General features: G+C 46.8%; 46 protein-coding genes, 1 other RNA gene and 1 pseudogene (1 of these 48 running past the window's edge). 38 read left to right on the top strand and 10 right to left on the bottom strand.

Annotated features, from left to right (window positions below; translation table 11 throughout):
- On the bottom strand, positions 1 to 497 hold the 5' portion of the coding sequence (locus KIV40_RS00365) for an ion transporter (protein WP_285347632.1). The gene continues 367 nt to the left of window position 1, outside the view; the window shows 497 of its 864 coding nt (coding positions 1–497); the start codon lies at positions 495 to 497; the stop codon falls past the left edge of the window.
- Between the two features lie 48 nt (positions 498 to 545).
- Between KIV40_RS00365 and KIV40_RS00360 the strand changes: the two are divergent.
- The 3 genes and pseudogenes from KIV40_RS00360 (at position 546) to hldE (ending at position 6,272) form a co-directional block, all read left to right on the top strand.
- Positions 546 to 1,800 (top strand): annotated as a pseudogene (locus KIV40_RS00360) (methyl-accepting chemotaxis protein).
- Between the two features lie 120 nt (positions 1,801 to 1,920).
- Positions 1,921 to 4,764, top strand: a complete 2,844-nt coding sequence (gene glnE, locus KIV40_RS00355; protein ID WP_285347631.1) for a bifunctional [glutamate--ammonia ligase]-adenylyl-L-tyrosine phosphorylase/[glutamate--ammonia-ligase] adenylyltransferase — start codon at positions 1,921 to 1,923, stop codon at positions 4,762 to 4,764.
- A gap of 77 nt (positions 4,765 to 4,841) precedes the next feature.
- Complete coding sequence (gene hldE, locus KIV40_RS00350) at positions 4,842 to 6,272, top strand: bifunctional D-glycero-beta-D-manno-heptose-7-phosphate kinase/D-glycero-beta-D-manno-heptose 1-phosphate adenylyltransferase HldE (protein WP_005528761.1); 1,431 nt, start codon at positions 4,842 to 4,844, stop codon at positions 6,270 to 6,272.
- A 301-nt stretch (positions 6,273 to 6,573) separates the two neighbouring features.
- Here hldE and tolC read toward each other — a convergent pair whose 3' ends face one another.
- Positions 6,574 to 7,911 (bottom strand): outer membrane channel protein TolC, encoded by a 1,338-nt coding sequence (tolC, locus tag KIV40_RS00345; RefSeq protein WP_012126967.1) that lies wholly within the window; start codon positions 7,909 to 7,911, stop codon positions 6,574 to 6,576.
- 229 nt (positions 7,912 to 8,140) lie between these two features.
- Here tolC and nudF point away from each other — a divergent pair, with 229 nt between their 5' ends.
- The 6 genes from nudF to parC all read left to right on the top strand — a co-directional run bounded on the left by nudF (position 8,141) and on the right by parC (position 15,165).
- Positions 8,141 to 8,791, top strand: coding sequence for an ADP-ribose diphosphatase (nudF, locus tag KIV40_RS00340; RefSeq protein ID WP_012126968.1), 651 nt, complete (start codon positions 8,141 to 8,143; stop codon positions 8,789 to 8,791).
- Positions 8,791 to 9,234, top strand: coding sequence for a DUF1249 family protein (locus KIV40_RS00335; RefSeq protein ID WP_005395930.1), 444 nt, complete (start codon positions 8,791 to 8,793; stop codon positions 9,232 to 9,234). The genes nudF and KIV40_RS00335 overlap by 1 nt, the downstream gene beginning before the upstream one ends.
- A 61-nt stretch (positions 9,235 to 9,295) precedes the next feature.
- Positions 9,296 to 10,102 carry a 3',5'-cyclic-AMP phosphodiesterase gene (cpdA, locus tag KIV40_RS00330; RefSeq protein ID WP_038890839.1) on the top strand — a complete coding sequence of 269 codons (807 nt, stop codon included), beginning with the start codon at positions 9,296 to 9,298 and terminating at the stop codon, positions 10,100 to 10,102.
- Between the two features lie 55 nt (positions 10,103 to 10,157).
- A complete protein-coding gene (gene yqiA / locus KIV40_RS00325) occupies positions 10,158 to 10,742 on the top strand; it encodes an esterase YqiA (RefSeq protein WP_021017901.1) in 585 nt (194 codons plus the stop codon).
- A gap of 250 nt (positions 10,743 to 10,992) precedes the next feature.
- Entirely contained in the window at positions 10,993 to 12,873 is a 1,881-nt protein-coding gene (gene parE, locus KIV40_RS00320) for a DNA topoisomerase IV subunit B (RefSeq protein WP_010445819.1), read from the top strand.
- 3 nt (positions 12,874 to 12,876) lie between these two features.
- Positions 12,877 to 15,165, top strand: a complete 2,289-nt coding sequence (gene parC / locus KIV40_RS00315; RefSeq protein WP_285347627.1) for a DNA topoisomerase IV subunit A — start codon at positions 12,877 to 12,879, stop codon at positions 15,163 to 15,165.
- 38 nt (positions 15,166 to 15,203) lie between these two features.
- On the opposite strand, the gene degS is transcribed toward parC, so the two are convergent.
- The 3 genes from degS to zapG form a co-directional block, all read right to left on the bottom strand.
- The gene (gene degS / locus KIV40_RS00310) at positions 15,204 to 16,271 is read right to left on the bottom strand and encodes an outer membrane-stress sensor serine endopeptidase DegS (protein ID WP_285347626.1); all 1,068 of its coding nucleotides are present in this window, start codon (positions 16,269 to 16,271) and stop codon (positions 15,204 to 15,206) included.
- Between the two features lie 204 nt (positions 16,272 to 16,475).
- Complete coding sequence (locus KIV40_RS00305; protein ID WP_285347625.1) at positions 16,476 to 17,843, bottom strand: Do family serine endopeptidase; 1,368 nt, start codon at positions 17,841 to 17,843, stop codon at positions 16,476 to 16,478.
- Positions 17,844 to 18,045: 202 nt separating this feature from the next.
- Complete coding sequence (gene zapG / locus KIV40_RS00300) at positions 18,046 to 18,489, bottom strand: Z-ring associated protein ZapG (protein WP_005528741.1); 444 nt, start codon at positions 18,487 to 18,489, stop codon at positions 18,046 to 18,048.
- A 197-nt stretch (positions 18,490 to 18,686) separates the two neighbouring features.
- Between zapG and zapE the strand changes: the two genes are divergently transcribed.
- From zapE to sspB, 8 genes are all read left to right on the top strand, one after another.
- A complete protein-coding gene (zapE, locus tag KIV40_RS00295; protein ID WP_012126977.1) occupies positions 18,687 to 19,790 on the top strand; it encodes a cell division protein ZapE in 1,104 nt (367 codons plus the stop codon).
- A gap of 253 nt (positions 19,791 to 20,043) precedes the next feature.
- The gene (rplM, locus tag KIV40_RS00290) at positions 20,044 to 20,472 is read left to right on the top strand and encodes a 50S ribosomal protein L13 (protein ID WP_005372872.1); all 429 of its coding nucleotides are present in this window, start codon (positions 20,044 to 20,046) and stop codon (positions 20,470 to 20,472) included.
- A gap of 15 nt (positions 20,473 to 20,487) precedes the next feature.
- Positions 20,488 to 20,880 carry a 30S ribosomal protein S9 gene (gene rpsI, locus KIV40_RS00285; protein ID WP_285347623.1) on the top strand — a complete coding sequence of 131 codons (393 nt, stop codon included), beginning with the start codon at positions 20,488 to 20,490 and terminating at the stop codon, positions 20,878 to 20,880.
- A gap of 548 nt (positions 20,881 to 21,428) precedes the next feature.
- A complete protein-coding gene (gene petA, locus KIV40_RS00280) occupies positions 21,429 to 22,019 on the top strand; it encodes a ubiquinol-cytochrome c reductase iron-sulfur subunit (protein WP_005436095.1) in 591 nt (196 codons plus the stop codon).
- Positions 22,019 to 23,284: a cytochrome bc complex cytochrome b subunit gene (locus KIV40_RS00275; protein WP_005436097.1), complete on the top strand. Its 1,266-nt coding sequence runs from the start codon at positions 22,019 to 22,021 to the stop codon at positions 23,282 to 23,284. Before petA ends, KIV40_RS00275 begins: the two co-directional genes overlap by 1 nt.
- Positions 23,281 to 24,018, top strand: coding sequence for a cytochrome c1 (locus KIV40_RS00270; protein ID WP_240304746.1), 738 nt, complete (start codon positions 23,281 to 23,283; stop codon positions 24,016 to 24,018). Before KIV40_RS00275 ends, KIV40_RS00270 begins: the two co-directional genes overlap by 4 nt.
- A gap of 96 nt (positions 24,019 to 24,114) precedes the next feature.
- Positions 24,115 to 24,750: a stringent starvation protein SspA gene (gene sspA, locus KIV40_RS00265; RefSeq protein ID WP_005428584.1), complete on the top strand. Its 636-nt coding sequence runs from the start codon at positions 24,115 to 24,117 to the stop codon at positions 24,748 to 24,750.
- A gap of 19 nt (positions 24,751 to 24,769) precedes the next feature.
- On the top strand, positions 24,770 to 25,249 hold the full coding sequence (sspB, locus tag KIV40_RS00260; protein ID WP_005528731.1) for a ClpXP protease specificity-enhancing factor: 480 nt from the start codon (positions 24,770 to 24,772) through the stop codon (positions 25,247 to 25,249).
- A gap of 103 nt (positions 25,250 to 25,352) precedes the next feature.
- Here sspB and KIV40_RS00255 read toward each other — a convergent pair whose 3' ends face one another.
- The 4 genes from KIV40_RS00255 to KIV40_RS00240 are packed head-to-tail and all read right to left on the bottom strand — an operon-like array spanning position 25,353 to position 28,794.
- Positions 25,353 to 26,012 carry a BON domain-containing protein gene (locus KIV40_RS00255; RefSeq protein WP_045419855.1) on the bottom strand — a complete coding sequence of 220 codons (660 nt, stop codon included), beginning with the start codon at positions 26,010 to 26,012 and terminating at the stop codon, positions 25,353 to 25,355.
- Between the two features lie 21 nt (positions 26,013 to 26,033).
- A complete protein-coding gene (locus KIV40_RS00250) occupies positions 26,034 to 26,624 on the bottom strand; it encodes a phosphoheptose isomerase (RefSeq protein WP_005428581.1) in 591 nt (196 codons plus the stop codon).
- Positions 26,625 to 26,627: 3 nt separating this feature from the next.
- On the bottom strand, positions 26,628 to 26,996 hold the full coding sequence (locus KIV40_RS00245) for a YraN family protein (protein WP_285347619.1): 369 nt from the start codon (positions 26,994 to 26,996) through the stop codon (positions 26,628 to 26,630).
- Positions 26,983 to 28,794 (bottom strand): penicillin-binding protein activator, encoded by a 1,812-nt coding sequence (locus KIV40_RS00240; RefSeq protein WP_285347618.1) that lies wholly within the window; start codon positions 28,792 to 28,794, stop codon positions 26,983 to 26,985. The genes KIV40_RS00245 and KIV40_RS00240 overlap by 14 nt, the downstream gene beginning before the upstream one ends.
- Before the next feature lie 68 nt (positions 28,795 to 28,862).
- Between KIV40_RS00240 and rsmI the strand changes: the two genes are divergently transcribed.
- The 16 genes from rsmI (at position 28,863) to lpxC (ending at position 47,549) form a co-directional block, all read left to right on the top strand.
- Positions 28,863 to 29,726: a 16S rRNA (cytidine(1402)-2'-O)-methyltransferase gene (gene rsmI, locus KIV40_RS00235; RefSeq protein ID WP_005428578.1), complete on the top strand. Its 864-nt coding sequence runs from the start codon at positions 28,863 to 28,865 to the stop codon at positions 29,724 to 29,726.
- A gap of 526 nt (positions 29,727 to 30,252) precedes the next feature.
- Positions 30,253 to 30,681: RNase P RNA component class A (gene rnpB / locus KIV40_RS00230), an RNA gene on the top strand.
- A 176-nt stretch (positions 30,682 to 30,857) separates the two neighbouring features.
- Entirely contained in the window at positions 30,858 to 31,808 is a 951-nt protein-coding gene (gene rsmH / locus KIV40_RS00225; protein WP_228174613.1) for a 16S rRNA (cytosine(1402)-N(4))-methyltransferase RsmH, read from the top strand.
- A gap of 5 nt (positions 31,809 to 31,813) precedes the next feature.
- The gene (ftsL, locus tag KIV40_RS00220) at positions 31,814 to 32,131 is read left to right on the top strand and encodes a cell division protein FtsL (RefSeq protein WP_134977292.1); all 318 of its coding nucleotides are present in this window, start codon (positions 31,814 to 31,816) and stop codon (positions 32,129 to 32,131) included.
- Positions 32,128 to 33,933 carry a penicillin-binding transpeptidase domain-containing protein gene (locus KIV40_RS00215; RefSeq protein WP_285347616.1) on the top strand — a complete coding sequence of 602 codons (1,806 nt, stop codon included), beginning with the start codon at positions 32,128 to 32,130 and terminating at the stop codon, positions 33,931 to 33,933. The genes ftsL and KIV40_RS00215 overlap by 4 nt, the downstream gene beginning before the upstream one ends.
- A gap of 59 nt (positions 33,934 to 33,992) precedes the next feature.
- The gene (gene murE / locus KIV40_RS00210; protein WP_285347614.1) at positions 33,993 to 35,474 is read left to right on the top strand and encodes a UDP-N-acetylmuramoyl-L-alanyl-D-glutamate--2,6-diaminopimelate ligase; all 1,482 of its coding nucleotides are present in this window, start codon (positions 33,993 to 33,995) and stop codon (positions 35,472 to 35,474) included.
- Positions 35,471 to 36,835, top strand: a complete 1,365-nt coding sequence (gene murF, locus KIV40_RS00205) for a UDP-N-acetylmuramoyl-tripeptide--D-alanyl-D-alanine ligase (protein WP_285347612.1) — start codon at positions 35,471 to 35,473, stop codon at positions 36,833 to 36,835. The genes murE and murF overlap by 4 nt, the downstream gene beginning before the upstream one ends.
- Positions 36,835 to 37,917, top strand: a complete 1,083-nt coding sequence (gene mraY / locus KIV40_RS00200; RefSeq protein ID WP_005428568.1) for a phospho-N-acetylmuramoyl-pentapeptide-transferase — start codon at positions 36,835 to 36,837, stop codon at positions 37,915 to 37,917. The genes murF and mraY overlap by 1 nt, the downstream gene beginning before the upstream one ends.
- Before the next feature lie 39 nt (positions 37,918 to 37,956).
- Positions 37,957 to 39,270 (top strand): UDP-N-acetylmuramoyl-L-alanine--D-glutamate ligase, encoded by a 1,314-nt coding sequence (gene murD / locus KIV40_RS00195; protein WP_285347610.1) that lies wholly within the window; start codon positions 37,957 to 37,959, stop codon positions 39,268 to 39,270.
- Between the two features lie 18 nt (positions 39,271 to 39,288).
- On the top strand, positions 39,289 to 40,485 hold the full coding sequence (ftsW, locus tag KIV40_RS00190; protein WP_134977290.1) for a cell division protein FtsW: 1,197 nt from the start codon (positions 39,289 to 39,291) through the stop codon (positions 40,483 to 40,485).
- Positions 40,472 to 41,539 (top strand): undecaprenyldiphospho-muramoylpentapeptide beta-N-acetylglucosaminyltransferase, encoded by a 1,068-nt coding sequence (gene murG / locus KIV40_RS00185; RefSeq protein WP_047480586.1) that lies wholly within the window; start codon positions 40,472 to 40,474, stop codon positions 41,537 to 41,539. The genes ftsW and murG overlap by 14 nt, the downstream gene beginning before the upstream one ends.
- A 23-nt stretch (positions 41,540 to 41,562) precedes the next feature.
- Positions 41,563 to 43,020: a UDP-N-acetylmuramate--L-alanine ligase gene (murC, locus tag KIV40_RS00180; protein WP_012126988.1), complete on the top strand. Its 1,458-nt coding sequence runs from the start codon at positions 41,563 to 41,565 to the stop codon at positions 43,018 to 43,020.
- Positions 43,021 to 43,211: 191 nt separating this feature from the next.
- Entirely contained in the window at positions 43,212 to 43,997 is a 786-nt protein-coding gene (locus KIV40_RS00175; RefSeq protein ID WP_005528702.1) for a cell division protein FtsQ/DivIB, read from the top strand.
- The gene (gene ftsA / locus KIV40_RS00170) at positions 43,990 to 45,252 is read left to right on the top strand and encodes a cell division protein FtsA (RefSeq protein ID WP_005528700.1); all 1,263 of its coding nucleotides are present in this window, start codon (positions 43,990 to 43,992) and stop codon (positions 45,250 to 45,252) included. The genes KIV40_RS00175 and ftsA overlap by 8 nt, the downstream gene beginning before the upstream one ends.
- A 30-nt stretch (positions 45,253 to 45,282) precedes the next feature.
- Positions 45,283 to 46,530: a cell division protein FtsZ gene (ftsZ, locus tag KIV40_RS00165; RefSeq protein WP_134977287.1), complete on the top strand. Its 1,248-nt coding sequence runs from the start codon at positions 45,283 to 45,285 to the stop codon at positions 46,528 to 46,530.
- A 101-nt stretch (positions 46,531 to 46,631) separates the two neighbouring features.
- On the top strand, positions 46,632 to 47,549 hold the full coding sequence (gene lpxC / locus KIV40_RS00160; RefSeq protein WP_005436150.1) for a UDP-3-O-acyl-N-acetylglucosamine deacetylase: 918 nt from the start codon (positions 46,632 to 46,634) through the stop codon (positions 47,547 to 47,549).
- A gap of 69 nt (positions 47,550 to 47,618) precedes the next feature.
- On the opposite strand, the gene KIV40_RS00155 is transcribed toward lpxC, so the two are convergent.
- On the bottom strand, positions 47,619 to 48,077 hold the full coding sequence (locus KIV40_RS00155) for a DUF721 domain-containing protein (protein ID WP_005528694.1): 459 nt from the start codon (positions 48,075 to 48,077) through the stop codon (positions 47,619 to 47,621).
- Positions 48,078 to 48,498: 421 nt separating this feature from the next.
- Here KIV40_RS00155 and secA point away from each other — a divergent pair, with 421 nt between their 5' ends.
- From secA to carB, 5 genes are all read left to right on the top strand, one after another.
- The gene (gene secA / locus KIV40_RS00150) at positions 48,499 to 51,228 is read left to right on the top strand and encodes a preprotein translocase subunit SecA (protein ID WP_010646536.1); all 2,730 of its coding nucleotides are present in this window, start codon (positions 48,499 to 48,501) and stop codon (positions 51,226 to 51,228) included.
- 73 nt (positions 51,229 to 51,301) lie between these two features.
- Positions 51,302 to 51,700, top strand: coding sequence for an 8-oxo-dGTP diphosphatase MutT (gene mutT / locus KIV40_RS00145; RefSeq protein ID WP_285347606.1), 399 nt, complete (start codon positions 51,302 to 51,304; stop codon positions 51,698 to 51,700).
- Positions 51,701 to 51,813: 113 nt separating this feature from the next.
- A complete protein-coding gene (gene dapB / locus KIV40_RS00140) occupies positions 51,814 to 52,623 on the top strand; it encodes a 4-hydroxy-tetrahydrodipicolinate reductase (protein ID WP_285347605.1) in 810 nt (269 codons plus the stop codon).
- Positions 52,624 to 53,105: 482 nt separating this feature from the next.
- The gene (gene carA, locus KIV40_RS00135; protein ID WP_041853244.1) at positions 53,106 to 54,260 is read left to right on the top strand and encodes a glutamine-hydrolyzing carbamoyl-phosphate synthase small subunit; all 1,155 of its coding nucleotides are present in this window, start codon (positions 53,106 to 53,108) and stop codon (positions 54,258 to 54,260) included.
- A 16-nt stretch (positions 54,261 to 54,276) separates the two neighbouring features.
- A complete protein-coding gene (gene carB / locus KIV40_RS00130; protein ID WP_012126995.1) occupies positions 54,277 to 57,510 on the top strand; it encodes a carbamoyl-phosphate synthase large subunit in 3,234 nt (1,077 codons plus the stop codon).
- Positions 57,511 to 57,671 lie beyond the last annotated feature (161 nt).

Here is a 57,671-nt window from a genome sequence, read left to right as displayed (position 1 = left end):
TCGGGGTTTTGTCCTTCGATAAATAGCATCGCGCTCGAACCAAGCGTAATGAGCACTACCATCAACAACAAGATTGAGGCTAATGTGGTTTCACGACGGTTTTGCTTGAGCTGGAAAAGAATGAATTTAGAAGAGCGTAAGACCAAGATGACACGCAAGATGTGAAATAAGCGTGCGTAGCGCAATGGCTCGATCATTGGGATGCTCGCCACAAAATCGATCCAGTGATGTTTGAGAAATGACCATCGATCTGCGGCTCGGATCAAATCTACGATGAGCTGAAGTAGAAAAATACTACAGATTATAAAATCCAGACCGATAAGTACTTGTCGGGTTTCGTGATCAAGCGGGAAAAACAACAGGCCAGAGATCACAAATAGTGCCATGAAGGACAAGATTAGTGATAGCAACCCCATCGGTTTAGTGCTGTCTTTGATATCATGGTTTTTCATACGAAGCTCGAAATAAATCGCGCAACCAGAGCCAAGTGCGCGCATAACTATAAGTAATACATAGACTATATAAGACTCGGTGGAGAACTGACAATGGAAAAGCTGGCATTTAAGCCGTGGGAAAGGGTGATATCCGACATCAAGCTCGTTCCGAAAATGGTCATGTTGATGGTATTCAGTACCATCCTGATTGTGGCAAAACAACTTTGGGGCGCTAATACGTTTTACAACTCATTACTTGCGGCGACACAGAATGAGCAAGTCGCCCAACAACATTATGAAGCTTATCTCACGCAAGTTGCATGGCAAACGGCATTATTTCGTTGTTTTTGTCGTGCTGTTGCTGGCGGCGGCACGCGTCATGCTTCGTCAAACGCAGTACTTGAGTGATGCGATCAAGCTAATGGCGAGTAAAAACCTATCTGTGCCTTTCGGTATGGATTGTAAAGACGAATACGGTGACGTAGCACGCGAGCTAGAGAAAACACGTCGTCAGTTGCACGATGTGATTCAAATGCAGATCAACGCCTCTGATGAACTGGCGACACTGACAGAAGTAATGACACTCAGCATGTCGGAAACCAAAGAGTCAGCGCAAGAAGAGTTCAATGAGATCGACCAACTTGCAACAGCCATGAGCGAGATGTCCTCGACGGTTCAAACGGTTGCAGATCATGCTCAAACTGCCTCAAGCTTAACTGAGCAAGCTTCAACACAAGCGGTGACAGGTCAGCAATTCCTACAGAAAACTGTGTCTAAGATGAGCGAACTGTCATCGGATATCGCTTCTTCGGCAAGTGCCGTTAACCAAGTAGAAGAACGTGTTGATGCCATCGGCAGCGTAGTTGGCACCATCCAAGGTATTTCTGAGCAAACTAACTTGCTCGCTCTAAATGCCGCAATTGAAGCAGCGCGAGCGGGTGAAGCTGGTCGTGGCTTTGCGGTGGTTGCAGATGAAGTTCGTAACCTTGCACAACGCACTCAGCAAGCGACAGTGGAAATTCAAGAGATGATCACCCAGCTTCAATCAAGCGCAACCTCAGCGGTTGAGTTGATGGAGAAGAGTGTGGTTGAAGCGGCTGAAGGTGTAGAACTGGTTTCGAATGCGGGCAGCGAGCTTGACGGTATTGTTGGCCAAGTGACGCAAATCAACGACATGAACTTCCAGATCGCAACGGCGTCAGGTCAGCAAAGTAGCGTCGCAGAAGAAATGAGCCAGAACCTAACAAACGTCCGTGAGTTAGTAGAAGCATCGGTAGTGGTTGTTACCGAGTTATTGGAAACTTCTGAGATGATGCAAAACAATGCCGAAGAGCTAGATAAGAAGATTAAATCTTTTGAAGTCTAGTTTCAGTAAGCTTTGATAAAACGCCCACAAACCTTTTGTGGGCGTTTTTATTTATACCAACTCTGGTATAAAAGAGTGTATACCTCTCAAACCACAGTGCTTTTCACACAAGGAAGAAAAATGCAGCTGCCTTCTTCACTGATTTCTGTCGCGGATTCTGCGGTTCAAAACGCCGAGCAAGCGGGATATTTTCAACAATGGCCAAGTGAGATTGCCGAGCAGTTTCGTTTTGTCTCTGGCCTTAGCAAGTTCATTACCGAAGTGATTCATCGTGATGAGAAGCTGGCGCAAGACTTGCCCTCTATGCTCTCAGAAAGCAGTCGACAACAAGCGTATCGTGCACGCTTGGCTGAGCTCTTAGCTGAATGCCAAGATGAAATGGCTGGCCATCGTGTGCTGCGCCAGTTCCGTAACCGCGAGATGGCCTACATTGCGTGGAAAGACTTCACTCATACTTGGACATTAGAAGAGTCGCTCAGTCATTTGTCTCAATTGGCTGAGGCGATGATCTTCGAAACTTACCAATGGCAGTACAAGGTTTGCTGCAACGAGTGGGGCACCCCAACCAATGCGGAAGGTGAAGCGCAACCTATGCTGATCATCGGCATGGGCAAGCTTGGTGGCGGTGAGCTGAACTTCTCTTCTGATATCGACCTGATTTTCACTTATCCAGAAAACGGTGAGACCCAAGGTGCGCGCCGCAGCATTGCCAACGCGCAGTTCTTTACCCGTTTGGGTCAGCGCATCATTAAAGCACTCGACCAACAAACCTTTGATGGCTTCTGTTACCGCGTGGACATGCGTTTGCGCCCGTTTGGTGAAAGTGGCCCGTTGGTCATGAGCTACGCAGCGCTCGAAGACTATTACCAAGAACAGGGAAGGGATTGGGAACGCTACGCGATGATCAAAGCGCGCGTGATGGGCAGCGAGATGTATCCGCAATATCAAGAGTTACGCCAGATGCTGCGTCCGTTTGTTTTCCGTCGTTATATCGACTTCAGTGCGATTCAATCCCTGCGCCGCATGAAATCCATGATCAGCAGTGAAGTGCGCCGTCGTGGTTTGAGTAACAACATCAAATTGGGCGCGGGCGGCATTCGTGAGATTGAGTTTATCGCTCAAGTGTTCCAGTTAATTCGTGGTGGTCGCGAGCCATCTTTACGTGGCCGTGGCCTGCTAGAAACCTTAAGTGCAATCGGTGAATTGGGTCAGCTAACTCAACCAGAGGTCGATAACCTTGAAGCGGCTTATAAGTACCTGCGCCAACTAGAAAACTTGCTGCAAGCGATGGTAGACAAGCAAACGCAAACTTTGCCCGATTGTGCAGACGAGCAGCTAAAACTTGCCACTGCAATGCGCTTTGATAGTTGGGATGCGCTCATTGCTCAAACTCAACAACACATGGCAAACGTGCATAAGGTGTTTGAAAGCTTGATTGGTGATGATGAAGAGGACGAAGCGGAAGCCGTCGCTCGTCATTTCCATGAGTTGTGGGACATGGCGACTAAACAAGACGTGCTTGAACACGTTCTACAAGAGGACATCAAAGCTGAGAACCCAGAACACTTGGCTAAAACCATCATGCAGTTCAAAGCAGATTTGGCGAAGAAGACACTTGGCCCACGTGGTCGAGAAGTGCTGACCAAATTGATGCCAAAAGTGTTTGATGCAGTATTTGCCCACCCAGATGCGCAATTTGGTTTGCCGCGAGTTTTGCACTTGCTGCACAACATCTGTACTCGAACAACGTACCTTGAGTTGTTGGATGAGCATCCGGCGGCGTTAGTGCAATTGGTTCGCCTGTGTACCGCTAGCCCAATGATTTCAGAGCAGCTATCGCGCTACCCGATTCTGCTCGATGAGTTGATCGATCCTCAGCATCTGTACAACCCAATTCCACTCGATAGCTACCGAACAGAGCTACGTGACTTCCTTGCTCGCATTCCAGAGGATGATATGGAGCAGCAAATGGAAGCGCTGCGTCAGTTTAAGCAGATCTGTATCCTCCGCATTGCCGCTGCAGACATTGCTGGCGTACTTCCTGTGATGAAAGTGAGTGACCACTTAACCTACTTGGCAGAAGCGATTGTCGAAGCGGTAGTGAACCAAGCGTGGTTACAAGTGTCGGAAAAATATGGCGAACCGACGCATGTCAAAGATCGTGAAGGCAAGGGCTTTGCTGTCATTGGTTACGGGAAAGTTGGCGGCTGGGAGCTGGGCTATAACTCAGACCTTGATATCGTCTTCATGCATGATTGCCCAGTAAACGTCTATACCGATGGTAAGAAAGAAATCGATGGTCGCCAGTTCTACCTTCGTTTGGCGCAGCGCATCATTCATATTTTCTCAACCCGCACTGCATCAGGCATTCTGTACGAAGTGGATACTCGCTTACGTCCATCTGGCGCTTCAGGCTTGTTGGTAAGCCCAACCGATGCGTTTGACGACTACCAACATAAAGACGCTTGGACGTGGGAGCATCAAGCCCTAGTGCGTGCGCGCATGATTTATGGTGATGAGCCTTTGGCGATTGCCTTCCACAACACGCGTCATGACGTGCTGTGTAAACCGCGTGACCAAGACACGCTAAAGAAAGACGTGGTCGATATGCGTGAGAAAATGCGTGACCACTTGGGCGGGAAAAAGTCCGGTCGTTTTATGCTTAAGCAAGATAACGGCGGCATTACCGATATTGAATTTCTCGCTCAATACCTTGTGCTCAACTACAGTCACAGTAAGCCGAAGCTGATTCGCTGGTGCGATAATGTACGTATTTTTGAAACCCTGATTGCACAAGGTGTCATGGAAGAAGATCAAGCGATGCAACTGACGCGCGCATACACATCAATGCGTGACGAGATTCATCGTCGAAACTTGCTTAACTTAGATGCCGATGTGGCGGAAGAGAAATTTGTTGCTGAGCGAGAGTGGGTGAAGCAAGCATGGAATCAATGGTTTGCCTAAGCAGAAGTCGTGCACAAGGTTCAGCCTAGAAAAAGGCTGTGTTAAACTCACCGTGATTTAATTTTTGGAGACCAATAATGAAACCAATTCTACCTGATTACAACAGCGCTGGTGTGCTTATCATCGGCGATGTCATGCTAGATCGTTACTGGTATGGCCCGACTGGACGTATTTCTCCTGAAGCGCCAGTACCTGTTGTGAAAGTAGAAAACAATGAAGAGCGTCCGGGTGGTGCTGCGAACGTAGCAATGAACATTGCTTCACTCGGCGGTCACGCTCACATTGTTGGTCTAACGGGTATGGATGAGCCAGCGAAAGTACTGACGGAAACACTGAACTCGCTAAAAGTGAAATGCGATTTCGTTGCGCTGCCAGAGTACCCAACTATCACTAAGCTTCGCGTGATGAGCCGTGGTCAGCAATTGATTCGCCTGGATTTCGAAGACAAGTTCGAGAACACAGACGCTGAGCCAGTGCTGTCTCGCATGGAAACCGCACTACCAAGTGTGAAAGCAGTGATCATGTCTGACTACGCTAAAGGCTCTCTAGAACACGTGCAGGCTTACATTCAGAAAGCACGCGCTGCAAACATCCCTGTCTTCATTGACCCGAAGGGTGCGGACTTTGAACGCTACCGCGGAGCAACACTGCTTACTCCAAACATGAAAGAGTTCGAAGACGTTGTGGGTAAAGTGAAATCTGACCAAGAGCTAGTTGAGAAAGCACTGGCTTTGGTTGAAGAGTTCGAATTTGAAGCGCTATTGGTAACACGCAGCGAAAACGGTATGACCTTGATTCGCCGTGGGCAAGAGCCATTCCATTTGCCGACCCAAGCGAAAGAAGTGTACGACGTGACAGGCGCTGGTGACACAGTTATCTCTGTTCTTGCAGCATCTGTTGCTGCGGGTAAATCGTTTGAGGAAGCGTGTGCACTAGCAAACGCAGCCGCAGGTGTTGTGGTTGGCAAACTTGGTACATCAACGCTTTCTGAGATTGAGTTAGCAGAAGCGATTCACGGTAGCCAAGACACAGACTACGGTGTGATTTCAGAACAAGCACTGATTGAAGCAGTGAAGAAAGCACGTGCGAAAGGTGAGAAGGTTGTAATGACTAATGGTTGTTTCGACATTCTACACGCAGGACATGTGTCTTACTTAAACCATGCCGCTGAGCTGGGCGATCGCCTAATCGTTGCGGTCAATACCGATGAATCAGTGAAACGCCTTAAAGGCCCTGGTCGTCCAGTAAACCCAACTGATCGCCGTATGGCGGTACTGGCAGGCCTTGGCGCAGTAGATTGGGTTGTACCTTTCAGTGAAGATACACCGCAGCGTTTGATCTCTGAAGTGTTGCCAAGCTTGCTAGTGAAAGGCGGCGACTACAAACCAGAAGAGATTGCAGGTGGTAAAGAAGTGATTGCCGCAGGCGGTGAAGTGCGCGTACTGAACTTCGAAGATGGTTGCTCAACCAGTGAAATCATCAATGCCATCAAAGGCGGTAAAGGCTAATTCGTTTCTCGCCAAATTGATTATTAAAGGTCGCTTTCGAGCGGCCTTTGTTGTTTTTGGAGGAGTGAACCCAACCATAAACGCATTCCAGTCCTCCTCCTTTTCAAGGCGGAGTTAGAGGGGGTTAATGCTCGATGATTGAAGCCAGTGCAGTCAATTAGATCGAGAAGCAACCCTTGCCGAACCCTCCCCTTCGAAAGAGGAGGGGATCTAAAGCGCACTTGGCTTGGTTACTTTCTCCAACAAAAAACGCCAGTTGAAAAATCAACTGGCGTCTTGCGTGTTACTTAAATACCGATGCTTATTTTGCTGGCTTAAGGCCTGCATCCACATCTAGGATATCTTGCTCGCTCAATGTACCTACCGCTTGACGAAGCTGTAGGCCTGCAAGGATGTAGTTGTAACGTGCGTCTGATAGGTTCTTGTTCGCATCGTATAGACGACGAGTTGCGTCTAGTACATCAACGATAGTACGAGTACCTACATCGAAGCCTGCTTCTGTTGCCTCAAGGGCAGATTGTGCTGACACTACAGATTGCTCGTACGCTTTTAGTGCGCCGATAGAAGCGTTGATGTTGTTGTTCTGTGCACGCACTTCTTTCACAACACTACGGTATTCTTTCTCTAGTTCTTCACTTGCTGACACATAGCCGTATTCTGCTTGTTTCACTTCAGACGTTGTACGACCACCTGTGTATAGCGGCACAGCTAGGTTCACGCCAACATTGAAGCCGTCGGTTGTGTTATCTGCTGTACTTTCTGCTGTGTCGGAGTAGTTGTAACCACCGTCTAGAGATAGCGTCGGTAGGTGACCAGAGCTCGCTAGCGAAATGTTATCGCGAGCGATGTCTTGTGCGATACGCGCAGACAGTAGACTCAGGTTGGTTGTCTTCGCTTCTTCAATCAATGTTTCTGCTGATTCAGAAGAGCGGCTTGCAGAGAAACGCGCTGTATCCAGAACGTTTAGGTTCTTGTGCTCTTGGCCTGTGATTTCACGTAGCGATTCGTAGCTGTTGATCAGATCGTTTTCTGCTAATACTTCATCGGCTAGTACTGCATCGTACTGTGCCTGCGCATCGTGTACGTCAGTGATGGCTGATAGACCTACTTCAAAACGTTGCTTAGTTTGTTCAAGCTGACGGCCAACCGCTGCTTTTTCTGCACGAACAAATACTAAGTTATCTTGTGCACGTAGTACTTCAAAGTAAGCTTGAGAAACTCGAAGGATCAAACCTTGTTGTGTTGCGGCGTATGTTGCATCCGCACGACGAGCCGTTTTCTCCGCGGTATCTAAAGTGATCCAAGATGCACGGTTGTATAGCTCTTGCGAGAATCCAACACCAGCAGAAAGAACATTTTGGTCGTTATCGCGGTCTTCTCTGAAGACTGGTGTGTTTTTGTCGTAGTCAGTCTCACCACGAGCGATGTCGTAACCCGCAGTTAAGTTGATTTGTGGTAGTAGGGCACTGCGGCTAGAGTTGATTGCTTCAAAAGCTTGATCACGCTGCGCTGCTACACTGAGCAATTGAGGGTCGTTTTGTTTTGCTAAGTCATAGATTTCAGCAAGAGAGTCTGCCCATGCAGATGTGCTCATACTGCCTAGCGCTGCACTGATAAATAGTGGAAGCAGTTTTTTCATTTTCTATTCCCGCGGTCTATAGATTGGTTAATTCTCAGTAGTTTAACTCAATTTGGACGATATTTACTCGAAACTTTGCACTTTTTTACACGTAATTATCCACTTGTGCAATAAGTAATTGGCGAAGGCTTAAAATAATTTATAACTATTGTACAAAAAGTTGAGCCAAGTCCTTTGAGCAAGCGAATAACAATGAGTAAACTACAAGATTCACTCAGAGAGGTGCTGAATGCAACAGTGTGACAAGCAACAGAACGATCTTACTTCCCAAGATGTGGAAATAATCTCGAAAGAAACCGTGTTTAAAGGTTTCTTTAAAATGGTGAAATACCGTTTTAAGCATAGGTTATTTGCTGGTGGTTGGAGTGGGATTGTCGAACGAGAAATGTTCGAACGTGGTCATGCTGCCGCCATGCTCCCGTATGATCCTGTGACTGATCAGGTTGTGATCATTGAACAGATCAGAGTAGGAGCCTTGGAACATTCATACCCATGGCAGTACGAAATTGTCGCTGGCATGATTGATCGTGACGAATCTGCTGAAGAGGTGATTCGTCGAGAAGCGGAAGAAGAAGCGGGTATTCAGGTCGGACGTGTGGCTCCGATAACCTCTTATTACCCTTCTTCTGGCGGTTGCTCTGAAAAGCTGGATGTATTCATTGGCGAAGTGGATGCAACTAAAGCGCATGGCATTCATGGTTTAGACTATGAGAATGAAGATATTCGAGTCCATGTCATGAGTCGTGAAACCGCGTATCAGTGGGTGAAAGATGGAAAATTCGAAAACGGTGCCTCAATCATTGCTCTTCAATGGTTGCAGTTAAATCACCAAGAATTGACATCGCAATGGGAAGTTTCCCCGAAAGTGGAGAGTAAGTAATGGCACAAGTAGCTGAAAAACAGCGATACCATGTCGACTTAGCCGGTCTAATGAGAACTTATGAGACCAACTACGCTAAGTTGAACGCCTTGTTGCCTGCCTCTGCTGAAGTTGGTGATGTTCGCTGCTATCAAGCGGCAAACATGGTTTACCAACTGACCGTGAATGAAATCACAAAATACACCACAGTTGTTGAGATATGTCAGAGTGATGAAACACCAGTGTTTCCTTTACCTACGATGTCTGTCAGGCTTTATCACGATGCGAGAGTCGCTGAAGTATGCTCAAGCGGAGAGTTTTCTCGCATCAAAGCTAAATATGATTATCCCAACGACCAGTTGATGCAGAAAGATGAAAAGCATCAACTTAATACGTTCCTTGGTGAATGGCTGACATTCTGTTTACGAAGTGGCATTAGTAGAACGCCACTTGCCTTCAATTGATTGTCATGTCACTAAAGGAAAATAACTAAAAACTATATAGTGGACGAATCAGGTTTTCATTTTGCAATCATCTAGTGACAGCATAAAGCTATTACAAATCACGGATACTCACCTGTTTGAGGCAGATGAGGGCAGTTTGCTGAGCGTAAGAACCGCTGACAGCTTCGCAGCCGTGGTACAAGAGATTCTTAATCACCAAGTGCAGTATGAATACATTTTGGCAACGGGTGATATTTCACAAGACCATAGTGCCGAGTCTTACCAGCGTTTTGCTGAGGGTATCGCGCCGCTGAAAAAAGATTGTTTCTGGCTTCCAGGCAACCACGACTACAAGCCAAATATGGGCAGTGTACTGCCATCTCCTCAAATTCAAGCTGCTGAGCATGTGATGCTTGGTGAGCATTGGCAGTTAGTCTTATTGGATTCACAAGTGGTGGGTGTACCCCACGGACGTTTGAGTGACCAACAGTTAGCACTGTTAGAAGAAAAACTGGCAGAAAACCCGCAAAGACATACCTTGGTGCTATTACACCACCACCCATTGTTGGTAGGAAGTGCTTGGTTAGATCAGCATGCATTGAAAGATGCGGATGCTTTCTGGCAAGTGGTGGACCGTTTTGAGAACGTAAAAGGCATTTTATGTGGTCATGTGCACCAAGACATGAATGTTCTTTATAATGGCATCCGCGTGATGGCAACGCCGTCGACTTGTGTGCAATTTAAACCGGACTCCGATGATTTTGCACTTGATACAGAATCACCAGGTTGGCGAGAACTTGAGTTGCACAGTAATGGTGACATTACCACAGAAGTCAACCGACTACCCGATGGCCAATTCCAGCCAGACTTTAATTCAAACGGATACTAATCATTATCACGCCCGAACCTTATGTTCGGGCTTACTTTTTTAACGTGAGGCGATCATGAGCAAACCTTCTTTGCTGCTTTATATCCATGGCTTTAACAGCTCGCCGCTTTCCATGAAAGCGAACCTAATGAAAGCGTACTGTGAACAGCAGCGACCGGATATCAAGGTTGTCGTACCTCAACTACCTTGTTTCCCTGAACTGGCTGCTCAATGTTTGCTTGAGATCGTTGAGCAACATCAAGGCGACTACAACATTGGCCTTGTTGGCAGTTCGCTAGGCGGTTACATGTCAACGTGGCTAAATGCGAAATTTGGTTTTCGCGCCGTCGTCGTAAACCCAGCAGTAAAGCCTTATGAATTGCTGGTGGATTACCTTGGTGAGCAAACCAACCCGTATACGCACGAAACCTATACACTTGAAGCTTGTCATATTGACGAGCTGAAAGCACTTGATGTACAAAGCATCGCGTCGCCTGAGTCTTTCTGGTTGTTACAGCAAACGGAAGACGAGGTTTTGGACTATCGCCAGGCCGTAGAAAAGTTCGCGCGAGCGAAACAAACGGTAGAAGAAGGTGGTGATCACAGTTTTATCGGCTTTGAGCGTTATCCTGCTCAAATCATTGAATTCCTAAAACTGTAATACTATCGAGACGATTGGAATAGGCTCATAGTTTTAATTGCCATATCCAACCGTTTCTTGACATAGTTGGCAGGCTTTCCGACTATGTTTTGCCAAAAAAGATCTTAAGGGTATGAAGCCCTGACTACTTTGTTATGCATGACCTTATCTTTGATAAGCACGCAGACGGGGTAGCTTTTTCGTTTCTCGAGTACGCCTGCACATTCGCGGGGCTCGGGTTACAAGTAAACTTTGAGAACAATTCCGTATTATGACTGAACAATATAATGCTGGTGCCATTGAAGTACTGAATGGCTTAGAGCCAGTACGTCGCCGACCAGGGATGTATACGGATACAGCGCGCCCAAACCACTTGGGCCAAGAAGTTATCGATAACAGTGTCGATGAAGCGCTAGCCGGACATGCCTCAAAAGTACAAGTCATCCTACATGCTGACCAATCACTAGAAGTGATCGATGATGGTCGAGGCATGCCTGTTGATATCCACCCAGAAGAGAAGGTATCAGGTGTTGAACTGATCCTATGTAAGCTTCACGCAGGTGGTAAATTCTCTAATAAGAACTACCAATTCTCTGGTGGTCTACACGGTGTAGGTATCTCAGTAGTAAACGCGTTGTCCAAGCGTGTTGAAGTGACGGTCCGTCGTGACGGTCAAGTGTATGAGATTGCTTTTGAACACGGTGATAAGGTTTCTGACCTAACGGTTACGGGCACATGTGGCCGTCGCAACCGTGGTACCAGTGTACACTTCTGGCCAGATGCAAAGTACTTTGATTCTGCAAACTTCTCGGTAACACGTTTGGTGAATAACCTACGTGCGAAAGCAGTACTTTGCCCGGGTCTAGAGATTACGTTTACCGATAAAGTAAACAACAAAGACTACAAATGGCACTACGAAGATGGTCTTAAAGACTATCTAGCGGAAGGTGTGAAAGGTTATCCAGTTCTCCCTGAAGAACCATTTACTGGTGAGTTCTCAGCAGAAACTGAAGCAGCAAACTGGGCGGTGATCTGGCAGCCAGAAGGCGGCGAGATGATCACGGAAAGTTACGTGAACCTTATCCCAACCGCACAGGGTGGTACGCACGTTAATGGCCTGCGCCAAGGCTTGCTTGATGCAATGCGTGAGTTCTGTGAATTCCGTAACTTATTGCCTCGTGGCGTGAAGCTAACGGGTGATGACGTTTTCGACCGCTGTTCTTACGTTCTGTCAGTTAAGATTCAAGATCCGCAATTTGCCGGTCAGACCAAAGAGCGTCTGTCTTCTCGTCAGACGGCTGCCTTTGTCTCTGGTGTCGTAAAAGACGCATTCAGCCTTTGGTTGAACGAAAAGCCGCAGCTGGCTGAACAGTTAGCGGAAGTGTGTATCGCTAACGCACACCGTCGTATGCGCGCGAGCAAAAAGGTTGTACGTAAGAAGGTCGCATCAGGTCCTGCACTACCAGGTAAACTGACCGACTGTTCTGTACAAGACCTTAACCGCACCGAAATCTTCTTCGTAGAGGGTGACTCGGCGGGTGGTTCTGCTAAACAAGCACGTGATCGTGAGTTCCAAGCGGTGATGCCACTGCGCGGTAAGATCCTGAATACGTGGGAGGTCTCTGCAGACCAAGTGCTTGCATCTCAAGAGGTGCACGACATCTCAGTTGCTTTGGGTATCGACCCAGACAGTGACAACCTAGACAGCCTGCGTTACGGTAAGATCTGTATCCTTGCCGATGCGGACTCGGATGGTCTACACATCGCAACGCTGTTATGTGCACTGTTCACGCGTCACTTCCGTGCGCTGGTTGAAGCTGGTCATATCTACGTAGCCATGCCGCCTCTGTACCGTATCGACTGTGGCAAAGAAGTATTCTATGCCCTAGACGATGACGAAAAAGATGGCGTACTAGAGCGCTTGTCGAAGAAGAAAGCCAAAATCAACGTGCAACGATTCAAAGGTCTGGGTGAGATGAACCCACTTCAGTTGCGCGAAACAACCATGGATCCAAACACGCGTCGCCTGGTTCAGTTAACCATTGATGACTCGGCGGCGACCATGGAAATGATGGACATGCTGCTTGGTAAGAAACGAGCAGATGATCGTCGTTCTTGGCTACAAAACAACGGCGATATGGCAGAGGTTTAACGGATGTCTACAGAAATTACTTACGATGGCGTTGAACAGTTGCCTATGCGCAAGTTCACCGAAGACGCTTATCTGAACTACTCGATGTACGTAATTATGGACCGCGCATTGCCATACATTGGCGATGGTTTGAAACCGGTTCAACGACGCATCATTTACGCAATGTCGGAACTTGGTCTTTCGGCATCAGCGAAATACAAAAAATCAGCACGTACCGTTGGTGACGTACTGGGTAAATACCACCCGCACGGTGACTCTGCGTGTTACGAAGCGATGGTACTCATGGCACAGCCATTCTCTTACCGTTACCCATTGGTTGACGGTCAGGGTAACTGGGGTGCGCCAGATGATCCGAAATCATTCGCGGCAATGCGTTATACCGAAGCAAAACTGTCTAAGTTTGCCGAAGTACTGCTGGGCGAATTGGGTCAGGGTACGGTTGAATGGCAACCTAACTTTGATGGCACGATGAAAGAGCCACAAATGTTGCCAGCACGTCTGCCTCATATCCTGCTAAACGGTGTTACTGGTATCGCGGTTGGTATGGCGACAGATATTCCGCCTCACAACGTTCGTGAAGTGGCGGATGCGACCATCCATTTGATCGACAACCCGAAAGCGGAACTGCCAGATGTGATGCAGTTCGTTAAAGGCCCAGACTACCCGACAGAAGCAGAAATCATTTCGCCGCAAGCGGATATCGAGAAGATTTACCGTAACGGTCGCGGCAGCATCAAGATGCGCGCGGTATGGCACAAAGAAGGCTCAGATATCGTTATCACTTCTCTGCCACACCAAGTATCAGGTGCGAAACTGCTTGAGCAAATCGCAAACCAAATGCGCGCTAAGAAGCTGCCTATGGTTGACGACCTTCGCGATGAATCGGATCACGAGAACCCAACGCGTATCGTTGTGGTTCCGAAGTCAAATCGCGTAGATTGCGATCTGTTGATGAACCACTTGTTCGCTTCAACCGATCTTGAGCGCAGCTACCGTGTTAACTTGAACATGATTGGTTTGGATAACCGTCCTCAAGTTAAAGGTCTGGTTCAAATTCTGTCTGAGTGGATCGAGTTCCGTCGCACGACTGTACGTCGCCGTCTACAACACCGCCTAGACAAAGTCATGGCTCGTCTACACATCTTGGAAGGTTTGTTGGTTGCTTACCTAAACCTAGATGAAGTGATTGAGATCATTCGTACTGAAGACGATCCAAAAGCAGTGCTGATGGAACGCTTTGGTATTACCGATATCCAAGCGGATGCAATTCTAGATACCAAACTTCGTCACCTAGCCAAACTAGAAGAGATGAAGATCCGTGGTGAGCAAGACGAGCTAGAGAAAGAGCGTGAGAAGCTAGAACAGCTACTAGGTTCTGAGCGTCGTCTAAACACACTACTGAAGAAAGAAATCAAAGCAGACGCAGAGAAGTACGGCGATGATCGTCGTTCTCCAATGATTGAACGTGCAGAAGCAAAAGCGCTGACTGAACGCGACCTAGTACCAAGCGAGCCAATCACGGTTGTGCTTTCTGAGAAAGGTTGGATTCGTCACGCGAAAGGTCACGATGTGGATGCAGAAGGCTTGAGCTACAAGTCTGGTGATAAATACCTAGCGCATGCGCGCGGTAAGAGTAACCAGCAAGCGGTATTCTTTGGCAGTGATGGCCGAAGCTACTCACTTGAGTCGCATTCATTACCGTCAGCACGAAGCCAAGGTGAACCGATTACTGGTCGCTTGAATATCACTGCGGGCAGCAATATTCGCCAAGTGATCATGGGTGAAGAAGAGCAGTTATGGCTGGTGGGTTCTGACGCGGGTTACGGCTTTGTATGTAAAGGCTCTGAGCTACTGTCTAAGAACCGAAGCGGTAAAGCCTTGGTGACGCTACCTGCAAACTCTGAGGTGATGACACCGAAGACGATTGCTGATTTGGATTCGGATGAAATTCTCGCGATTACCAACCAAGGTCGTATGTTGTTGTTCCCAATTAAAGACCTACCGCAATTGGCGAAAGGTAAGGGTAACAAGATCATCAACATTCCAGCGGCGAAGGCGAAAGAGCGTGAAGAGGTGCTTTCTCACTTGATGGCTCTGCCACAAGGCGCGTCTCTAACCTTGTATGCAGGTAAGCGTAAACTAGGCTTGAAACCTGCTGACCTTGAGAACTTCCGTGGTGAACGTGGACGCCGAGGTAGCTTACTACCACGCGGTCTACAGCGCGTAACACGAATTGAAATTGAGATGGGCGGAAGCGCAGAAGTTTCAGAAGAACCAAGCGACAGCGAATAGCGCATAAACAAAAATCCCAGCCAATGGCTGGGATTTTTTTATGCTTCTTGTTTGTCTTCGGCGATGGTGACTTTTAAGTTCATTTCTTTACCCTTGCGGATAATGCCAACATCGACGGAGGTGCCCGGACGTAGGTCAGTGACGATGTCCGTCACGCTTTGGCGTCCTTGAACTTTCGTACCGTTAATACTGATGATGATGTCTTGTTTCTCAAAACCAGCATCACTCGCAGGACCATTCGGGTCAATGCCTAACACCACGATGCCACCAATGTGTTCGTTACCTAACAAGCGAGCAGTTACCGCATTAATATCTTGCCCATCAATACCAATGTAGCCTCGGATTACACGACCATCAGCAATGATCTTCTGCATGATCTTGTTTGCCAGAGGGGCTGGGATAGCAAAAGAAATACCGTAGGTCTCAAGCTCGGTTGCTTGCTGAAAAGAAGCGGTGTTGATACCAACCAATTCACCTTGCGTGTTGACCAAAGCCCCACCGGAGTTACCTTCGTTGATTGCTGCATCGGTTTGGATAAAGGCTTGGCGACCATCACTGATTGACGAACGACCAGTTGCGGAGATAATACCGAAGGTGGTGGTTTGACCTAAATTGTACGGGTTGCCAATTGCTAGGACGACATCACCAACTCGAGGTTTGTATTCTGGATTGAGTGGGATAACAGGAAGGTTAGAACCTTCGACACGTAGGATCGCAATGTCCGTACGCTTATCAGTACCAACCAATTGAGCTGCAGCGACGCGGCCATCTTGTAGCGCAACCACGATTTGGTCAGCTTGAGCCACTACGTGGTAGTTAGTAATGATGTAGCCTTTTTCGCTAACAATAACGCCAGAGCCCAAGCCTTGAGTTGAAAGCTTGCTGCGGTCATTTTCCACATACTTACGGCTGTAGATATTCACTACCGCGGGCGCTGCCTTTCTTACCGCTTGGTTAAAAGACACCTCGAGTGACGCGATGTTGCTTGGTTGTGGATCAACAAGCGCGGTTGGGATGACATTGCTGCGCAAAGATGGAACGGCGAGTAATACAATGACGGCAGTTGCTAAGCCTAAAAAGACAGAACGTAACAAAAAGCTAAGCATAACCTCTCCATGATTGAGCGCCCAATTGGCATAGAAAACTGAAGGATAGCATTACATTTAAAAATAACAAAAGGGCAAGACGTGATCGTCCTGCCCTTTTAAAAAACCATGACATAAGCAAAGCATTCGAGTGTCATCACGAATTAAATGACGGACGCCATTCCTTTGCTTCTATTTGTGTGATTGGCTTATCACTTAGCCCAGTTAACGGATCACCAAGTAAACCGTGCGGTCACCACGTTGAACATTGATTGCCAGCACACCTTTGTGCTTTTCAACAATCGCACGCAGTTCTGCTAGGTTCTTCACGCGTTTACGGTTCACACCAATAATGATGTCATCTTGTGCTAGCTGGTATTGAGCTGCAGGAGAGTTCTCCGCTACGCTAGTGACCTTCACACCTTGGATCTTGTCACTTGGCGTAGTGTTACTTAGCTCTGCGCCTTTTAGGCCTTCATGCAGTGTTTCCGCTTTCGCTTTCACATTCGTTGATTCACCTAACGTTACATCGAAAGACTTTTGCTTACCATCGCGGATCACTCCAAGTGTGATTTTTTTACCAGCACCAAGCGTTGCGACTTTTGCACGAAGCTCAGAGAAGGTATCAATCGCTTTACCGTTCACAGAAACAATCACGTCACCTGCTTTCAGGCCTGCTTTATCTGCCGCGCTGTCGGGTACCACTTGGCTGACGAAAGCGCCGTTGCTTGACTCATAACCCAGTGCTTCAGCAAGCTCTGAGGTTACTTCGCCCCCTTGAACACCGAGCATGCCGCGTTTCACTTCACCGAACTCTAAGATCTGATCGGTTAAGTTCTTCATCATGTTGGACGGAATTGCAAAACCAATACCCACGTTCCCGCCGTTTGGACCAAGAATTGCCGTGTTGATGCCGATCAGTTCACCGTTAAGGTTAACCAAAGCGCCGCCTGAGTTACCGCTGTTAATTGCGGCATCGGTCTGGATGAAGTTTTCAAAGTTCTCGACGTTCAAGCCGCTTCGACCAAGTGCCGATACAATACCGGATGTGACCGTTTGGCCTAAACCAAATGGGTTACCGATCGCCACAGTAAAGTCACCGACACGCAGAGAGTCTGAATCAGCGACTTTAATTTGTGTTAGGTCTTTGGCTTTTTCGAGTTTAAGCAGCGCGATATCTGACATCTCATCGCCACCGACTAGTTCAGCATCATACTCACGGCCATCGTACAAGCGGACACGAATTTCATCCGCGCCTTTAATCACGTGGTAGTTTGTGACGATTTGGCCTTTTTTCGCATCAATGATGACACCAGAACCTAAACCTCTAAATGGGCGTTCTCGGGTCTGCTCTGTTGGGAATTCAGGGCCAAAGAAGAACTGAAACTGCTCCGGGATACGGCTGGTTTGCACTTGTTTCCCTTCCACCGCAATGCTCACAACTGCAGGGGTGACTTTTTCGAGCATAGGGGCAAGACTAGGTAACTGCTCCCCATCCACACTAAGTGGAAGTGCCGCGGTTGCGGTAACTGGGGTGATGATTGAACCCAAGCTTAAAGAAAGAACGGTTAACGCAAGCAATGGCTTTTTCATCCAATAACTCCTCTTGAAAAACAGGTCTGCCAAAAAGAAACATCCTAACCATTAATTATGTATGTATTAATTAGGACAATCGAAACGGGGTGGCAGGTCACTGAAAGTTAGAGATGAGTTGCTTAAGAAAAGTTCAAAAAGGGTCAATACAAATTGATAAGAAATGCGTATGTATTGACCCAGTTAGGTAGGAAAGGGGGGATTAAGACGCTTTAGCCGTGACAGCTTCTGGTGCGTCGATGATTTCTTTTTCCTGATCCTTCAAAAGACCGGTTGCGCCGTTGGCATAGTCTTTCGGTTGTTCGCTGACGTCTGATTGGTCTTCTTCGATCGATTCAGTCGACATTGCTGTCTTCTTATCAAACGGATTATCTTGCTCAGGCAAGTTGGGTAGAAGTTCTGAAGACGTTTTCGCCATATGTTGGTATAGCTTAGTGTAATCTTTACCTAAGGTATCCAACATTTCTGCAGTTTGTGCAAAGTGATCGACGAGCTCTTGACGTTGTTGCTCTAGTTCAAACTTGGCTGCTTCGAGTTCTTTTTGCACAGACTTTTGTTTTTTGTATTCGGGGGTGGTTAGTCGACTAATGACTACGCCAACGATTGTACCGACCAGCAAACCCACAATGGCATAAATCCAAGGCATAACTGCTCCTTATAGTTGTTTTAACAAGTCTTTTACTACTTAGTTACACGCGGTGCTTGTCCATGTTACTATGGCTTGAACAGCCGATAAAGAAAAATAGCGGTATGTTTTCGGGGACTGATATCCACTTCTCTCTATTCTCAAAGCTGTCCCCGAGGTGACAAATTTTCTCTGTACCTCTGATACGACTCAATGCCATGACACCATTACAACGATACCAACAAGACATAGCAGAGCATGGATTCCAGCGTGATGAAGCCCAATATAACGCTGTCGTTGCTTTAGATAAACTCTACCATGCGATTGCAGAATTTCAGTCTGCACCTATTCCACAGCTTAGCACTTGGCAGAAACTTCTCGGTAAAAAGCCAGAAATGCCAGAGCCGCCAAAAGGGTTATATTTTTGGGGCGGAGTAGGGCGAGGTAAAACCTATTTAATGGATGCGTTTTTTGATGCTTTGCCGACGGAAAGAAAGATGCGAGTGCATTTTCACCGTTTTATGTATCGTGTGCACGATGAGCTCAAACGCCTTGGAGAAGTGGAAAATCCGCTCTCGAAAGTCGCTGATTTATTCAAAAAAGAGGCGGATATTGTCTGTTTCGACGAGTTCTTTGTCTCGGATATTACCGATGCGATGATCTTGGCGACTTTGCTACAAGAGATGTTTAAGCGCCAAATGATTTTGGTCGCAACCTCGAACATTGAGCCAGAAAACCTGTACCGTAATGGCTTGCAACGAGCCCGTTTTTTACCTGCGATAAATATGATCGTTCAGCGCTGTGATGTTCTCAATGTCGACAGTGGGGTGGATTACCGTTTACGCACTCTACAACAAGCGGAAATCTACCATTACCCGCTGGATGAACAAGCCTCCGTCAACCTTAATAAGTATTACCACCAACTGATTGGTGAAAGAAAAGTTGCAGCAAACAGCATTGAAATTAGCCATCGCGAAGTGGCGGTGATTGAAGCTAGTGATGGCGTGCTACATGCTTCTTTTGAGCAACTATGCCAAACGCCCCGTAGTCAGAATGACTATATTGAATTATCTCGTATCTACCACACGGTATTGCTGGCAGACGTAAAGCAGATGGATCGTAAGATAGATGATGCCGCGCGACGCTTTATTGCGTTGGTGGACGAGTTCTACGAGCGTAACGTCAAACTGATTATTTCTGCAGAAGTGGCGATGGAATCCCTTTATACGCAAGGGCAGTTGGAATTTGAGTTTAAACGTTGTCTGTCTCGATTGACCGAGATGCAAAGCCACGAATACCTCGCTAGAGAGCATCTGGCGTAAAAATCAGCAACTCATCTTAAAAAAGTGAAGAAAAAATTCGTGATTTAACGCAAAAAAAGGTGATTTTTTCTTCGCTCTTCTCTATAATCCTGCGACCCACCGTTACTGCAGACCTGATTATCGAAGTTATTTCGACATAGAAGGTCGAGAGAACCAACGACTCGAAGGGGTGATGACTGGGCTCTTAGACAGTGTGGGAGCACTATTGGGTGTTCCTTAAAGTTTAAATTTTAATTAACGGGTTATTATTAGCATGAAAACTTTCGTTGCTAAACCAGAAACTGTAAAACGCGACTGGTACGTTGTAGACGCAGAGGGTAAAACTCTTGGTCGTCTAGCAAGTGAAATTGCATCTCGCCTACGTGGCAAACACAAAGCTGAATACACTCCTCACGTTGACACTGGTGATTACATCATCGTTATCAACGCTGAGAAAGTTGCTGTAACTGGTAACAAAGCTAAGAACAAAGTGTACTACCGTCACTCTGAATTCCCAGGTGGTCTAAAATCTATCACTTTTGAAAAGCTGATCGATCGTAAACCTGAGATGGCTCTTGAGCTTGCAGTTAAAGGCATGCTTCCACGTGGTCCTCTAGGCCGTGCTATGTACCGTAAGCTTAAAGTTTACGCGGGCGCTGAGCACAACCATGTTGCTCAACAACCACAAGTACTAGACATCTAATTGGGGATTTCGAAAATGGCAGAGAATCAATACTACGGCACTGGCCGTCGCAAAAGCTCAGCTGCGCGTGTTTTCATCAAACCAGGCAGCGGCAACATCGTAATCAACAAGCGTAGCCTTGATGAGTACTTCGGTCGTCCAACTTCTCGCATGGTTGTTAAACAACCTCTTGAGCTAGTTGAACTAACTGAGAAGCTAGACCTATACGTTACTGTTAGAGGTGGCGGTATTTCTGGTCAAGCAGGTGCTATCCGTCACGGTATCACTCGCGCTCTTATGGAATACGATGAGTCTCTACGTCCTACTCTACGTGCAGCTGGTTACGTTACTCGTGACGCTCGTTGCGTTGAACGTAAGAAAGTTGGTCTACGTAAAGCACGTCGTCGTCCACAGTTCTCTAAGCGTTAATTTCCTCTTATCGGAAATTATGCTGGTCCAGAGTTACTCTGGATACTGTGTACCAAAGCTCGGCTATATGCCGAGCTTTTTGTTTTTCTAAAGCTTGAAAAAGTCCGTTTTTCTTCTCGCGTTTGCTTTCACTTTCTTACTTAATATCCTCGCAACATTTGATCGCTTTATCTGCATGTTTTCTGGTTTTCTTCGTGCTACAAAACTGAGATAACAAAAGTGGAGAGTACCTTCACATTCTTGAAAGATCTTTCTACGTAATTGACTGAAAACAGCCGGAATACAAGGCTTTTTATCCTATTTCTAGCCATTCTTCGTTTCGCTTTCTTGTTACAAATCACATCTATTTTTTATAATTTTGCCGCTTTTGTGACGGCGTGAGCGATTTGCCTCACAATTGTTACAAAAAGGTAGCTTTATCTTGTCAAAAAGTAGGGTTTTCTTTATCATTTCCCCCCAATAAATAGAACTAAATTCATTATTTGTTAGCCATGCTCTTATAAGCGGAATAATAACGATCCAAAGGGAGCAAATGGGAGAATGTTTGGATGAGCAACGCGCCTTTAAATAACGGTCGCAGGCGTTTTCTAACCGCTACAACGGCAGTTGTTGGTGGATTAGGGGCAGCTGCCGTCGCCGTGCCTTTTATCAAATCATGGAATCCGAGTGCCAAAGCAAAAGCTGCGGGTGCACCGGTGGAAGTGGATATCAGTAAAATCGAAGCCGGTCAGATGGTTCGTGTTGAGTGGCAAGGTAAGCCTGTATGGGTTGTACGTCGCACTCAAGAAGTGGTGGATAACCTAAAGAACATCGACGGACAGCTTCGTGACCCACAATCGGAAATGGAACAACAGCCAGTTTATGCTCAGAACGCGCATCGTTCGATCAAACCTGAGTATTTCGTGGCAGTTGGCTTCTGTACTCACTTAGGTTGTTCACCAACCTATCTACCTGACACCTTCTCAGAGCAAGTACAAGGCGTTAAGTCTGGCTTCTTCTGTCCATGTCACGGCTCTAAGTTTGATATGGCTGGTCGAGTGTTCCAAGGTGTTCCTGCACCTCTGAACCTTGTGGTTCCTAAGCACATGTACTTGAGTGATACGAAGCTCATGATCGGTGTTGATGAGGGAGACGCATAATGCAAGCACTATTAGACTGGGTTGAAAAACGAATTCCCGCGATGAATGCTTACAAAAAGCATTTGTCTGAATACCCAATGCCTAAGAACTTCAACTTTTGGTACCTTTTCGGTTCTCTGGCAATGTTGGTACTGGTTAACCAAATCCTGACGGGTATTTGGCTAACGATGAACTACGTTCCTTCTGGTGACGGCGCGTTTGCTTCTATCGAATACATCATGCGTGATGTTGATTACGGTTGGTTGCTGCGCTACATGCACTCAACTGGCGCGTCAGCGTTTTTCGTCGTTGTTTACCTACATATGTTCCGCGGTCTGATCTACGGTTCATACCAAAAGCCTCGCGAGCTACTTTGGATCTTCGGTATGTTGATCTTCTTGGTTCTGATGGCAGAAGCATTTATGGGCTACCTACTACCATGGGGCCAGATGTCCTACTGGGGTGCTCAGGTAATCATTTCTCTGTTTGGTGCGATTCCTGTTATTGGCGACGACCTAACGCTTTGGATCCGTGGTGACTACATCATCTCTGGTGCAACGTTGAACCGTTTCTTCGCACTACACGTTATTGCATTGCCTATCGTGCTACTTCTTCTTGTCGTGCTACACGTATTGGCGCTACACGAAGTTGGTTCTAACAACCCAGATGGTATCGAGACTAAGCTACCAAAAGGCTCAATGGGCGACGATTACGAAACGCAATTCAAGTTCCACGATTACTACACGAAGAAATACGACATCATCGACTCTATTCCTTTCCACCCTTACGGTACGGTTAAGGACTTGGTTGGTGTCGCTGGCTTCTTGTTCTTCTTCTGTTACGTGCTGTTCTTTAACCCAGAGATGGGTGGATACTTCCTTGAGCCGCCTAACTTTGAAGCTGCAAACCCGCTGAAGACACCTGAGCACATCGCTCCTGTATGGTACTTCACGCCGTTCTATGCAATCTTGCGTGCGGTTCCAGACAAACTATTGGGTGTAATCCTAATGGGTGCGTCAATCGCAGTACTGTTTGTTCTACCTTGGTTGGACCGTTGTAAAGTACGTTCATACCGTTACCGTAGCAAACTTCACCTGTTGAATATTGTTCAGTTCACTATCGCCTTTATCGCTCTGGGTATTTTGGGTGCACTGCCGGCAACGCCGCTGTACACAATTCTGTCTCAGATCTTTAGCTTGTGTTACTTCATGTTCTTTGTACTGCTGTTCTTCTACAGCAAAAATGAAGCAACCAAACCATTACCAGAGAGGGTGACATTCAAATGAAGAAGTGGATTGTAATTCTATTTGCTATGTTGCCATCTCTAGCGATGGCAGCGGGTGCCAACGTACCGCTAGACAAAGCGAACGTGGACCTATCGGATAAAGCTTCGCTGCAAAACGGTGCGAAGCTATTCATGAACTACTGTTTTGCTTGTCACTCAACGCAATACCAGCGTTACGAGCGAGTAGCGACAGATTTGGGCATTCCTGCAGACCTAATGAAGGAAAATCTGATTTTTGACCCTGAAGCGAAAATCGGTGACCTAATGGTTAACGCGATGCCTGCGAAGCAAGCGGGCGATTGGTTTGGTGCTCCGCCACCGGATCTAACACTGGTTGCTCGAGTTCGTGGTGCAGACTGGCTGTACACTTACCTGCGCTCATTCTATGTTGATCCATCTCGTCCATTCGGCGTGAACAACATTGTTTTCCCAAGTGTTGGTATGCCGCACGTTCTTGAAGAGCTTCAAGGTATCCCGACGCCAGTTTACGGCACGAAAGTTGTGGACGGTGAAGAAGTACAAGTGGTTGTTGGTACTGAAACTAACGGTACGGGTGAGCTAAGCTCTGGCGAATACGACAAAGCCGTTGGTGACCTAGTGAACTTCCTAGTCTACTCAGGTGACCCAGTTCAACTTGAACGTCATGCGCTTGGTTGGTGGGTAATGGGCTTCCTAGTTCTATTAACTATCGTTGTCGTGATGCTCAAGAAAGAGTATTGGCGTGATGTGCATTAATTGTGCTATCATACCGTGCTAATTCCCAATTTTAATTGATGGATAATGGAGGCTTAGCCTCCATTATTTTTATTTGTAAGTGTACTGGAGGGCTCCATGGCTGTAGCTGCCAATAAACGTTCTGTGATGACTCTTTTCTCAAGTGCATCAGATTTGTATAGCCATCAGGTTCGCATCGTACTAGCTGAAAAAGGCGTAAGTGTTGAAGTTGAGCTTGTTGATGAAGCTAACCTTCCTGCTGAGCTTGTTGAATTAAACCCATACAAATCAGTGCCAACTCTTGTTGACCGTGAGCTAGCTCTTTACGATTCAAAAATCATCATGGAGTACCTGGACGAGCGTTTCCCTCATCCACCTCTAATGCCTGTTTACCCAGTTGCTCGTGGTAACAGCCGTCTGATGATGTACCGTATTGAACGCAACTGGTACTCACTCGCTGAAAAAGTTGTTAAGGGTAACGCTGAAGAATCAGAAAAAGCACGTACTAAACTACGTAATGATCTTCTGACTCTTGCACCAATCTTTGCTGAGTACGAGTACTTCATGAGCGAAGAGTTCAGCCTAATCGATTGTTACCTAGCTCCACTATTGTGGCGTCTGCCTCAACTAGGTATCGAGCTTGTAGGCCCTGGTTCAAAAGAGATCAAAGTTTACATGAACCGCGTATTTGAACGTGATTCATTCCTTGCATCTCTAACTGAAGCTGAACGTGAAATGCGCCTAGTTCGCTAAGCGGCTCAGATAACACGTTATGGATATTGCAAAAATGACTGCTCGCCGCCCGTACATGCTTCGCGCATTTTACGATTGGCTAGTAGACAACGACTTAACTCCGCACTTGGTTGTAGATGCAACTATGCCAGGTGTGCGTGTACCAGTTGAGTTTATTCAAGATGGTCAAATCATTCTGAATATTGCTCCACGTGCTGTTGGTCAACTTGAGTTGGGTAATGATGCGATTACCTTCCATGCCCGCTTTAGTGGTCGCCCACATTCAGTGATCGTGCCTGTGTACGCTGTACAAGCGATTTACGCACGTGAGAATGGCGCTGGTACCATGTTTGAACCGGAAGAAGCGTACACTCACATTGAAGAAGAAGGCATTGTTGAAGAAGAACAATCGCCGACTTTCACTACCGTGAGTGACGAATCAGAAAGCGTGGACTCGGAGTCTGAAGAGGAAGAAGCGCCTCGCCCGAAAGGCAGGCCAAGCTTACGAGTTATCAAATAAAAAAAGCAGCGTGAATACGCTGCTTTTTTCTTATCTATTTTTTCGATTCAAGCAATGAAACGGCTAGCAACTGAAGTTGTTGCCGTCACCTGATGCCAATGGCTTAGTTTGCTTGTCCATCTATTTCTTTCACAGTGACTTCTTCTGCCACTGCCGTCTCAGAGTTCGCTGCTTCTGGCTCTTCTACTTCTAACGGTTTTTCATCGCCATACTGGAAGCCCTTGACGACCTGCTTCACGCCAGAAATATTACGTGCAATCTCCGTTGCTCTCTCGCTTTGTTCTGGTGTTACGTAACCAAATAGGAACACGTCGCTGTCTTCGGTGATGACTTTCACTTTCACACCGTTGAGCTCACTGTCCGTCAGCAGCGCAGACTTCACTTTGGTGGTGATCCAACTGTCGTTGCTGATTTGTGTGACGCTGAGAGGCTCTTTCTGTTTGATTTGGTTGTGAATGTTCTTCACACCTTTCACTTCACGAGCCTTGTTTTCAAACTCGTTAATCAAGTCTTGAGTAGGAGCTTGGCCCATTAGGACTACGGTGCCATTGTATGAGCTAGCAACGACGCGGGCTTTTCCTTTAAAAGGTGCTTTATTCCCGATCGCTGCGACTTCGAATTCAATGTTGTTGTCTTGCCAAATTTCTTTGGTGGTACGGGTATCCGTGACGATATTAGCCGTAGTGGCTGCACCTGCAATAAACAAACCTGCACAGCCGCTCATGCTGAGCGCGGCACATAAAATGACAAGACTACGTATCATAATTCTAAACTCTCAATTCAGTTATTCTTCGTGAGCTGGGAAAAGTACTTGGTCGATTAGATCACACAGGCAGTGAAGTGTCACCATGTGTACTTCGTGAATGCGCGCTGTGCGATGTGATGGGATTCTAATTTCAACATCATTCTCGCCAAGCAGGCCGGCCATCTCACCGCCATCCTTACCTGTTAGAGCAATGATGGTCATGTCACGTGTTACCGCCGCTTCCATTGCTTTGGTGACGTTCTTGCTGTTACCGCTGGTCGAAATTGCCAGAAGGATGTCACCAGGTTGGCCAAATGCGCGTACTTGCTTAGAGAAGATCTCTTGGTAGTGGTAATCGTTCGCTACCGCAGTTAATGTTGTATTGTCTGCTGTCAAAGCCATTGCTGGAAGGCTAGGGCGTTCAGTTTCGAATCGGTTCAAAAGGCAAGAGACAAACTGTTGCGAGTTCGAGGCACTGCCACCGTTGCCACAGCATAGGATTTTATTGCCATTGAGTAGGCTCGACACCATTGCTTGAGCGGCGTGAGTGATGGCATCTGGCAGCGCTTCAGCTGCCGCAATTTGAATTTGAATACTTTCTGTAAAACTGTCTTTAATGCTGTCTAGCATCGTTTATCCTTCAGAGATTGCATTTTGTATCCAGTTGATGTCTCGACCACTGTCGTGAATGGCGACCACATCAAACCGATAATCGATATTGTACGCCGAGCGTTTTTGCTGGCTTAGCCAAATTTGGGCTGTTTTGACTAGTTTACGCATTTTTGCGCGGGTGACCATTTCTGCTGCTGAACCAAAGCTATAATTCTTACGATATTTGACCTCAACAAAGACGATAGTTTCACCTTGTTGGAAGATTAAATCAATTTCGCCGACTTTAGTCAGAAAATTTTGATCTAAAAAGCGCAAACCCTGGCGCTGCAAATACTGCTTCGCCAGGGTTTCGTATTGATTACCAATTTGTCGCTTACTAAAGAGCCCCACGCTCAGCCCAGTCTAGCTCACGCTCAACAACACAATTGTTGTTAATGCTTAGCACACCAGTTTGACCGCTAACCGAGTAACCCGGTAGAAGCTTCATTTGTGGTAGCTCACCGATCAGCTTGTATGCATCCATACCTAGCGCTTCAAGGCGTTTTTCCATGTTGGATTGATCTGCCCATAGCTCATTCATTTCTGCCGCGATGGTTGGATCTGGGTTAATCAACATCGGAATGTCGCTGTATGCTACACCAGAAAGGTCTTCATACGTCGCACCACCGCTGTTACTGCGTGAGTTGGAGAATAGTTTAGGTGGCTTCGCATCAGGGTTAATCGCCACTTCAATAAATGGCTTGATTAGCGTGAGTTCAGAGCTACGAGCAACAATGTAAACCGCGTCCACATCACGACGGCTACGTGGTGGGCTTTCTAATGAAATGCGCATCAGAGACTGCATTTGTGCGATACGCTGTTGGCTTTCTTGTAGGCCAAATACGTTGTTGATGTTCTTCTGCAGCTGGCGTTTGTCACCAAAATAGCTTGAAGCCACTTTGTTTGGGCTGTACTTGCGCCATTCTTCATTAAACTCTTCAACCACGCGCTGACCGTAAGCACCGCTCGGTGCCAAAATCATTGGGAATTGGTAGCCTTGATTGAACAAGTACTTCGCCGCTTGCGCCACTTCTTGCTCTGGAGACAGTGCTAGGTAACACATGTCAGTACCCGGTTGAACGTCTTCAGGAATGTTCAATGCAAGAGCTGGGATTTTTACGCCAGTTTCAGAACCATCAAAGGTCGCTTGTAGTTTCTCTACGTTTTCTTTTTGCAGAGGACCCACAACAAAATCGATGTTCTCGTTGATCAGGCGTTGCTTGATTTGATCCGCACTGTAAGCGTGGGTATCAATGACTGTTAAGGTTGCGCTCGGCTCGCGCATGCCATCGTTCATCATCGCAAAAATGAAGCCATCACGGATCAACTGAGCTTGCGGAGCAAACTTACCAGTTAGAGGCAACAGTAGCGCCATGTTGTTTGGCTTAACGATTTCTAAAGATAAGATGTTTTGGATTTCAGCGGGTGTGTAAACGGCTGCTGGGTGTGAAGGGTTTTCACTTAGCCAGCGCTCAAGGGTGTTTTTCAGCTGAGGAATATTACTTGAAAGCGTCTTTGCATAAATAGCTAGCTGTAACCAGCCATCAAGCACATCTTCGTTTGGTTCGGTTTGCAGTGATGTCAGTTCGTTCTCAGAGTAGCTGCCAAAGTTCATCCAAATACGGCTAGAGATTTCACGTTGCTCGGCAGACGAAGCATATTGACCTTGTGCGACTAGCTGGCGGTTTGCTTCGAATGGTTGGTTCAAGCTTTGGTAAGCATCCGCACGCAGCTCATAATAGTCTTTCCACTGTTCGCTCGGTAGTTTCCACCAAGGTTTAAAGTTCAGTGTTTGTAGCAATTGAGAGTAATTGCCTTGCTTTTGCTGTATGGTCGCACGGGCTAATTGCCACTCGGCTTGTTGAACTTCGGTCAATTGTTGACGAGAAAGACGTTTGATCAGCAGTTCAGCTTGATCCAATTCGTTTGCTTGGATGGCTGCTTTGGTCGCCATGATCAACCAGTCGTTTTGCAAGCTGCCTTCGGTGCTATCCGCTTGAATCATGTAGTTCTGAACAGACTGTGTCGGCTCAAGTGTAATGTCTACGCTGTCTGGTTGTCGCGGGCCTGAAGAACAGGCTGCGAGCGTAATTGCCAGTGCAACAGGAGTGAGTAAGCGTGGTACACTGAGTCTCTTATGGTTCATCATTGCCGTGAGTTCTCTATAATTTTGTACAAAATTGTCTCTATATTAATCGTTGAAGTGATGGTAAACAAATGACAGATAAAAATAAGTTGCCGAATGAGGGGCCAACTCTCTACATCGTACCGACTCCAATCGGAAATTTAGCGGATATCACACAACGTGCTATCGAAGTTCTGTCGAATGTGGACATCATTGCCGCTGAGGATACTCGACATACGGGCAAATTACTGTCTCACTTCAATATTCAAACCAAAACTTTCGCGCTACACGATCATAATGAGCAGCAAAAGGCGCAAGTTTTAGTTGAAAAGCTACTATCAGGTCAGTCAATTGCATTGGTCTCTGACGCTGGTACGCCGCTAATAAGCGATCCAGGATACCACTTGGTAACAAAATGTCGTCAAGCGGGCGTAAGAGTTGTGCCTCTTCCTGGTGCGTGTGCGGTCATCACAGCGTTAAGTGCATCGGGCTTGCCTTCTGATCGCTTCAGTTTTGAAGGCTTTCTACCACCGAAAAGCAAAGGCCGTAAAGATAAGTTCTTGGAAATTGCGTCAGTGGAACGCACTTGTATCTTCTATGAATCACCGCATCGCATTTTAGACTCTTTACAAGATATGTTAGACGTTCTTGGTCCAGAACGAGAAGTTGTCTTGGCGCGAGAGCTAACCAAAACCTTTGAAACCATTCAGGGAATGCCGTTAGGCGAACTGATTGAGTGGGTAAAAAGCGATGATAACCAACAGCGCGGTGAGATGGTTCTGCTTATCCACGGCCACCGTGACTCCACAGAAGACACTCTGCCAGATGAAGCAACCCGTACGTTGGGTATTCTGACTAAAGAGCTTCCATTGAAGAAAGCTGCGGCACTTGCTGCAGAAATCTACAGCCTAAAGAAAAATGCACTGTATAAGTGGGGCTTAGAGAATCTGGGCTAAGCATAAAGAACGCTGGCGCTTCGGGAACGCTTCGCTTTGAGAGGTGGGAATCGAGAAGTGCGCCTTGGGCGTTTCCTGCAAGAGCCGTTAGTTTTCAGAGTTATTTAGATAAGATTGAGAAGGGAGTTGTTAACGCGACTCCCTTTTTGTTTGCGAGCGCTTCGCTTTGAAAGGCGGAAACCGGGAAGTGCGCTTTAGTCGTTTTGTGCAAGAGTTGTTAGTTTTGAGGTTTACATAGATAAGGCTAAGAAAGTGCGTTGCTAATACAGGCGTCCGTTCGTTTTTCAACTTTACTTTCAAAACTATCCCTCGGAGCATCATGTTCCCGATTCCCGATTCCCGATTCCCGATTCCCGATTCCCGAAACGCAGTTCTCCATTTTCTTTCTCTCGGAGCGGAGCGTTCTCGATTCCCGAAGCATAACGTCTCCATTTGTCGCTGCCTTTTTGACCACTTAACCAACCGTTTTCAGCAATTCTGTGATCTCACTAGACTCTGGGGGGATAACTCTATACAATCCGCCCTCGGAGCTGACTGGGTAGTCGCTGCTTTGTTGATGTCCTTCGGGAGACTGACGTCGAAGTCCCTTTGGGAGACTGACGTTGACGTCCTTCGGGAGACTGACAAAGGGGAGGAAAGTCCGGGCTTCATAGAGCAAGGTGCCAGGTAACGCCTGGGGGGCGCAAGCCTACGACAAGTGCAGCAGAGAGAAGACCGCCGATGGCCCTAGGGCACAGGTAAGGGTGAAAGGGTGCGGTAAGAGCGCACCGGACGACTAGTAATAGTTCGTAGCAGGGTAAACTCCACCTGAAGCAAGACCAAATAGGCCTCCACATTGCGTTGCTCGCGTAAGGAGGCGGGTAGGTTGCTCGAGCCAGTGAGTGATTGCTGGCCTAGACGAATGGCTACCGCCGCGCAAGCGGAACAGAACCCGGCTTATGTGTCGGCTCCACCTATTCGAGACCCATCTCTACTTCGGTAGTGATGGGTTTTTTGCATTTAATTGACGCAAACTATGTCATTACCAATAAACTTGGCGCTGAATCACGTCTAACTTTAGACTTGAGGTGGCGATGATGTGGGAAATCAGTACACTAAAGAATCGCTTCAAGATCATTCAACGAGACAGCTATGACCGAAACATTTCAACATATCTCCGTGTTATTAAATGAATCCATTGATGGCTTGGCTATCAAACCCGATGGTATCTATATCGATGGAACATTTGGCCGTGGCGGTCACAGCCGAACTATCTTGTCGAAACTCGGTGAACACGGCCGACTGTATAGCATCGACCGAGACCCACAAGCCATCGCAGAAGCCGCTAAAATCGATGACCCGCGTTTCACTATCATTCATGGTCCGTTCTCAGGTATGGCGAAATACGCAGAAGAGTATGGCCTAGTTGGTAAAGTTGACGGTGTATTGCTAGACCTAGGTGTGTCGTCTCCGCAGCTTGATGACGCTGAACGCGGCTTTAGTTTTATGAAAGACGGCCCATTAGACATGCGTATGGACCCAACATCTGGTATTCCTGTGTCTCAATGGCTAATGGAAGCTGACCTTGATGACATTACTTGGGTTATTCGTGAGTTTGGTGAAGACAAACACGCCCGCCGCATTGCTAAAGCGATCGTAGCTTACCGCGAAGATGAAGAAAACGAGCCGATGGTTCGTACTGGTCAGTTAGCAAAATTGATCTCAGATGCGGCACCAAAGAGCTTTAAAGAGAAAAAACACCCAGCGACTCGCGCTTTTCAGGCTTTTCGCATTTACATCAACAGTGAATTAGAAGAAATTGATACGGCACTAAAAGGTGCGGCAAGTATTTTGGCTCCTGAAGGCCGTTTGTCTGTGATCAGTTTCCACTCATTGGAAGATCGCATGGTGAAACGTTTCATCCGTAAAGAGAGCAAAGGCCCAGAAGTGCCACACGGTATTCCGATGACGGAAGAACAAATCCGTGCGCTTGGTAGTGCGAACATGAAGCCGATTGGTAAAGCGAACAAGCCAACGAAACAAGAAATTGACATGAACCCGCGCTCTCGAAGCTCAGTGCTAAGAATTGCAGAAAAGCTTTAATTATTATGACGAAAACCACTCCTAACCTTGCTAAGTTGATTGCGACGGACTTAATTACCGTCGGTCGCTGGTCGTTGTTGCTGATGGTTTTGATTTTCGCAACGGCAATGGGAGTGGTGTTTGCCACCCACCATGCGCGTCAGGCGATCACTGAAAAAGATCATACATTGGTTGAGCGAGAGCGATTGGATAGCGAATGGCGCAACCTAATGTTGGAAGAAACAGCCCTCGCGGAACACAGTCGCGTTCAAGACTTGGCAAAGAAGGACCTTGAAATGAAACGACCAGATGGCGATAAAGAAGTGGTTATCACGCTAAAATGATTGGAAAGAAAGCCAAATCTAAACAAGGAAATACGCGCAAGTCTGCTGCGAAAGAAAAAAAAGTAGCTGCTACAAAGCCGCAACCTACCAAAGAAACGAAACAAGCAGAAGTGGTTGAAGAGTCAGAATCGTTTTTGATTCGTTGGCGTTTTCAGTTACTGCTGTTTTTTGTCTTCTGTGCCTTCGCACTTCTCGTTGGGCGAGTGGCCTATATTCAAGTTATAGAGCCTGACAACCTAATCAAACAGGGTGACCTTCGCTCTGTCCGTGTTAAAGCTATTCCTTCTGCGCGCGGTATCATCTCTGATCGCAATGGCGAACCGCTTGCAGTGAGTGTTCCTGTTGAAGCCGTGTGGGCTGATCCTAAAACTATCTTCAAAGAAGGCGCTCTGCAGCAAACGAAGAGTTGGTACGCACTTGCAGACGTACTTGGCCTAGAGCGCCAAGGCCTGATCAACAAAATCAAGAAAAACGAAAAACGTCGTTTTATCTATCTACAACGCCAAGTTAGCCCAGCGATGGCGAACTACATTCGTGAACTCAAACTACCTGGCGTTGGCTTGAAGTCGGAATCTCGCCGCTACTATCCTGCTGGTGAGGTTAGTGCTCACTTAGTCGGTGTAACTGGCATTGATGGCCACGGCCTAGAAGGCGTGGAACGAAGCTATGACGAGTGGTTAACTGGTGCTGCAGGCAAGAAAACCATCCGTAAAGACCGTTATGGTCGCGTGGTAGAGAACATTGCTCTTGAAGAGAAGCAAGAAGGTAAACCGCTACAGCTGACGATCGACCAACGCATTCAAGCCGTCGCTTATCGAGCGATCAAGCAGGCCGTAGCGGATCACCGTGCAACATCTGGATCCGTTGTTATCCTAGACGTTAAAACGGGTGCGGTTCTGGCGATGGTCAACGCACCTTCTTACAACCCAAACAACCGCAGTGATTGGCAAAGTTACAAAATGCGTAACCGCGTGATTACTGACTCACTAGAGCCGGGCTCAACCATTAAGCCATTCGTAGTTTTGGCCGCCTTAGAAAACGAAGTAGCAGATAAAGATACGATCGTTGATACGGGGAACGGTCTCTTACAACTTGGCGGTAGCCGTGTTCGAGATAACCCAAAAGTTGGTAAGGCGAGCCTAACCACCATCCTAAAGAAATCGAGTAACATCGGTGTGACTAAACTGGCGATGCGAATGCCCGTTGAGGCGCTACTTGGTTTGTACAGTTCAGTTGGCCTTGGTGAATTATCCGGTCTTAACTTGGTTGGTGAAGTGGTGGGTATCTTCCCAAGCCGCTCTCGCTGGTCTCCAATTGAGCGCGCAACCATCTCGTATGGTTATGGTTTATCGGTTACCCCAATCCAGCTAGCGCATGCCTATGCGACGCTAGGTAACTTGGGTAAATATGAGCCGATCCATATTATCGAAAGTAACGATAATGACATGGCACACCAAGTTGTGAGCAAAGAGAACGCTCGTCTCGTCTTAGATATGCTTGAAACGGTAACGCAGAAAGGCGGTTCTGCTCGTCGTGCGGCGGTTCCCGGTTACCGAGTCGGCGCAAAAACTGGTACTGCGCGAAAGGCAAGCGCAGGTGGCTATAGTGATGAGTACATCAACTACACGGCTGGTGTTGCGCCAGTGAGTGACCCACGTTTAGCGCTCGTGGTTGTGGTTAATGAACCACAAGGTGATGATTACTACGGTGGTTCGGTAGCTTCACCTGTTTTCTCTGAAATCATGAAAGGCGCGCTGCAAATTCTGAACGTTGCCCCTGACGAAAATAAATTCCAACAGTAGGCTTATAAGCGTACTGAGAAACAAAATGAGAAAGCTGAGCTAATGCTCGGAGAATAAATATGACTAAAGCCATCAGTATGGACACGCTGCTTTCCACTTGGGTCGATTGCCCGAGCTTGTCGTCCATTCTTGTTTCTGAATTGGAACTCGACAGTCGACGAGTTCAATCTGGAACAACTTTTGTAGCTATTATTGGCCATGTTGTGGATGGGCGTAAATTTATCCCAACCGCGATTGAGCAAGGTGCGAATGCGGTGATTGCTCAAGCTTGTGAGCAAAAAGCGCATGGCACGATTGAGATTGTTGATGATGTTCCAGTGATTTACCTTGATGCGCTGGATAAGTGCCTATCTGAAATTGCAGGTCATTTGTATACCTACCCAACGATGGATTTGATTGGTGTCACTGGCACCAACGGCAAAACCACCATCACTCAACTGATTGCTCAATGGATTGATTTGGTCGGTTCAAAAGCGGCGGTAATGGGAACCACGGGGAATGGCTTTCTCGACAACCTACAAGAAGCTGCGAATACTACGGGCAACGCCGTTGAAATCCAAAAAACACTGTCTTCGCTCGCTGAGCAAAAAGCGCAATACACAGCGCTTGAAGTGTCTTCTCATGGTTTGATTCAAGGTCGCGTTAAAGCGCTGTCTTTTGCTGCTGGCGTGTTTACTAACCTGAGTCGTGATCACCTCGATTACCATGGCACGATGGAAGAATACGCCAACGCTAAGTTAACCCTGTTTACTGAACATCAATGTGGTCACGCTGTTATCAATGTCGATGATGTTGTGGGTGCTGCGTGGGCGAAGCAGTTGAACAACGCGCTTGCCGTGTCACTCAAACCAACAACAGAATTTTCTCAAAGCGTGTATGCAAACCACATCGCTTATGCTGAATCTGGCATCACGATTGAGTTTGATGGCAAGTTTGGTGAAGGTAAGTTGCATGCACCACTTATCGGTGAGTTCAATGCCGCGAATCTGATGTTGGCATTCACAACGTTACTTAGTCTAGGTTTCAGCAAGCAAGATTTGCTGGCAACAGCAGGCCAATTACAGCCCGTTCTTGGTCGTATGGAACTGTTCCAAGCTGATGATAATGCCAAAGTAGTGGTGGATTATGCTCACACGCCTGACGCGCTAGAAAAAGCGCTGCAAGCATTGCGTGTACATTGCCACGGTGAGCTTTGGGCTATCTTCGGCTGCGGTGGTGATCGCGATGCTGGTAAGCGCCCAATGATGGCAGAAATCGCTGAACGTTTGGGTGACAAAGTGGTACTTACCGATGACAACCCTCGTAGCGAAGACCCAGCGCTGATAATGAAAGACATGTTGGCTGGCTTAACGAAACCAGCTGAGGCGATTGTGCAACATGACCGTTTTAAAGCGCTGTCTTACGCACTTGAGCATGCTTCTTCGCAAGACATTATCCTTCTGGCCGGTAAAGGTCATGAGGACTACCAAATTCTAAATTCTGGAACCATCCATTACTCTGACCGCGAGTCAGCCATGACACTATTGGGGCTTTCATCATGATCACAGTAACGCTTTCTCAAATTGCCGACATTACTGGCGGTGAACGGGTTGGTAACGATCTTTCTATTGAATCTGTTTCGACCGACACTCGATCTATCGAACAAGGCGCTCTATTTGTTGCTTTGGTTGGAGAGCGTTTTGATGCTCACGACTTTTGCCAACAAGCAGTAGAGTCGGGCGCGGGCGCACTATTGGTACAAAAACGCGTTAATGTGAATGTGCCTCAAGTCGTTGTCGGCGATAGTAAGGTAGCATTGGGGCAAGTGGCAGCTTGGGTTCACCAAACATGCCAAACGCCGACGGTCGCCATTACAGGTAGCTGTGGTAAAACCACGGTAAAAGAGATGGTTGCCAGTATTTTGCAGTTGAAAGGTAAAGTGCTGTTTACTGCGGGCAACTTCAACAACGACATTGGTGTGCCATTGACCTTGCTGCGTTCGCAACAAGACGATGACTACGCGGTGATCGAGTTGGGTGCGAACCACATTGGTGAAATTGAGTACACTACGCAATTAGTTAAGCCAGACATTGCCATGGTAAACAACGTGGCTGCTGCTCACCTTGAAGGTTTCGGGTCTATCGATGGCGTGAAACAAGCTAAAGGTGAAATCTACCAAGGGCTAGCGGCTGGCGGTATTGCGATCGTAAACCTAGATAGCAATGGCGGAGCGAAGTGGGATGAAGTATTAGCAGATAAGAATGTGATTACTTTTTCACAAAGTAACGCGGACGCTGACTTTTACGCTTCCAACATCGTGATGAGCGCCGCAGGTGAGGCAAGCTTTGACTTACATATCGCTGCAACTTCACAAGAAATTGAACTGTCTCTGGGTATTATTGGTCAACACAACGTGGCTAATGCAATTGCTGCTTCTATCATTGCCTTGAAAATGGGGTCGACATTAGAAGAGATTCGTTCAGGCCTTAAGCACTTAAACAAGGTAAAAGGTCGTGTTGAAGTGGAAGAGTTGAGCGATAAAATCAAGCTTATTGATGACAGCTACAACGCTAGCGTTCCTGCTATGAAGGCGGCGGTCGATTTACTGGCGGCATTCCAAGGCCAACGTTGGTTGATTTTAGGTAATATGGCGGAGTTGGGTGAGGAAAGTCTTGCACTTCACCGTCAAGTCGGGGAACATGCTGCCCCACAAAAATTTGAACATGTTCTCACGTATGGTGCGGATGCAAAGGTCATTAGCGAGCTTTGCGATGGCATCCATTTCGAGACACATCAAGAGATGATTGACTACATCAAGCAGCATCTAGACCAAGCGGTTCCTGAACACCACACGATTTTGGTGAAAGGCGCGAACGGTGCACGTATGTTTGAAGTCGCTGCTGCTTTGAAGGAGTACTATTAATGATTATTTGGCTTGCCGAGCTGCTACAGCCATACCTATCTTTTTTCCGATTGTTTGAATACCTATCTTTTCGAGCAATCCTCAGCGTTCTAACCGCTCTAGGTCTATCTCTATGGATGGGGCCGATTATGATCAAGCGTCTACAGATGCTACAAATTGGTCAGGTTGTTCGTAACGAAGGTCCAGAATCCCACTTTAGCAAGCGTGGTACCCCAACAATGGGCGGTATCATGATTTTGGCTGCTATCTCTATCACTATCCTGTTATGGACTGACTTGTCGAACCCGTACGTATGGGCGGTACTGACCGTTCTTCTTGGTTATGGTGCGATCGGTTTTGTCGATGACTATCGTAAGGTCGTGCGCAAGAACACTGACGGTCTGATTGCTCGTTGGAAGTACTTCTGGCAATCATTAATTGCGTTTGTAGTGGCTTTTGCTCTGTACGCTTACGGCAAGGATACTGCAGCAACTCAGCTTGTGGTGCCATTTTTCAAAGACATCATGCCGCAACTTGGTTTGATGTACATTATCCTGACTTACTTTGTAATCGTGGGTACCAGTAACGCGGTAAACCTAACCGATGGTCTAGATGGTTTAGCTATCATGCCAACGGTTCTCGTTGCGGCTGGTTTTGCGGTGATTGCATGGGCGACGGGTAACGTTAACTTCTCTGAATACCTTCACATCCCTTACCTACCGCACGCTTCTGAATTGGTTGTGGTATGTACGGCAATTGTTGGTGCAGGTCTTGGTTTCTTGTGGTTTAACACTTACCCAGCACAAGTGTTTATGGGCGATGTGGGCTCACTAGCACTTGGTGGTGCGCTTGGCACAATCGCAGTATTGGTTCGTCAAGAGTTGGTACTGGTGATCATGGGCGGTGTGTTTGTAATGGAAACGCTATCGGTAATTCTTCAGGTAGGTTCTTACAAACTGCGCGGCCAGCGTATTTTCCGCATGGCACCGATTCACCACCACTACGAATTAAAAGGTTGGCCGGAGCCTCGCGTAATCGTGCGCTTCTGGATTATTTCTATGGTTCTTGTTCTGATTGGTCTAGCGACACTGAAAGTGCGTTAATCGCACTTTCCAAGAACAAGACAAATTGCGTGATCAAATATGGAACGTTGGCAAAACATACATAAGGTCGTCGTTGTAGGGCTCGGTATTACCGGGCTCTCTGTCGTTAAACACCTAACAAAAACACAGCCGCAACTGACGGTTAAAGTCATCGATACACGTGCGACTCCTCCGGGAGCTGAGCGCTTACCAGAGCAGGTTGAACTGCACAGTGGTGGTTGGAATACTGAGTGGCTTGCAGAGGCCGACTTAGTGGTGACTAACCCGGGTATTGCCTTAGCGACACCAGAGATACAAGCGGTTCTTGCGAAAGGAACGTCAGTTGTTGGTGATATCGAACTCTTCGCGTGGGCAGTCGATAAGCCAGTTATTGCGATTACCGGTTCTAATGGTAAAAGCACAGTCACTGACTTAACGGGTGTAATGGCGAAGGCTGCAGGCTTAACAGTGGGTGTCGGTGGCAATATCGGTGTTCCTGCTCTCGATTTGCTAGAGCAAGATGCAGACTTGTATGTGCTTGAGTTGTCCAGTTTCCAGCTAGAAACCACTTCAAGCCTGAAGCTCAAAGCGGCGGCGTTTCTGAACCTTTCCGAAGATCACATGGATCGCTATGAGGGCATGTCGGACTACCGACAAGCTAAACTGCGCATTTTTGATAACGCGGAGTTGGCAGTAGTTAACCGTGATGATCAAGAAACCTTCCCTGATACTGAAACACCGTTGGTGACGTTCGGAAGTGATGAGCAAGCTTACGGCCTTGAAGCAGATGGTAACCGTACTTGGTTGCTTGATCATGGTCAGCGTGTGATTGCCAGTGATGAATTAAATCTGGTTGGTAAGCACAATCTAGCTAACGCGCTTGTGGTACTTGCTCTGCTTAAAGCGGCAGATGTGGACTATCACAAATCATTGAATGCACTGAAAACTTACACGGGTTTGACACATCGATGCCAAGTGGTTGCGGATAATCGTGGCGTAAAATGGGTGAATGACTCTAAAGCGACCAATATTGCAAGCACTATGGCTGCACTCTCTGGATTAGAGTCAACAGGCAAGCTGTACTTGCTTGTTGGTGGTGTTGGCAAAGGCGCTGACTTCACTCCACTAAAACCGATCTTCGCAACACTGAACCTACAACTTTGCTGCTTTGGTGCAGATGGTGATGAATTTATGCCACTGCATGAATCAGCAACTCGTTTCGACACCATGGAAGATGTGATTCAACAGATATCTTCGCAGTTAAAAACGGGTGATATGGTGATGCTGTCTCCGGCATGTGCTAGCTTTGATCAATTCGACAACTTTATGGCAAGAGGTGACGCAATCGCAGCTCTTGCTAAGAAATATGCATAATTAAAGGTCACACACTTCGTGGGTTTAGGTAACGTTAAACGCAGCATTGGCACTTGGCTTAAGCATCCTGCACCAGAGGCGCTCTTTGATCGTCAACTTGTCTGGATTGCACTGGGTTTGATGTTAACTGGCTTGGTGATGGTGACATCAGCATCATTTCCTATCAGCTCGCGTTTGACGGATCAGCCGTTTCACTTCATGTTCCGTCATGCCACCTTCCTAGTTCTCGCGATTGGTGTTTCTTCCGTTATTCTCCAAGTGCCTTTGCAGGAGTGGTTCAAGAAGAGCCACTACCTACTGTGGCTTGCTTTTGGCTTGCTCATCATCGTATTAGTCGCTGGTAAGTCGGTGAACGGTGCCTCACGTTGGATCCCGCTGGGTCTGTTCAACTTGCAGCCTGCCGAAGTCGCCAAGCTCTCGCTATTTGTCTTCATGTCCGGTTATCTGGTGCGTAAGCAAGACGAAGTTCGCCAAACTTTCTTTGGCGGTTTCATGAAGCCGATTATGGTGTTTGCCTTCTTCGCGGTCTTGCTGCTTGGTCAGCCCGACTTAGGTACTGTGGTCGTAATGCTGGTGACCTTGTTTGGCATGTTGTTCATTGCAGGCGCTAAGCTCACGCAGTTCTTAGCTTTGATGATTGCCGGTATCGCTGCGGTCGTTGGTTTGATTTTGGTTGAGCCGTACCGTATTCGCCGTGTTACGTCATTCTTAGACCCTTGGGAAGATCCATTCGGTAGTGGTTATCAGCTCACACAATCACTCATGGCATTTGGTCGTGGTGAGTGGTTTGGTCAAGGCCTAGGCAACTCAATTCAAAAACTCGAATACCTACCAGAAGCGCATACCGACTTCGTTTTTGCAGTATTGTCAGAAGAGCTCGGGTTTGTTGGTGTGGTATTAGTACTCATGCTGATTTTTAGCTTGGTATTAAAAGCGGTCTACATTGGTAAGCGTGCCTTTGATGAAGGCGAAATGTTTGGTGGTTACCTCGCATTTGGCATCGGTATTTGGTTTGCTTTTCAGACGTTGGTTAACGTTGGCGCAGCAGCAGGCATCGTTCCAACCAAAGGTCTTACTCTTCCACTGATCAGTTATGGTGGTTCGAGTCTTATTATCATGTCCGTGGCAGTATCTATCTTGCTGCGAATCGATCACGAATGCCGCTTGAAGCGCGGCCAGAAAGAATCAGAACAACAAGTCGATGAAGAAAAATAAACGTTTGATGGTGATGGCTGGTGGTACTGGCGGTCACGTGTTCCCGGGTCTTGCGGTAGCGAAGCAGCTACAAGAACAAGGTTGGGAGATTCGTTGGTTAGGCACCGCGGATAGAATGGAAGCCGATCTAGTGCCAAAACATGGCATTGAAATCGACTTTATCAAAGTAAAAGGTCTACGAGGTCAAGGCGTTAAGCGTCTTCTTGCGGCACCATTTCAAATTATCAATGCCATCATGCAAGCTCGAGCTCACATGAAACGCTGGCAGCCAGACGCAGTGCTTGGTATGGGCGGCTATGTTAGCGGTCCTGGTGGTATTGCCGCTTGGATGAGTGGTATTCCTGTAGTGCTGCACGAGCAGAATGCAGTCGCAGGCCTGACGAACCAATGGTTATCGAAAATCGCGAAGAAGGTATTTCAAGCTTTCCCTGGCGCGTTTCCAAATGCCGAAGTGGTTGGCAACCCAGTTCGTGAAGATGTGACTCAATTAGCAGCGCCAACTGAGCGCATGCAAGAACGTCAAGGTCCAATTCGTATTTTGGTGATGGGCGGCAGCCAAGGCGCACGCATTCTTAACCAAACTCTGCCAGAAGTGATGGCAAAATTGGGCGATGATTACTGTATTCGTCATCAAGCGGGCAAAGGCTCCGCTGAAGAGGTGAACGCAGCATACCAAGCGAATGGTGTTGCGAATGCAGACGTTACAGAGTTCATTGACGACGTTGCAGAAGCGTATGCATGGGCTGACCTTTTAGTTTGTCGTTCAGGAGCGTTAACCGTTTCGGAAGTCTCGGCGGCAGGTGTGGGGGCTATTTTTGTTCCGTTTATGCACAAAGACCGTCAGCAAGCACTGAATGCAGACCACTTAGTGGATTGCGGTGCGGCGAAAATGATTGAACAACCAGATTTAACCGTTGAGTCATTGACTCAGCAGATCCAACAATTGGATCGACAAGCTTTACTTACAATGGCTGAGCAAGCGCGTGGCGCTGCAAAATTGAATGCTGACCGAGTTGTCGCACAAGCCATTGTCGCTTTGACCGAAAAGCGTTAACCGAATTATTGAGAATAGAATTGATGACAATCCAACATACACAAGACTTAGCTCAGATTCGCGCAATGGTGCCAGAAATGCGCCGCGTGAAATCCATCCACTTCATCGGTATTGGTGGTGCGGGCATGAGCGGCATTGCAGAAGTGCTGTTGAACGAAGGCTACCAAATCACAGGTTCTGATCTATCAGAGAACCCAGTGACAGAGCGTTTAGTATCAAAGGGTGCGACCGTATTTATCGGCCACCAAGCGAGCAATGTAGAAAAAGCCAGTGTTGTTGTGGTTTCAACGGCGATTAACGAAGAAAACCCAGAAGTGATGGCAGCGCGTGAGTTGCGTATTCCTATTGTACGTCGCGCAGAGATGTTGGCTGAATTGATGCGATTCCGTCACGGTATTGCTGTTGCGGGTACGCACGGCAAAACAACGACCACGGCACTTGTGACGCAAATCTATTCTGAAGCGGGCTTGGATCCAACTTTTGTTAACGGTGGTTTGGTTAAGAGCGCAGGTACGAACGCACGCTTAGGCTCTAGCCGAATCTTGATTGCTGAAGCAGACGAAAGTGACGCTTCATTCTTGCATTTGCAACCTATGGTGAGCATCGTAACGAACATCGAAGCTGACCATATGGATACATACGGTGGTGACTTCGAAACCTTGAAGCAAACCTTCATTGACTTCCTTCACAACCTACCGTTTTACGGCCAAGCAATTGTATGTATCGACGATCCTGTGATTCGTGAATTGATTCCTCGAATTAGCCGTCAAGTGATCACTTATGGTTTCTCTGAAGATGCGGATGTTCGTATCGAGGATTATCACCAAGAAGGTCAGCAAGGCAAATTCACTGTAGTACGCGAAGGTCGTGCGAATCTTGATATCACACTAAATATTCCTGGCCGCCATAATGCCTTGAACGCATCAGCAGCAATTGCGGTTGCCACAGAAGATGACATTAGCGATGAAGCGATTTTAAAGGCAATGGCAGGTACTCAAGGTACAGGTCGTCGTTTTGACCATTTGGGTGAGTTTGATACGGGCAACGGCCATGCCATGCTTGTCGATGATTACGGTCACCACCCAACAGAAGTGGACGTAACGATCCATGCCGCGCGAAGTGGTTGGCAAGATAAGCGCTTAGTGATGATTTTCCAACCGCACCGTTACAGTCGAACTCGTGATTTATACGATGATTTTGCAAACGTACTTGAACAAGTTGATGTGCTAATCATGTTGGATGTATACGCCGCAGGCGAAAAGCCAATAGCAGGTGCAGATGGTCGTGCTTTATGTCGAACTATCCGCAGTCGTGGGAAGGTAGATCCAATTTTTGTCCCAGAAATCGAGCAATTACCTTCAGTTTTGGCTAACGTTATACAAGACGGCGACCTGATTTTGACTCAAGGTGCGGGTGATGTTGGTAAAGTGGCGAAGCAATTAGCAGCACTTGAATTGAACATTAGCAAGATGCTCGGTTAGCGACCAAGGTTGACGCAAGGTACAGAGAAAGACCTAGATCTCGATTTTGCGTCAAGAACGTTGTGATTTATCGCTATCAGTGTTTGATAGTTTACAAGAGCTCAGTATAATCCCAAGGTTAAAGTCAATGCTTTTGCCAATGTGTGCTAACACGGTGAAAAGTACAGGACAAAAGTCAGGAAACGAAGACGTTGTTGAATATTGCACTTAATGAAGAGCGACTTAACACGGACAATAACCGTGGTCGCCAAGATAAAATCTTAGGTGCGCTATTTTTCGTTGTTGTGGTGACCTTAATTAGTTCTGTTTTGTACTCAGCGATCAGTTGGATGTGGGATGACCAAAGGTTACCTCTCTCCAAAATAGTACTTCAGGGAAAACTGGAGTATGTCACTGCAGACGATGTTCAAGCTGCGTTTAGCCAGATTGATCATATTGGCACCTTCATGTCACAAGACATTGATGTGTTGCAACATAGTGTTGAAGCCATTCCTTGGGTTGCGCATGCCGCGATCCGCAAACAATGGCCTGACACAGTAAAAGTATTTTTGACAGAACATCGCCCAGTCGCCATCTGGAATGGCAACGAATTATTAGATAATAATGGCTTGGTATTTGGAGGCGATGTCGGCCTGCTAAAGGAAGAGAAAGTTAAGTTATATGGACCCAATGAAACCGGGCCGGAAGTCTTGCAAACCTATCGCGAACTCCGACCTAAGTTCCAAACACTGGGTCTTGCTATATCGTCTCTTGTATTAAACGAGCGACGAGCTTGGCAAATCATCCTTGATAACGGTATTCGACTAGAGCTCGGTAAAGAGTCTCTGGATGAGCGAATAGAGCGTTTCTTCTTGCTCTACAACAAGCTTGGCAGTGACACACAAAGAATCAGTTATATCGATCTTAGGTACGATACGGGAGCCGCGGTTGGTTGGTTTCCTGAACATGAGTTAGAACAAGAGAGTACGAATGACTAAGGCCGCTGATGACAACATTATTGTTGGTCTTGATATAGGCACTGCAACCGTATCAGCTCTAGTGGGTGAGATTCTACCGGATGGCCAAATAAATATTATTGGTTCGGGTAGTAGCCCTTCACGTGGCATGGATAAAGGCGGCGTGAATGATTTGGAGTCGGTTGTAAAATCAGTACAACGCGCAATTGATCAAGCTGAGTTAATGGCGGAATGCCAAATCAGCCGAGTATTTATTTCGTTGTCTGGTAAGCATATCGCAAGCCGAATTGAAAAAGGCATGGGCACTATATCGGACGAGGAAGTTTCTCAAGAAGATATGGATCGCGCTATCCATACCGCAAAATCGATTAAAATCGGTGATGAACAACGAATCCTTCACGTGATTCCGCAAGAGTTCACCATCGACTACCAAGAGGGTATCAAAAATCCGCTTGGTTTATCTGGAGTGAGAATGGAAGTGAGTGTCCATTTGATCTCATGCCATAATGATATGGCACGCAATATTATTAAGGCGGTAGAACGCTGCGGCCTTAAAGTAGAGCAACTTGTTTTTTCTGGGCTTGCTGCGAGTAACGCGGTAATTACCGAGGATGAAAGAGAGCTTGGGGTTTGTGTGGTCGATATTGGCGCTGGCACGATGGATGTTTCTATCTGGACTGGTGGTGCGTTACGTCACACAGAGGTGTTTTCTTACGCAGGAAATGCTGTAACTAGCGATATTGCTTTTGCTTTTGGTACGCCTGTGAGCGATGCTGAAGAAATAAAGGTCAAATATGGTTGCGCCTTGAGTGAACTGGTCAGTAAGGATGACACAGTTAACGTTCCAAGCGTAGGTGGTCGACCTTCACGTAGTCTGCAGCGTCAGACTTTGTCAGAAGTGATTGAACCACGCTACTCTGAGCTAATGGGACTGGTTAACCAAACTATCGACTCTGTACAAGCGAAATTGCGCGAAGAGGGCATTAAGCACCATCTCGCCGCGGGTGTAGTTCTTACCGGCGGTGCAGCGCAAATCGAGGGAGTGGTAGAATGTGCGGAACGCGTATTCCGCAACCAAGTAAGGGTCGGCAAACCGCTCGAAGTCAGCGGATTAACTGACTATGTAAAAGAGCCGTACCATTCTACGGCAGTTGGATTACTTCATTACGCAAGAGACATGCAGTCTAGCGACGATAGCGATTATAATGAACCTAAGCGCTCATCTGTTACTGGCTTTTTCGGTAAATTGCGTAATTGGATACAAAAAGAGTTTTAACCTGAGTTGCAGGATAAACGGAGACAACACATGTTTGAACCGATGATGGAAATGTCTGACGATGCAGTAATCAAGGTCGTTGGGGTTGGTGGCGGCGGTGGTAACGCTGTTGAACACATGGTGCGTGAATCCATCGAAGGTGTGGAATTCATCAGCGTCAACACTGATGCGCAAGCACTTCGTAAGACAAGCGTTGGCAATGTCATTCAGATTGGTGGTGATATCACTAAAGGTCTGGGTGCAGGTGCGAATCCACAGGTTGGCCGTGAGGCAGCTCTCGAAGACAGAGATAGACTTAAAGATTCCCTAACTGGTGCCGATATGGTGTTTATCGCAGCTGGTATGGGCGGTGGTACTGGTACTGGTGCAGCACCTGTTATCGCTGAAGTAGCAAAAGAGCTGGGTATTCTTACCGTTGCGGTAGTAACAAAACCGTTCAGCTTTGAAGGCAAAAAGCGTTTGGCATTTGCAGAGCAAGGTATCGATGAGCTTTCTAAGCACGTTGACTCTTTGATCACGATTCCAAACGAAAAGCTACTTAAAGTACTTGGCCGTGGTGTAACGCTGCTAGAAGCGTTTGCAAGCGCGAACGACGTTCTTAAGAACGCAGTTCAAGGTATTGCAGAGCTAATCACTCGTCCTGGCATGATCAACGTCGACTTTGCAGACGTACGCACTGTGATGTCTGAAATGGGTCACGCAATGATGGGTAGCGGCATCGCGAAAGGCGAAGATCGTGCAGAAGAAGCAGCAGAGATGGCTATCTCTAGCCCGCTTCTAGAAGACATCGATCTAGCGGGTGCTCGTGGTGTTCTTGTTAACATCACTGCTGGTCTGGACATGCGTCTTGATGAGTTTGAGACAGTAGGTAACACAGTGAAAGCATTTGCTTCGGACAATGCGACAGTGGTTATCGGTACTTCTCTAGACCCAGATATGACGGACGAAATCCGCGTAACAGTTGTTGCGACAGGTATCGGCAACGAGAAAAAACCAGACATTACGCTAGTTGCTGGTGGCAAAGCGAAAGTAGCTCCGACGGCTGCACCGCAAGCTCAACCACAACAGCAAGCTGCAGCGCCACAAGCTGAAGAGAAACCGGCACAAACTTTGCAAACTACTCCAGTGCAAGAGAAGCCACAGGTAACTCCTCAGCCGACAAACACAGTTTCTTCTTCTCCAGCTTCATCTGCGGGCCAAAGCTCAGCAGCACCAAAGCAAGAGAAAGAAAGCGGTTATTTAGATATTCCGGCATTTTTGCGTCGTCAGGCTGATTAATCTTTAACCCGTAAATTTGACATAGCTCAAAATTATGGTAGCATTCACGGTCGACGTTACAGACGGCCGTGTTTTGTAGCATATTTTAGAGAGGCAAGCAGATGATCAGACAACGTACTCTGAAAGAAATAGTGAAAACAACTGGTGTGGGTCTCCACTCTGGTCGTAAAGTCACACTTACTCTGCGCCCAGCTGCTGCTAATACAGGTATCATTTACCGTCGTACAGATGTAAACCCACCTGTAGATTTTCCAGCTGATCCAGCGTCTGTTCGTGACACTATGCTATGTACAGCACTAGTGAACGACGAAGGCGTGCGTATTTCGACTGTTGAACACTTGAACGCGGCACTTGCTGGAATGGGCATCGACAACATTATTGTTGAAGTTGACGCACCTGAAATTCCAATCATGGATGGTAGCGCTAGCCCATTCGTATACTTGCTACAACAAGCAGGTATCGAAACGCAAAATGCGCCTAAGCGTTTTATCCGTATTAAGAAACCAGTTCGTTTTGAAGATGGTGATAAGTGGGCAGAGTTTGTTCCATTTAACGGCTTCCGTATGGACTTCGAAATTGAATTTAACCACCCTGCGATCGAATCAGACGAGCAACGTCTTCTGTTTGATTTCTCATCTCAAGGTTTCGTTCGCGAGATTTCTCGTGCACGTACATTTGGTTTCATGCGTGATATCGAATATCTACAATCTCAGAACCTAGTTCTTGGTGGTAGCTTTGATAACGCAATCGTACTGGATGATTACCGCATTCTTAACGAAGAAGGCCTACGCTTTGATAACGAGTTTGTTACTCACAAAGTATTGGACGCGATTGGTGACCTTTACATGTGTGGTCACGCAATTATCGGTGAATTCCGTGCGTTCAAATCAGGTCATGGTCTAAACAACCAACTTCTACGTGCTGTTCTTGCTGATCAAGAAGCATGGGAATGGACAACATTCGAAGAAGAAGAAGGTTCACCAGTTGCATTTGCACAACCAAATATGGTTCTAGCGTAAAATACGCAAACGCAAACAAATTAAAAAAGCCAGGCAATGCCTGGCTTTTTAGTATCTGAAGTTTCGTTGCTATTTTTCGCTTTTCTTCTCTGCCATATCGGCAAGGCGCTTCAAGCGTTCTTGGATCTTCGGTGGCGCCATATCAGCAATGATCAACAGCGAGTTTGCCGCGGATTCGGTTAATGGTGGACGCTTTGGTTTGTTCTCTTGTTCGAACCGATTACGGTAAAGGGAAGGGTTGATTCTTACCTCCACACTCATTAATTTTGCGTAGCCCTGGGTTCTCAGTTTATTGAGGATCATCAGGCGATCGTAATCGATCTTCATTTTGATCGCAGCACTCGATACATCAATTAATAAATGACCGCTGCGAACGTTCGCCACACGGCAATGATCGGCCGTTCCTTTTGGCAAGATCTCCTGCAATGCCTGATTCAGCTGCAAGATTTCCCCTGCATGCTCTTGAATCTGCTTAAACTGAGATTCAGCAATAAGGTCGTCTGTTGAGGTAGGGCGATGATCACGCATAGGTAAAATCTAATTTTGTTGAGATATGGGTATTCTAGAGCAGTTTTCTGCTTAGGTATAGTTTACATTATGGCCTTTATCTTCAACTTCACCAGACGATTTGGGTTTAGCAAGTAAAAGCGGATTGTTTTTGAAAATGCTAACTTTACGCCGTGAGGCTTGTGTAATACTGGCTCATCCGCCATCAGTTTGTCTAAAAACTTACGAGTGCTTCAAACAAATACGTCTATTTATGGTTGTATCGATGAAAAATCCTTACACTAAGCCACATTGATTCAAAATTTAGCCTTGAAATATGGATGTTTGAACTCAATATCTTTGATAAATGATTTATCTCAGTATTCTTAGTTCCAAACTGGCAGAGACTGAAGGCATTACGAGTAGATCGGGAACGGTCTGATTAAAGAGAGATCCACGAAAAATGATAACTAAGCTACTGACAAAAGTAATTGGCAGTCGCAACGACCGAACACTGCGCCGCCTTAGAAAAATTGTAAAAGAGATTAATAACTACGAACCAACGTTCGAAGCACTTTCTGATGAAGAGCTAAAAGCGAAGACAGTTGAGTTCCGTGAGCGCCTAGAGCAAGGCGAAACTCTTGATAAGCTACTTCCAGAAGCTTTTGCTACGGTTCGTGAAGCATCTAAACGTGTTTACGGCATGCGTCACTTCGACGTTCAGCTTATCGGTGGTATGGTACTGAACGGCGGTCAAATTGCGGAAATGCGTACTGGTGAAGGTAAAACTTTAACTGCAACCCTTCCTGCTTACCTAAACGCACTTCCAGGTAAAGGTGTACACGTAGTCACAGTGAACGACTACCTAGCGACACGTGATGCTGAGACTAACCGTCCACTATTTGAATTCTTAGGTATGACTGTTGGCGTAAACGTGCCAAACATGCCTCCTCAAGCGAAGAAAGAAGCTTACCAAGCCGACATCCTATACGGTACAAACAACGAATTTGGTTTTGACTACCTACGTGACAACATGGCTTTCCGCAATGAAGACCGTGTTCAACGTGAGCGTTTCTTCGCTGTAGTCGATGAGGTGGACTCAATCCTTATCGATGAAGCTCGTACTCCTTTGATCATATCTGGTCCAGCAGAAGACAGCTCTGATCTATACACTCGTATCAACCTGCTTATTCCACAGCTTCAAAAGCAAGATAAAGAAGATTCTGAAGAATACCGCGGTGACGGTCACTACACAGTAGATGAGAAATCTAAACAGGTTCACCTAACAGAAACGGGCCAAGAATTCGTTGAAGAATTGATGGTGAAAAACGGTCTGATGGAAGAGGGTGATACGCTTTACTCTCCAACGAACATCAGCCTACTGCACCACGTAAACGCAGCGCTTCGCGCACACGTGTTGTTCGAACGCAACGTAGATTACATCGTTAACGAAGACGGTGAAGTTGTAATCGTTGATGAGCACACGGGTCGTACAATGCCGGGTCGTCGTTGGTCTGAAGGTCTTCACCAAGCGGTTGAAGCAAAAGAAGGCGTTAAGATTCAAAACGAAAACCAAACGCTGGCTTCGATTACTTTCCAGAACTACTTCCGTCTATACGAAAAACTGTCAGGCATGACAGGTACAGCGGATACAGAAGCATTCGAATTCCAATCGATTTACGGTCTTGAAACGGTTGTTATCCCAACTAACAAGCCAATGATCCGTAACGATATGCCAGACGTGGTTTACCGTACTGAAGCAGAGAAGTTTGCTGCAATCATCGAAGACATCAAAGAGCGCGTAGAGAAAGGTCAACCATCTCTAGTAGGTACGGTTTCTATCGAGAAATCAGAACTGCTATCTAACGCACTTAAGAAAGCGAAGATTAAGCACAACGTACTGAACGCGAAATTCCACGAACGTGAAGCTGAGATTGTTGCAGAAGCTGGTACACCTGGTGCAGTAACTATCGCAACGAACATGGCAGGTCGTGGTACCGATATCGTGTTGGGTGGTAGCTGGCAAGCGAAAGTGGAAGCACTGCAAGATCCGACTAAAGAACAGATCGACGCGATTAAAGCTGAGTGGAAACAAGTTCACGATCAAGTACTAGAGTCTGGTGGTCTACACATCATCGGTACTGAGCGTCACGAATCTCGTCGTATCGATAACCAGCTACGTGGTCGTTCTGGTCGTCAAGGTGATGCGGGTTCATCTCGTTTCTACCTATCGATGGAAGATTCACTGCTGCGTATCTTCACTTCAGACCGTATGGCTAGCCTTATCCAAAGTGGTATGGAAGAAGGTGAAGCGATCGAGTCTAAGATGCTGTCTCGTTCAATTGAAAAAGCACAGCGTAAAGTGGAAGGCCGTAACTTCGATATCCGTAAACAGCTTCTTGAATACGATGACGTAGCGAACGATCAACGTAAAGTGGTTTACGAATTGCGTGATGAGCTAATGAGCGTTGACGACATTAGCGATATGATTGAGCAAAACCGTGAAGATGTAATCACTGCGATCATCGACGAATACATTCCACCACAATCTCTAGAAGACATGTGGGATGTGGAAGGTCTACAAGAGCGCTTGAAGGCAGACTTCGATCTAGACGCGCCAATCAAGCAATGGCTTGAAGAAGACGACAAGCTATACGAAGAAGCGCTACGTGAGAAGATCACTAACCTAGCGGTTGAAGTTTACAAAGCGAAAGAAGAAGTGGTTGGCGCACAAGTGCTACGTAACTTCGAGAAGTCAGTTATGCTTCAAACGCTAGATACGCTATGGAAAGAGCACCTAGCGGCGATGGATCACCTACGTCAAGGTATTCACCTACGTGGTTACGCGCAGAAGAACCCGAAACAAGAGTACAAGCGTGAGTCGTTTGAACTGTTTGAAGGTCTATTAGAAGCGCTGAAAACAGACGTGATTACTGTTCTATCTCGTGTTCGTGTTCAACAGCAAGAAGAAGTTGAACGTATGGAAGAGCAACGTCGCGCGCAAGCTGAAGAAGCAGCACGTCGTGCACAAGCTCAACACGCGGCAGCACAAAACCCATTGTCTGAAGGAGAAGAGTCTGAAGAAGGCGCTCACCAACCAATGGTTCGTGAAGAACGCAAAGTGGGCCGTAATGAGCCTTGTCCATGTGGCAGCGGCAAAAAGTACAAACAGTGCCACGGTAAAATCGACTAATACAGTCTGAAAACATAAATAAAGAGTCGCTTAGGCGGCTCTTTTTGTATTGATAGATCTAGGAACGAATCTAATGAAAAGAATTCACATTGTTGCGGCGATCATCTTTAACCAAGACAAATCGCAAATCTTCATCACCAAACGTCCGAGCGACAAACACAAGGGCGGTTTTTGGGAGTTCCCTGGTGGTAAAGTTGAGCAAGACGAAACGGTTGAACAAGCGATGATTCGTGAGCTTGAGGAAGAGATTGGCATTACAGTGACTGAGCAAGCTTTGTTTGAACACTTGGAATACGATTATCCAGATAAGTCCCTGAAGTTTGATTTTATGACAGTATCTCAATTCGACAACCAACCTTATGGTCGCGAAGGCCAAGAAGGTTGTTGGGTGGATATTGCTGCATTGCCTGATTACGCCTTCCCTGAAGCGAATGTGCCGATCCTTGAGCGAGTGGTAAAAGAGTTTTCCTAACTCACCGCGAACTATCTTGTGGTTAACACAGGATATTGTTAGTTTAAAAAGATATCGCGAAACGAAAGAGGACGAGGCAAACCTCGTTTATCCAGAGAAGGAGAGAAAGCGCAATGGTTCGTATTGCAATCGCAGGAGCTGCTGGCCGTATGGGTCGCAATCTAGTTAAAGCATCACACCTCAATCCAGAAGCATCCGTTACTGCAGGTTCTGAGCGTCCAGAATCTTCATTAATTGGCGTCGATGTGGGTGAACTGTGTGGTGAAGGTAAATTTGATGTCTTTCTGACGGATGATTTAACAAAAGAAGTCGACAACTTTGATGTAGTGATCGATTTTACTGCTCCAGTGAGCACGCTAGCGAATCTAGAACTGTGTAAGCAACATGGTAAGAGCATTATTATTGGTACAACGGGCTTCAGTGAAGAAGAACGTGAACTGATTGATGAAGCCGCTAAGCAAGTACCTGTTGTCATGGCTCCTAACTACTCTGTTGGTGTGAACCTAGTCTTTAAGCTTCTTGAGAAAGCAGCCAAAGTCATGGGCGACTACTGTGATATAGAAATCGTAGAAGCGCATCACCGTCATAAAGTTGATGCTCCGTCTGGTACCGCGATTGGTATGGGTGAAGCCATTGCTGGCGCGATGGGTAACAAACTGAGTGACGTTGCGGTATATGCACGTGAAGGTATCACGGGCGAACGTACGAAAGATGAGATCGGTTTTGCGACTATCCGCGCTGGTGATATCGTCGGTGAGCATACTGCAATGTTTGCTGATATCGGTGAGCGTGTTGAGATCACACACAAAGCGACCGACCGTATGACTTTTGCTAATGGTGCCGTTAAGGCCGCTGTTTGGTTACATTCTAAACCAGCGGGCTTTTATACCATGACCGATGTCCTCGGGTTGAATGAGCTTTAAGTACATAATTATTCGCCGGCGCAAGCCGGCTTTTTTGTATTTGAAGAAAATTATGTAAATGAAATGAGTACGTGAGATGCGTGTGTTATCGATAGTTTGATTGGTTTTTTGGGGTGGTTTAACTATTTATTTGTGTGTAATGCTCAAAAGTTTGGGTTGATTTTGCTGGATGAACGTTTGCGCAAAAAACTCGGAAAATTTTGTGATCTGTAATAAGTTCAAATTTGTAAAATTCACAAAAAAGTCATGATAACTGATGTGTAGGTAAGTAAAACTTGCTTTTTTAGGGCTTTTTCTGTTGAAATTCCCTTACTTGCTAGAAAGTGATAATTTATTTTTCAATGTGTGTTGACAGTTTCCAAGTCCGTCTTTAGAATGCCGCCAATTTGTCAAAAATATCTGTTTATGTAAATAATCAAGGTAAAGGAAGGCAAATTTGCAGCTTAATTTATTTTTTATGCATTTTTATTCTGGAGGTTGTCTTGGGTAAATTAGCACTGTTAGTCCTAGAAGATGGGACAGTGTTCCGCGGTGTTTCCATTGGAACAGATGGTATTTCCGTTGGTGAAGTTGTTTTTAATACCTCGATGACGGGGTACCAAGAAATTCTCACTGATCCTTCCTATTCTCAACAAATCGTTACTCTTACTTATCCTCACATTGGCAATACCGGAACCAATTCCGAAGACGAAGAATCCTCTTCAATTCACGCACAAGGCCTTGTGATTCGCGATCTCCCTCTTATCGCTTCTAACTTCCGTAATGAACAATCCCTTTCTGATTACCTCAAGTCGCAAAACATCGTCGGCATTGCAGACATCGACACGCGTAAGCTAACTCGTATCCTGCGTGAAAAAGGTGCTCAAAACGGTTGTATCGTAGCTGACTCTTCCATAAACGGAGAGAATCTAGACGAAGCTTTGGCACTAGCGAAAGCAAAAGAATTCCCTGGCTTGAAAGGAATGGATCTTGCGAAAGAGGTTACAACAAAAGAAGCGTATCAATGGAAACAAGGTTCGTGGACGCTTGAGGGTGGACTTCCAGAAGCGAAAGACGACAGCGAATTGCCATATCACGTTGTTGCCTACGACTTTGGCGCAAAACGCAACATCCTGCGCATGTTGGTTGACCGAGGCTGCCGCCTAACGGTAGTTCCTGCTGAAACTTCAGCAGAAGAAGTTCTGGCTCTAAATCCAGATGGCGTTTTCTTATCAAACGGCCCTGGCGACCCAGAACCATGTACTTACGCGATTGAAGCGACAAAAGTATTCCTAGAAAAAGGCCTGCCAATCTTTGGCATCTGTTTAGGCCACCAAATCCTTGCGCTAGCATCGGGAGCACAAACAGTGAAAATGAAGTTTGGTCACCACGGCGCAAACCACCCAGTAAAAGATTTGGAGCGTAATGTTGTGATGATTACGTCGCAGAACCACGGTTTTGCAGCAGACGAAGCAACGCTACCTGAAAATCTACGTGCTACTCACGTATCGCTATTTGATGGCTCTCTACAAGGTATTCACCGCACAGACAAGCCAGCATTTAGCTTCCAAGGTCACCCTGAAGCGAGCCCAGGTCCACACGACGCGGCACCGCTATTTGACCACTTTATCGAACTAATCAAAAAACACAGCGCTTAATTCGGAGTAGTAGATAATGCCAAAACGTACTGACATTCAAAGTATTCTTATTCTTGGTGCTGGTCCGATTGTTATCGGTCAGGCATGTGAGTTTGACTACTCTGGCGCACAAGCGTGTAAAGCACTGCGTGAAGAGGGTTACCGAGCTATCCTAGTAAACTCTAACCCTGCAACCATCATGACTGACCCAGACATGGCGGATGCAACTTACATCGAGCCAATCCAATGGGAAGTGGTTCGCAACATCATCGCGAAAGAAAAGCCGGATGCAGTACTACCAACAATGGGTGGTCAAACTGCATTGAACTGTGCACTAGACCTAGAGAAGCACGGTGTTCTTGAAGAGTTCGGCGTTGAGATGATTGGTGCGACTGCTGACGCAATCGACAAAGCGGAAGACCGTTCTCGTTTCGATAAAGCGATGAAGTCTATCGGCCTTGAGTGCCCACGTGCAGATACTGCAAAAACGATGGAAGAAGCTTACGCTGTACTCGATATGGTTGGCTTCCCTTGTATCATCCGTCCATCATTTACTATGGGTGGTACTGGTGGCGGTATCGCATACAACAAAGAAGAGTTCGAAGAAATCTGTCGTCGTGGTTTGGACCTATCTCCAACCAACGAACTTCTTATCGATGAATCTCTTATCGGTTGGAAAGAGTACGAGATGGAAGTGGTTCGTGACAAAGCGGACAACTGTATCATCGTATGTGCGATTGAAAACTTTGACCCAATGGGCATCCACACGGGTGACTCAATCACAGTGGCACCAGCGCAAACACTAACAGACAAAGAATACCAGCTAATGCGCAACGCATCTCTAGCAGTATTGCGTGAGATTGGCGTTGAAACTGGTGGTTCTAACGTACAGTTTGGTATCAACCCGAAAGATGGCCGCATGGTTATCATCGAGATGAACCCACGCGTATCTCGCTCTTCTGCTCTAGCATCGAAAGCAACAGGTTTCCCAATCGCTAAGATTGCAGCGAAACTGGCAGTTGGCTTTACGCTAGACGAGCTAATGAACGACATCACTGGCGGCGCTACGCCAGCATCATTCGAACCAACAATCGACTACGTAGTAACAAAGATTCCTCGCTTTAATTTCGAGAAATTTGCTGGTGCTAACGACCGTCTAACGACGCAAATGAAGTCAGTTGGTGAGGTAATGGCAATTGGTCGTAACCAACAAGAGTCACTACAAAAAGCACTTCGCGGTCTAGAAGTAGGCGCTACTGGTTTTGACGAGATGGTTGACCTAGATGCGCCAGACGCACTGACGAAAATCCGTCATGAGCTGAAAGAAGCAGGCGCAGAGCGTATTTGGTACATCGCGGATGCATTCCGTGCAGGTATGTCAGTAGATGGCGTATTCAACCTAACGCAAATCGACCGTTGGTTCTTAGTTCAAATCGAAGACATCGTGAAGCTTGAGCAAGAGCTAAAAGCAAAAGGCTTCGCTGGTCTAAACAAAGAAGAACTTAACAAGCTGAAGCGCAAAGGTTTTGCTGATGCACGTCTATCTAAGATTCTAGGTGTTGCGGAAAGCGAAATCCGTCGTCTACGTGACCAGTACGACATCCACCCAGTGTACAAGCGCGTTGATACGTGTGCGGCTGAGTTCTCTTCTGATACGGCTTACATGTACTCATCTTACGATGACGAGTGTGAAGCGAACCCAACAGACAAAGACAAGATCATGATCCTAGGCGGCGGTCCAAACCGTATCGGTCAAGGTATCGAATTTGACTACTGTTGTGTACACGCATCGCTAGCACTGCGTGAAGATGGCTACGAAACTATCATGGTTAACTGTAACCCTGAGACTGTTTCTACGGACTACGACACGTCTGACCGTCTGTACTTCGAACCAGTAACACTGGAAGACGTACTAGCAATCGCTCGTGTTGAGAAGCCAAAAGGCGTTATCGTTCAGTACGGTGGTCAAACACCACTTAAACTGGCTCGCGCACTTGAAGCGGCTGGCGTGCCAATCATCGGTACTAGCCCAGATGCAATCGACCGTGCAGAAGACCGTGAGCGTTTCCAAGTTGCTGTTGACCGTCTAGGTCTTCTACAGCCAGAAAACGCGACAGTAACGACGATGGAGCAAGCGGTAGAGAAATCTCGTGAAATAGGTTACCCACTGGTTGTACGTCCTTCTTACGTACTTGGTGGTCGTGCGATGGAAATCGTATACGATGAGCAAGACCTACGTCGCTACTTCAACGAAGCTGTCAGCGTATCAAACGAATCTCCAGTTCTACTAGATAGCTTCCTAGACGACGCAGTTGAAGTCGATATCGATGCTATCTGTGACGGTGAGCGTGTGGTTATCGGCGGTATCATGGAGCACATCGAACAAGCGGGTGTTCACTCTGGTGACTCAGCATGTTCTCTTCCTGCATACACGCTAAGCCAAGAAATCCAAGACGTAATGCGCGAGCAAGTTGAAAAGCTAGCGTTTGAGTTGGGTGTTCGTGGTCTGATGAACACGCAGTTTGCGGTTAAGAACAACCAAGTATACCTAATCGAGGTGAACCCTCGTGCAGCGCGTACAGTACCGTTCGTATCTAAAGCAACGGGTGCACCAATCGCTAAGATTGCTGCGCGTGTAATGGCGGGTCAATCGCTTGAAGCTCAAGGCTTTACGAAAGAAATTATCCCACCTTACTACTCAGTGAAAGAAGTGGTACTTCCATTCAACAAGTTCCCTGGTGTTGACCCACTGTTAGGCCCAGAAATGCGCTCTACTGGTGAGGTTATGGGTGTTGGTGCTACGTTTGCAGAAGCTTACGCGAAAGCAGAATTGGGTTGTGGCAACATTTACCCAGAAGGTGGTCGTGCACTACTGTCTGTTCGTGCAGGTGACAAAGAGCGCGTTGTGGACCTAGCATCTAAGTTGACAAAACTTGGTTACCAGCTAGATGCAACACACGGTACAGCAGTGATTCTTGGTGAAGCGGGTATTAACCCACGTCTAGTAAACAAAGTACACGAAGGTCGTCCTCACATTCTTGACCGTATTAAGAACAACGAGTACACCTACATCGTGAATACTGCCGCTGGCCGTCAAGCGATTGAAGACTCTAAAGTTCTGCGTCGCGGCGCACTAGCTGAGAAAGTGAACTACACGACAACACTAAACGCTGCATTCGCAACTTGTATGGCACACACTGCAGACGCGAAGAGCACAGTAACTTCGGTTCAAGAGCTACACGCAAAAGTGAAAGCTAGCCTAGAAGCGTAATAGATAAAAATCAGTAAGCCCGAAAAATAGGGCTTATATGACAACCTCATTGCCCGCTCATTTGAGCGGGCTTTTTTTTGTCTTTAAGGTTTCTTAAAATGGAGAGAATTGAAGTGCGCTAAGAAAGCTTGGTAGAGCGGACTTTTGTATAGTATGCGCCC

It is taken from the genome of Vibrio sp. D173a (assembly GCF_030248475.1).
The sequence above is the reverse complement of the archived record's forward strand: the minus strand, read 5'-3'. Positions and strand labels throughout refer to the sequence as shown.

What these genes read in the sequence shown, in the direction of transcription:
- murG (WP_047480586.1), top strand. Translation starts at nt 40,472, where the DNA reads ATGAAGAAAAATAAACGTTTGATGGTGATGGCTGGTGGTACTGGCGGT.
- murF (WP_285347612.1), top strand. Translation starts at nt 35,471, where the DNA reads ATGATCACAGTAACGCTTTCTCAAATTGCCGACATTACTGGCGGTGAA.
- rsmH (WP_228174613.1), top strand. Translation starts at nt 30,858, where the DNA reads ATGACCGAAACATTTCAACATATCTCCGTGTTATTAAATGAATCCATT.
- rsmI (WP_005428578.1), top strand. Translation starts at nt 28,863, where the DNA reads ATGACAGATAAAAATAAGTTGCCGAATGAGGGGCCAACTCTCTACATC.
- sspB (WP_005528731.1), top strand. Translation starts at nt 24,770, where the DNA reads ATGGATATTGCAAAAATGACTGCTCGCCGCCCGTACATGCTTCGCGCA.
- tolC (WP_012126967.1), bottom strand. Translation starts at nt 7,911, where the DNA reads ATGAAAAAACTGCTTCCACTATTTATCAGTGCAGCGCTAGGCAGTATG.
- petA (WP_005436095.1), top strand. Translation starts at nt 21,429, where the DNA reads ATGAGCAACGCGCCTTTAAATAACGGTCGCAGGCGTTTTCTAACCGCT.
- degS (WP_285347626.1), bottom strand. Translation starts at nt 16,271, where the DNA reads ATGCTTAGCTTTTTGTTACGTTCTGTCTTTTTAGGCTTAGCAACTGCC.
- secA (WP_010646536.1), top strand. Translation starts at nt 48,499, where the DNA reads ATGATAACTAAGCTACTGACAAAAGTAATTGGCAGTCGCAACGACCGA.
- KIV40_RS00275 (WP_005436097.1), top strand. Translation starts at nt 22,019, where the DNA reads ATGCAAGCACTATTAGACTGGGTTGAAAAACGAATTCCCGCGATGAAT.
- mraY (WP_005428568.1), top strand. Translation starts at nt 36,835, where the DNA reads ATGATTATTTGGCTTGCCGAGCTGCTACAGCCATACCTATCTTTTTTC.
- ftsZ (WP_134977287.1), top strand. Translation starts at nt 45,283, where the DNA reads ATGTTTGAACCGATGATGGAAATGTCTGACGATGCAGTAATCAAGGTC.
- nudF (WP_012126968.1), top strand. Translation starts at nt 8,141, where the DNA reads ATGCAACAGTGTGACAAGCAACAGAACGATCTTACTTCCCAAGATGTG.
- parC (WP_285347627.1), top strand. Translation starts at nt 12,877, where the DNA reads ATGTCTACAGAAATTACTTACGATGGCGTTGAACAGTTGCCTATGCGC.
- KIV40_RS00270 (WP_240304746.1), top strand. Translation starts at nt 23,281, where the DNA reads ATGAAGAAGTGGATTGTAATTCTATTTGCTATGTTGCCATCTCTAGCG.
- hldE (WP_005528761.1), top strand. Translation starts at nt 4,842, where the DNA reads ATGAAACCAATTCTACCTGATTACAACAGCGCTGGTGTGCTTATCATC.
- KIV40_RS00250 (WP_005428581.1), bottom strand. Translation starts at nt 26,624, where the DNA reads ATGCTAGACAGCATTAAAGACAGTTTTACAGAAAGTATTCAAATTCAA.
- murE (WP_285347614.1), top strand. Translation starts at nt 33,993, where the DNA reads ATGACTAAAGCCATCAGTATGGACACGCTGCTTTCCACTTGGGTCGAT.
- lpxC (WP_005436150.1), top strand. Translation starts at nt 46,632, where the DNA reads ATGATCAGACAACGTACTCTGAAAGAAATAGTGAAAACAACTGGTGTG.
- KIV40_RS00155 (WP_005528694.1), bottom strand. Translation starts at nt 48,077, where the DNA reads ATGCGTGATCATCGCCCTACCTCAACAGACGACCTTATTGCTGAATCT.
- ftsA (WP_005528700.1), top strand. Translation starts at nt 43,990, where the DNA reads ATGACTAAGGCCGCTGATGACAACATTATTGTTGGTCTTGATATAGGC.
- rpsI (WP_285347623.1), top strand. Translation starts at nt 20,488, where the DNA reads ATGGCAGAGAATCAATACTACGGCACTGGCCGTCGCAAAAGCTCAGCT.
- rplM (WP_005372872.1), top strand. Translation starts at nt 20,044, where the DNA reads ATGAAAACTTTCGTTGCTAAACCAGAAACTGTAAAACGCGACTGGTAC.
- mutT (WP_285347606.1), top strand. Translation starts at nt 51,302, where the DNA reads ATGAAAAGAATTCACATTGTTGCGGCGATCATCTTTAACCAAGACAAA.
- glnE (WP_285347631.1), top strand. Translation starts at nt 1,921, where the DNA reads ATGCAGCTGCCTTCTTCACTGATTTCTGTCGCGGATTCTGCGGTTCAA.
- ftsL (WP_134977292.1), top strand. Translation starts at nt 31,814, where the DNA reads ATGACGAAAACCACTCCTAACCTTGCTAAGTTGATTGCGACGGACTTA.
- yqiA (WP_021017901.1), top strand. Translation starts at nt 10,158, where the DNA reads ATGAGCAAACCTTCTTTGCTGCTTTATATCCATGGCTTTAACAGCTCG.
- zapE (WP_012126977.1), top strand. Translation starts at nt 18,687, where the DNA reads ATGACACCATTACAACGATACCAACAAGACATAGCAGAGCATGGATTC.
- carB (WP_012126995.1), top strand. Translation starts at nt 54,277, where the DNA reads ATGCCAAAACGTACTGACATTCAAAGTATTCTTATTCTTGGTGCTGGT.
- KIV40_RS00335 (WP_005395930.1), top strand. Translation starts at nt 8,791, where the DNA reads ATGGCACAAGTAGCTGAAAAACAGCGATACCATGTCGACTTAGCCGGT.
- murD (WP_285347610.1), top strand. Translation starts at nt 37,957, where the DNA reads ATGGAACGTTGGCAAAACATACATAAGGTCGTCGTTGTAGGGCTCGGT.
- KIV40_RS00305 (WP_285347625.1), bottom strand. Translation starts at nt 17,843, where the DNA reads ATGAAAAAGCCATTGCTTGCGTTAACCGTTCTTTCTTTAAGCTTGGGT.
- zapG (WP_005528741.1), bottom strand. Translation starts at nt 18,489, where the DNA reads ATGCCTTGGATTTATGCCATTGTGGGTTTGCTGGTCGGTACAATCGTT.
- KIV40_RS00255 (WP_045419855.1), bottom strand. Translation starts at nt 26,012, where the DNA reads ATGATACGTAGTCTTGTCATTTTATGTGCCGCGCTCAGCATGAGCGGC.
- murC (WP_012126988.1), top strand. Translation starts at nt 41,563, where the DNA reads ATGACAATCCAACATACACAAGACTTAGCTCAGATTCGCGCAATGGTG.
- KIV40_RS00215 (WP_285347616.1), top strand. Translation starts at nt 32,128, where the DNA reads ATGATTGGAAAGAAAGCCAAATCTAAACAAGGAAATACGCGCAAGTCT.
- sspA (WP_005428584.1), top strand. Translation starts at nt 24,115, where the DNA reads ATGGCTGTAGCTGCCAATAAACGTTCTGTGATGACTCTTTTCTCAAGT.
- KIV40_RS00240 (WP_285347618.1), bottom strand. Translation starts at nt 28,794, where the DNA reads ATGATGAACCATAAGAGACTCAGTGTACCACGCTTACTCACTCCTGTT.
- parE (WP_010445819.1), top strand. Translation starts at nt 10,993, where the DNA reads ATGACTGAACAATATAATGCTGGTGCCATTGAAGTACTGAATGGCTTA.
- dapB (WP_285347605.1), top strand. Translation starts at nt 51,814, where the DNA reads ATGGTTCGTATTGCAATCGCAGGAGCTGCTGGCCGTATGGGTCGCAAT.